The sequence below is a fragment of the Christiangramia oceanisediminis genome (assembly GCF_022570735.2).
In the GTDB taxonomy this organism is placed as follows: domain Bacteria; phylum Bacteroidota; class Bacteroidia; order Flavobacteriales; family Flavobacteriaceae; genus Christiangramia; species Christiangramia oceanisediminis.
The window spans coordinates 980,416-1,038,086 of record NZ_JANCNS010000002.1 but is presented as its reverse complement, the minus strand read 5'-3'; the positions used below and the strand labels follow the sequence as shown (position 1 = coordinate 1,038,086).

57 protein-coding genes are annotated in these 57,671 nt (G+C 40.6%); 37 read left to right on the top strand and 20 right to left on the bottom strand.

The genetic code is table 11. The features are described 5' to 3' along the window. Positions 1–109: 109 nt before the first annotated feature. Entirely contained in the window at positions 110–769 is a 660-nt protein-coding gene (locus tag MKO06_RS12190) for an endonuclease III domain-containing protein (protein WP_241551424.1), read from the bottom strand. Positions 770–801: 32 nt separating this feature from the next. On the opposite strand from MKO06_RS12190, the gene bcp reads away from it, so the two are divergent. After that, positions 802–1,260: a thioredoxin-dependent thiol peroxidase gene (gene bcp / locus MKO06_RS12185; RefSeq protein ID WP_241551423.1), complete on the top strand. Its 459-nt coding sequence runs from the start codon at positions 802–804 to the stop codon at positions 1,258–1,260. A gap of 36 nt (positions 1,261–1,296) precedes the next feature. On the opposite strand, the gene MKO06_RS12180 is transcribed toward bcp, so the two are convergent. The 6 genes from MKO06_RS12180 to porX all read right to left on the bottom strand — a co-directional run bounded on the left by MKO06_RS12180 (position 1,297) and on the right by porX (position 6,001). Then, a complete protein-coding gene (locus MKO06_RS12180) occupies positions 1,297–1,674 on the bottom strand; it encodes a hypothetical protein (protein WP_241551422.1) in 378 nt (125 codons plus the stop codon). A gap of 3 nt (positions 1,675–1,677) precedes the next feature. Next, the gene (locus MKO06_RS12175) at positions 1,678–2,880 is read right to left on the bottom strand and encodes an alanine dehydrogenase (protein WP_241551421.1); all 1,203 of its coding nucleotides are present in this window, start codon (positions 2,878–2,880) and stop codon (positions 1,678–1,680) included. A 55-nt stretch (positions 2,881–2,935) separates the two neighbouring features. Continuing rightward, entirely contained in the window at positions 2,936–3,256 is a 321-nt protein-coding gene (locus MKO06_RS12170) for a hypothetical protein (RefSeq protein ID WP_241551420.1), read from the bottom strand. Between the two features lie 232 nt (positions 3,257–3,488). Then, the gene (locus MKO06_RS12165) at positions 3,489–3,635 is read right to left on the bottom strand and encodes a hypothetical protein (protein ID WP_241551419.1); all 147 of its coding nucleotides are present in this window, start codon (positions 3,633–3,635) and stop codon (positions 3,489–3,491) included. 281 nt (positions 3,636–3,916) lie between these two features. Further along, entirely contained in the window at positions 3,917–4,321 is a 405-nt protein-coding gene (gene tsaE, locus MKO06_RS12160; protein WP_241551418.1) for a tRNA (adenosine(37)-N6)-threonylcarbamoyltransferase complex ATPase subunit type 1 TsaE, read from the bottom strand. A 129-nt stretch (positions 4,322–4,450) separates the two neighbouring features. After that, entirely contained in the window at positions 4,451–6,001 is a 1,551-nt protein-coding gene (porX, locus tag MKO06_RS12155) for a T9SS response regulator signal transducer PorX (protein WP_241551417.1), read from the bottom strand. Positions 6,002–6,115: 114 nt separating this feature from the next. On the opposite strand from porX, the gene MKO06_RS12150 reads away from it, so the two are divergent. The 21 genes from MKO06_RS12150 (at position 6,116) to hisIE (ending at position 27,043) form a co-directional block, all read left to right on the top strand. Then, a complete protein-coding gene (locus tag MKO06_RS12150; RefSeq protein ID WP_241551416.1) occupies positions 6,116–7,345 on the top strand; it encodes an HD domain-containing protein in 1,230 nt (409 codons plus the stop codon). Between the two features lie 24 nt (positions 7,346–7,369). Next, positions 7,370–8,395, top strand: a complete 1,026-nt coding sequence (gene lpxD / locus MKO06_RS12145) for a UDP-3-O-(3-hydroxymyristoyl)glucosamine N-acyltransferase (protein WP_241551415.1) — start codon at positions 7,370–7,372, stop codon at positions 8,393–8,395. Continuing rightward, positions 8,388–9,788 (top strand): bifunctional UDP-3-O-[3-hydroxymyristoyl] N-acetylglucosamine deacetylase/3-hydroxyacyl-ACP dehydratase, encoded by a 1,401-nt coding sequence (locus MKO06_RS12140; RefSeq protein ID WP_241551414.1) that lies wholly within the window; start codon positions 8,388–8,390, stop codon positions 9,786–9,788. The genes lpxD and MKO06_RS12140 overlap by 8 nt, the downstream gene beginning before the upstream one ends. Before the next feature lie 5 nt (positions 9,789–9,793). Further along, entirely contained in the window at positions 9,794–10,579 is a 786-nt protein-coding gene (gene lpxA, locus MKO06_RS12135) for an acyl-ACP--UDP-N-acetylglucosamine O-acyltransferase (protein ID WP_156281505.1), read from the top strand. 10 nt (positions 10,580–10,589) lie between these two features. Beyond that, positions 10,590–11,156, top strand: coding sequence for an elongation factor P (gene efp, locus MKO06_RS12130; protein ID WP_240098265.1), 567 nt, complete (start codon positions 10,590–10,592; stop codon positions 11,154–11,156). Between the two features lie 11 nt (positions 11,157–11,167). Continuing rightward, entirely contained in the window at positions 11,168–12,097 is a 930-nt protein-coding gene (locus MKO06_RS12125) for a UDP-3-O-(3-hydroxymyristoyl)glucosamine N-acyltransferase (protein ID WP_241551413.1), read from the top strand. Positions 12,098–12,103: 6 nt separating this feature from the next. Then, positions 12,104–12,499: a nuclear transport factor 2 family protein gene (locus tag MKO06_RS12120; protein WP_241551412.1), complete on the top strand. Its 396-nt coding sequence runs from the start codon at positions 12,104–12,106 to the stop codon at positions 12,497–12,499. Between the two features lie 103 nt (positions 12,500–12,602). After that, positions 12,603–12,968 carry a BlaI/MecI/CopY family transcriptional regulator gene (locus tag MKO06_RS12115; RefSeq protein WP_241551411.1) on the top strand — a complete coding sequence of 122 codons (366 nt, stop codon included), beginning with the start codon at positions 12,603–12,605 and terminating at the stop codon, positions 12,966–12,968. Position 12,969: 1 nt separating this feature from the next. Beyond that, the gene (locus MKO06_RS17105; RefSeq protein WP_279346282.1) at positions 12,970–14,601 is read left to right on the top strand and encodes a M56 family metallopeptidase; all 1,632 of its coding nucleotides are present in this window, start codon (positions 12,970–12,972) and stop codon (positions 14,599–14,601) included. 177 nt (positions 14,602–14,778) lie between these two features. Further along, positions 14,779–15,654: a succinate--CoA ligase subunit alpha gene (gene sucD / locus MKO06_RS12100; protein WP_241551410.1), complete on the top strand. Its 876-nt coding sequence runs from the start codon at positions 14,779–14,781 to the stop codon at positions 15,652–15,654. Positions 15,655–15,779: 125 nt separating this feature from the next. After that, positions 15,780–16,526, top strand: coding sequence for a 3-oxoacyl-[acyl-carrier-protein] reductase (gene fabG / locus MKO06_RS12095; RefSeq protein ID WP_241551409.1), 747 nt, complete (start codon positions 15,780–15,782; stop codon positions 16,524–16,526). A gap of 106 nt (positions 16,527–16,632) precedes the next feature. Continuing rightward, the gene (locus MKO06_RS12090; protein ID WP_241551408.1) at positions 16,633–18,663 is read left to right on the top strand and encodes a vWA domain-containing protein; all 2,031 of its coding nucleotides are present in this window, start codon (positions 16,633–16,635) and stop codon (positions 18,661–18,663) included. Positions 18,664–18,675: 12 nt separating this feature from the next. Further along, entirely contained in the window at positions 18,676–19,491 is an 816-nt protein-coding gene (locus MKO06_RS12085) for a prohibitin family protein (RefSeq protein ID WP_241551407.1), read from the top strand. Between the two features lie 215 nt (positions 19,492–19,706). After that, positions 19,707–20,570, top strand: a complete 864-nt coding sequence (gene hisG / locus MKO06_RS12080; protein WP_241551406.1) for an ATP phosphoribosyltransferase — start codon at positions 19,707–19,709, stop codon at positions 20,568–20,570. Positions 20,571–20,587: 17 nt separating this feature from the next. Then, positions 20,588–21,880 (top strand): histidinol dehydrogenase, encoded by a 1,293-nt coding sequence (gene hisD, locus MKO06_RS12075; protein WP_241551405.1) that lies wholly within the window; start codon positions 20,588–20,590, stop codon positions 21,878–21,880. Beyond that, on the top strand, positions 21,873–22,925 hold the full coding sequence (gene hisC / locus MKO06_RS12070; RefSeq protein ID WP_241551404.1) for a histidinol-phosphate transaminase: 1,053 nt from the start codon (positions 21,873–21,875) through the stop codon (positions 22,923–22,925). The genes hisD and hisC overlap by 8 nt, the downstream gene beginning before the upstream one ends. After that, positions 22,918–24,057, top strand: coding sequence for a bifunctional histidinol-phosphatase/imidazoleglycerol-phosphate dehydratase HisB (gene hisB / locus MKO06_RS12065; RefSeq protein ID WP_241551403.1), 1,140 nt, complete (start codon positions 22,918–22,920; stop codon positions 24,055–24,057). Before hisC ends, hisB begins: the two co-directional genes overlap by 8 nt. Positions 24,058–24,135: 78 nt before the next feature. After that, entirely contained in the window at positions 24,136–24,729 is a 594-nt protein-coding gene (gene hisH, locus MKO06_RS12060) for an imidazole glycerol phosphate synthase subunit HisH (protein ID WP_241551402.1), read from the top strand. 35 nt (positions 24,730–24,764) lie between these two features. Next, complete coding sequence (hisA, locus tag MKO06_RS12055; RefSeq protein ID WP_241551401.1) at positions 24,765–25,490, top strand: 1-(5-phosphoribosyl)-5-[(5-phosphoribosylamino)methylideneamino]imidazole-4-carboxamide isomerase; 726 nt, start codon at positions 24,765–24,767, stop codon at positions 25,488–25,490. An 81-nt stretch (positions 25,491–25,571) separates the two neighbouring features. Continuing rightward, complete coding sequence (hisF, locus tag MKO06_RS12050) at positions 25,572–26,327, top strand: imidazole glycerol phosphate synthase subunit HisF (protein WP_241551400.1); 756 nt, start codon at positions 25,572–25,574, stop codon at positions 26,325–26,327. 95 nt (positions 26,328–26,422) lie between these two features. Then, positions 26,423–27,043 (top strand): bifunctional phosphoribosyl-AMP cyclohydrolase/phosphoribosyl-ATP diphosphatase HisIE, encoded by a 621-nt coding sequence (gene hisIE / locus MKO06_RS12045; RefSeq protein ID WP_241551399.1) that lies wholly within the window; start codon positions 26,423–26,425, stop codon positions 27,041–27,043. A 97-nt stretch (positions 27,044–27,140) separates the two neighbouring features. Here hisIE and MKO06_RS12040 read toward each other — a convergent pair whose 3' ends face one another. The 10 genes from MKO06_RS12040 to MKO06_RS11995 all read right to left on the bottom strand — a co-directional run bounded on the left by MKO06_RS12040 (position 27,141) and on the right by MKO06_RS11995 (position 36,147). Continuing rightward, entirely contained in the window at positions 27,141–27,995 is an 855-nt protein-coding gene (locus MKO06_RS12040; RefSeq protein ID WP_241551398.1) for a pirin family protein, read from the bottom strand. 4 nt (positions 27,996–27,999) lie between these two features. Further along, positions 28,000–28,740: an NYN domain-containing protein gene (locus MKO06_RS12035; RefSeq protein ID WP_241551397.1), complete on the bottom strand. Its 741-nt coding sequence runs from the start codon at positions 28,738–28,740 to the stop codon at positions 28,000–28,002. 90 nt (positions 28,741–28,830) lie between these two features. After that, the gene (locus tag MKO06_RS12030) at positions 28,831–29,979 is read right to left on the bottom strand and encodes a baeRF7 domain-containing protein (protein ID WP_241551396.1); all 1,149 of its coding nucleotides are present in this window, start codon (positions 29,977–29,979) and stop codon (positions 28,831–28,833) included. A 150-nt stretch (positions 29,980–30,129) separates the two neighbouring features. Next, the gene (locus tag MKO06_RS12025; RefSeq protein ID WP_241551395.1) at positions 30,130–31,008 is read right to left on the bottom strand and encodes a cation diffusion facilitator family transporter; all 879 of its coding nucleotides are present in this window, start codon (positions 31,006–31,008) and stop codon (positions 30,130–30,132) included. A 34-nt stretch (positions 31,009–31,042) separates the two neighbouring features. Further along, complete coding sequence (locus MKO06_RS12020; RefSeq protein ID WP_241551394.1) at positions 31,043–31,798, bottom strand: sulfite exporter TauE/SafE family protein; 756 nt, start codon at positions 31,796–31,798, stop codon at positions 31,043–31,045. A 10-nt stretch (positions 31,799–31,808) separates the two neighbouring features. Further along, on the bottom strand, positions 31,809–32,297 hold the full coding sequence (locus MKO06_RS12015; protein ID WP_241551393.1) for a GNAT family N-acetyltransferase: 489 nt from the start codon (positions 32,295–32,297) through the stop codon (positions 31,809–31,811). Then, complete coding sequence (locus MKO06_RS12010; protein ID WP_241551392.1) at positions 32,298–33,146, bottom strand: DUF1853 family protein; 849 nt, start codon at positions 33,144–33,146, stop codon at positions 32,298–32,300. It lies immediately after the preceding gene. Positions 33,147–33,153: 7 nt separating this feature from the next. After that, positions 33,154–33,648, bottom strand: a complete 495-nt coding sequence (locus MKO06_RS12005) for a GyrI-like domain-containing protein (RefSeq protein ID WP_241551391.1) — start codon at positions 33,646–33,648, stop codon at positions 33,154–33,156. A 6-nt stretch (positions 33,649–33,654) separates the two neighbouring features. Beyond that, the gene (locus tag MKO06_RS12000; protein WP_241551390.1) at positions 33,655–35,832 is read right to left on the bottom strand and encodes a S9 family peptidase; all 2,178 of its coding nucleotides are present in this window, start codon (positions 35,830–35,832) and stop codon (positions 33,655–33,657) included. Positions 35,833–36,015: 183 nt separating this feature from the next. After that, the gene (locus MKO06_RS11995; protein WP_256946182.1) at positions 36,016–36,147 is read right to left on the bottom strand and encodes a hypothetical protein; all 132 of its coding nucleotides are present in this window, start codon (positions 36,145–36,147) and stop codon (positions 36,016–36,018) included. Positions 36,148–36,267: 120 nt separating this feature from the next. Between MKO06_RS11995 and truA the strand changes: the two genes are divergently transcribed. The 4 genes from truA (at position 36,268) to MKO06_RS11975 (ending at position 39,771) form a co-directional block, all read left to right on the top strand. Beyond that, positions 36,268–37,056, top strand: coding sequence for a tRNA pseudouridine(38-40) synthase TruA (gene truA, locus MKO06_RS11990; RefSeq protein WP_241551389.1), 789 nt, complete (start codon positions 36,268–36,270; stop codon positions 37,054–37,056). A gap of 84 nt (positions 37,057–37,140) precedes the next feature. Next, complete coding sequence (gene corA, locus MKO06_RS11985; RefSeq protein WP_241551388.1) at positions 37,141–38,196, top strand: magnesium/cobalt transporter CorA; 1,056 nt, start codon at positions 37,141–37,143, stop codon at positions 38,194–38,196. Positions 38,197–38,213: 17 nt separating this feature from the next. After that, positions 38,214–39,365 (top strand): lactonase family protein, encoded by a 1,152-nt coding sequence (locus tag MKO06_RS11980; RefSeq protein WP_241551387.1) that lies wholly within the window; start codon positions 38,214–38,216, stop codon positions 39,363–39,365. A gap of 82 nt (positions 39,366–39,447) precedes the next feature. Beyond that, positions 39,448–39,771 (top strand): hypothetical protein, encoded by a 324-nt coding sequence (locus MKO06_RS11975; protein WP_241551386.1) that lies wholly within the window; start codon positions 39,448–39,450, stop codon positions 39,769–39,771. 103 nt (positions 39,772–39,874) lie between these two features. Here the strand turns inward: MKO06_RS11975 and MKO06_RS11970 are convergent, their stop codons facing one another. From MKO06_RS11970 to MKO06_RS11960, 3 genes are read right to left on the bottom strand one after another with little or no spacing between them, the layout of a single operon-like run. Then, positions 39,875–40,786, bottom strand: coding sequence for a M14 family metallopeptidase (locus MKO06_RS11970; protein WP_241551385.1), 912 nt, complete (start codon positions 40,784–40,786; stop codon positions 39,875–39,877). 11 nt (positions 40,787–40,797) lie between these two features. After that, entirely contained in the window at positions 40,798–41,844 is a 1,047-nt protein-coding gene (locus tag MKO06_RS11965; RefSeq protein ID WP_241551384.1) for a glutathione synthetase, read from the bottom strand. Beyond that, the gene (locus tag MKO06_RS11960; RefSeq protein ID WP_241551383.1) at positions 41,841–43,691 is read right to left on the bottom strand and encodes a peptidase MATCAP family protein; all 1,851 of its coding nucleotides are present in this window, start codon (positions 43,689–43,691) and stop codon (positions 41,841–41,843) included. The genes MKO06_RS11965 and MKO06_RS11960 overlap by 4 nt, the downstream gene beginning before the upstream one ends. Before the next feature lie 205 nt (positions 43,692–43,896). Between MKO06_RS11960 and MKO06_RS11955 the strand changes: the two genes are divergently transcribed. The 11 genes from MKO06_RS11955 (at position 43,897) to MKO06_RS11910 (ending at position 57,384) form a co-directional block, all read left to right on the top strand. Next, the gene (locus MKO06_RS11955; RefSeq protein WP_241551382.1) at positions 43,897–44,145 is read left to right on the top strand and encodes a hypothetical protein; all 249 of its coding nucleotides are present in this window, start codon (positions 43,897–43,899) and stop codon (positions 44,143–44,145) included. A 254-nt stretch (positions 44,146–44,399) separates the two neighbouring features. Further along, entirely contained in the window at positions 44,400–45,653 is a 1,254-nt protein-coding gene (locus MKO06_RS11950; protein ID WP_241551381.1) for a tyrosine-type recombinase/integrase, read from the top strand. A 206-nt stretch (positions 45,654–45,859) separates the two neighbouring features. After that, the gene (locus MKO06_RS17150; RefSeq protein WP_341849958.1) at positions 45,860–46,264 is read left to right on the top strand and encodes a DUF6660 family protein; all 405 of its coding nucleotides are present in this window, start codon (positions 45,860–45,862) and stop codon (positions 46,262–46,264) included. Positions 46,265–46,392: 128 nt separating this feature from the next. Beyond that, positions 46,393–50,832 (top strand): CusA/CzcA family heavy metal efflux RND transporter, encoded by a 4,440-nt coding sequence (locus MKO06_RS11945; protein ID WP_241551380.1) that lies wholly within the window; start codon positions 46,393–46,395, stop codon positions 50,830–50,832. Positions 50,833–50,853: 21 nt separating this feature from the next. Next, on the top strand, positions 50,854–52,077 hold the full coding sequence (locus MKO06_RS11940) for an efflux RND transporter periplasmic adaptor subunit (RefSeq protein ID WP_241551379.1): 1,224 nt from the start codon (positions 50,854–50,856) through the stop codon (positions 52,075–52,077). Between the two features lie 103 nt (positions 52,078–52,180). Further along, positions 52,181–52,333 (top strand): P-II family nitrogen regulator, encoded by a 153-nt coding sequence (locus tag MKO06_RS17180; protein WP_482155875.1) that lies wholly within the window; start codon positions 52,181–52,183, stop codon positions 52,331–52,333. A 197-nt stretch (positions 52,334–52,530) separates the two neighbouring features. Then, on the top strand, positions 52,531–52,965 hold the full coding sequence (locus MKO06_RS11930; protein WP_241551378.1) for a Fur family transcriptional regulator: 435 nt from the start codon (positions 52,531–52,533) through the stop codon (positions 52,963–52,965). 18 nt (positions 52,966–52,983) lie between these two features. Then, the gene (locus MKO06_RS11925) at positions 52,984–53,337 is read left to right on the top strand and encodes a SpoIIAA family protein (RefSeq protein WP_241551377.1); all 354 of its coding nucleotides are present in this window, start codon (positions 52,984–52,986) and stop codon (positions 53,335–53,337) included. 4 nt (positions 53,338–53,341) lie between these two features. Continuing rightward, positions 53,342–55,876: a heavy metal translocating P-type ATPase gene (locus MKO06_RS11920; RefSeq protein WP_241551376.1), complete on the top strand. Its 2,535-nt coding sequence runs from the start codon at positions 53,342–53,344 to the stop codon at positions 55,874–55,876. After that, positions 55,873–56,664 carry a cation efflux transmembrane domain-containing protein gene (locus MKO06_RS11915; protein ID WP_241551375.1) on the top strand — a complete coding sequence of 264 codons (792 nt, stop codon included), beginning with the start codon at positions 55,873–55,875 and terminating at the stop codon, positions 56,662–56,664. Before MKO06_RS11920 ends, MKO06_RS11915 begins: the two co-directional genes overlap by 4 nt. Before the next feature lie 87 nt (positions 56,665–56,751). Beyond that, complete coding sequence (locus tag MKO06_RS11910) at positions 56,752–57,384, top strand: cation diffusion facilitator family transporter (RefSeq protein ID WP_241551374.1); 633 nt, start codon at positions 56,752–56,754, stop codon at positions 57,382–57,384. The last annotated feature ends 287 nt before the right edge of the window (positions 57,385–57,671 follow it).

Below are 57,671 nucleotides of genomic sequence, written 5' to 3'. Positions count from 1 at the left end.
TCTTTTGAACTATTCCAGGGCACTGCGAGTGGTTGATCATAAGAAGATGAAATTCGAAACTTTTTTGAATTAAGTAAGATGAAGCCTGCAGATTTTTGTAGGCTTTTTTTTATTTCTTCTTTTTCTTAAGGTATTCGTTAATCACGCTTTTTCTTCCAATCGTTTTTGTAATAACATCTTTGTCGAGATCCCAGCCACGGGCAGGAGAATACTGTCTTCCATACCAGATGATCTGTAAATGTAATTTATTCCAAAGCTCTTTTGGGAATAATCGCTTGGCATCTTTTTCGGTTTGATTCACATTCTTGCCATTGCTCAGATTCCAGCGATACATAAGGCGGTGAATATGAGTGTCTACCGGGAAGGCCGGGATATTAAACGCCTGGGAAACAACAACACTTGCAGTCTTATGACCTACAGCCGGTAATTCTTCAAGAGCCTCCATGTCTTCCGGCACCCTTCCGTTGTATTTTTCAATGAGGATCTTAGATAAACCATGAATACCTTTAGATTTCATTGGAGACAAACCAACTGGTTTGATGATCTCCCGAATTTCTTCTACCGATAACTTAACCATCTTATAAGGATTATCAGCAACTTCGAAAAGGAGGGGAGTGATCTCATTCACCTTTACATCGGTGCTTTGTGCTGAAAGCAGGACAGCGATCAGTAAAGTGTAAGGATCTTTGTGATCAAGAGGGATCGGGATCTCAGGGTAGATATCATTTAACGTATCTATAACGAAGTCTACCTTTTCCTGTTTGGTCATAAAACTTTAAATTTAGGGCAAAAGTAAGAATTATGACAACATTGAAAGAAGGTGATAAGGCACCAGATTTTAAAGCCGAAGATCAGGACGGAAACAAAATAAGCCTATCAGACTATAAAGGTAAAAAGCTTGTTCTGTTTTTCTACCCAAAGGCAAGCACTCCAGGTTGTACTGCAGAGGCCTGTAATTTAAGTGATAATTACGATCGTTTAAAAGAGAAGGGATATGAGATCCTGGGCGTGAGTGCCGACTCTAAAAAGCGCCAGCAAAACTTCAAAAATAAGTATGATTTCAAATATCCGCTTCTGGCAGATGAAGATAAAGAAGTGATCAATGCTTATGGCGTTTGGGGACCTAAGAAATTCATGGGGAAAGAATATGACGGAATTCATCGAACCACCTTCTTAATCGATGAAAATGGAAAAATAGAGGAGGTGATCCAGAAGGTTAAAACCAAAGCTCACGCAGAGCAGATCCTTCAGGAATCTTAAAAAAATCGGATGAAGTTGGATAGAAAAAGGGTGATGTTAGTCGCCCTTTTTTAATTGTACACTCTTAATTGTCGCAATGCTGTCGCAATTTTCAACTTCCAGTTCAATAGAGGGTTGGAAGCTTCCCGTGATATAATAAATATTACAGGGCTCCCTGTCGGTTTCACTTTTTGAAAAATCCACGTCGCCATCTTCCAGGGCCCGGGAAACCAGACTTGTGTCCAGTTGGTTTATTCTGAAAAATTCAAGAGAATTTTCACTGAATGACTGTTTCTTCGTTCTTATATTCTTTAAAACCCGTGCATTGGGTGAATAATCACAGGAAGTTTTTTTTCCGCTTAAAAAGAAAATCAGAATAACAATTCCGAAAAAGAGTCCCAGGCCGTAATAACCAAGGCGATGAATGAGCTTCATATCTTAAAAGATCAACAGGTTTATGTCACGGTAAGAAAGGTTGAACCAGTCTGCTATCGATTTGCTGGTCAAAATTCCGTGGTAAAAATACAAACCATTTCGCAAACCGCGATCAAACCTTAGCGTATTCTCCAGGCCGCCTTCTTCTGCGATATGTAACAGGTAGGGAGTGAAGATATTACTGATGGATAGTGAGGAAGTCCTGGCATACCTGGAAGGAATGTTAGGGACACCATAATGAATTACATTGTGTTTGGTGAAAATAGGCTTATCGTGGGACGTGATCTCGCTGGTTTCCACACAACCGCCCATATCGATACTCACATCGATTATTACGGCGCCGCGTTTCATAGACTGTACCATTTCTTCAGTGACCAGCACGGGAGAACGGTCTTTTCCTCTAACCGCACCAATGACCACATCGGCCCTTTTTAATGCTTTAAACAGGTTTTTAGGCTGAATGGTACTGGTATAGAAAGTATTGCCAAGACTAGCCTGAATATTGCGAAGCTTGGTAAGAGAACTGTCAAAAACCTTAATGCTTGCTCCAAGTCCCAGGGCCGATCGTGCAGCGTATTCCCCAACGGTTCCGGCTCCAATGATCACAATTTCAACGGGTGGAACTCCGCTTATATTTCCAAACATGAGTCCGTTGCCTTCCTCATGATTACTCATAATTTCTGAAGAGATCAAAACCGAAGCCGTTCCGGCAATTTCGCTTAATGCCTTTACGATAGGGTAACTTCCATCCTCATCCCTGATAAATTCAAATCCAAGAGCGGTAATACGTTTTTTGGCAAGGGTTTCAAAATATTCCTTGCACTGGGTTTTAATCTGAAGGGCGGAGATCAGGATGGTTTGCGGATTGATATATTCCAGTTCCTGATTGGAAGGGGGTTCTATTTTCAAAATAATGGGACAGGAAAATACCTTTTTAGTATCCTTTGTGATCTCGGCTCCGGCATCGGAATAATCCTTATCGCTGAATCGGGCCCATTTTCCGGCACCAGATTCGATCATGACCCTGTGGCCATGCGCGGTGATAGCCGCAACAGCATCAGGGCTTAAACAGATACGTTTTTCCTGGTAAGCCGTTTCCTTAGGAATACCTATAAAAAGCTGGCCTTTGCCTTTAAAAATTTCAAGAGTTTCTTCCTGAGGTAATAATTGTTCCCTGGTAAAAGGTGAAACCTGCTGTTTTCCCATTCAGTTTAGTTAAGCAATTTAATTATAACTAAAATACTAAAATGTAGGTAAAGCATTATAGTTTACGGTAGTAGTCTTCCAGAATTCCTTCGGAAGAGTGCTCTCTTTCAAAGTCCTCTTCATCTTCCTGGAAACTTTTGATCTCCCTAAGATCTTTATCTGAAACTGGTGAGAAGACAGATACATCGGTCTCATCCAGTTCTGAAAGGTCTAGACCGTAGACGCGATCGAAAATTTGTATTCGAACTAGGTATACTATTGAAAGAATTATAATAAAGAAAGGAGCCAGGTAAATTAAGCCGTTGATGTCCATAAAAACGCTGGTGTCCATATAAACATCTTCGTAAAAGGCGACCACTAATTGGAAAGCATACATACCAGTAGGGATTAAGATGGTATGGTACCACCAATGCTTACAGGTAAAAAACCAAATTAATAAAAGAAATAAAGGTGTTATTTTCCCTGTATAAGTCCAGGCAGCTGTCATAACATCCTCATAGTATTTACTTTCGTATGTAAAAAAAGAATTTTCCCAAACTGGAGCGCTTGGGAAAATTTCATATAGATAAAATAAATAAGGTGAAAATGCTATTAAAAGGGCAATTATACTACCCAGCAGCAGGAATTTTGATGAGTCTTCTGTCGACAGCTTGTTTCTTGATTTCATCATTATTAGTATCGGTTTCGGTAGTTGAAGTTACAAAAATACTAGCTCCAAATATTGCGGCTGCGAAAAGTACTGCTTTTAGTTTCATTTTGATAGGTTTTTAAAGTTGGTAATTCGTTTTGTTTTCTGAGACAAACATATAACAACTTAAAATCCTGTCAGTTAAAATATTAGTCGTACTTTTGCACCCTTTTTCGAGCCAAAATTGGGCCTAAAAATCGCAAAAAAATCTTTAGATATGTTAGGTTAAATTTATATATAAATCGCTCAATGAATTAAATTCAAAATTTCGAGTTTAAAAAATTCAGGTTAAAGTAAAAAAATTCTTACAATTAATTTTTTCCTCTTTTTTTCCTAAAATAAATTTTATTAACAAAACTTTAACGTTCTGCTATGGTCAGAATTAAGCTCTAATCGCAATTTTTGGGTGTTTTCCCCTAATAAATTTTCTACTTTTTCTGGCCATTCTATCAAATTCCAGGACTCTGAAGCTAAATAATCTTCAATTCCCATATCTAATGCTTCGGTTTCATCCTCGATCCTGTAAAAGTCGAAATGAAATACCGGCCCGTTATCTGATTCATAATGATTAACCAAGGAAAAGGTAGGACTGGAGGCTACATCGCGTACGCCCAGGGCTTTAACAAGCTCCTTTATAAGAGTGGTTTTTCCAACTCCCATTTCGCCGTAGAAAAGCAGGGTTTTGCTTTTGGTATTACTTAGAATGTAATCTACAGCTAAGTCCAGTTCTTGAAGTTTGTAGGTTAACTCCATAAATTCAAAATGTCAGATTGGGTCTGTAAAGATATGTAAATAATAGATAAGATGCTACATGACTTTGGTAATCAAATAGATAGGCTAATGAAAAATGTTTTTTATCGATTAAAACAGGTATTTCATCGATTATTTAGGATTTAGGACTACAAAAGGTATTACAACCTCTTCCAGGGAAATTCCCCCGTGCTGATAGGTATTTCGGTAATAACTCACATAATGATTGTAGTTATTGGGGTAGGCAAAGAAAAGATCCTCTTTTGCGAAAATATAACTACTGCTCATATTAATGGTAGGTAAATGAACCGATTTTGGATCTTCAATTGCCAGCACATCTTTATTATCATAGGTAAGACTTCTACCGGTCTTATATCTTAAATTCAAACTGGTATTCTTGTCACCAATTACCTTAGAAGGATTCTTTACATTAATCGTCCCGTGATCTGTAGTGAGGATCAATTTAAAGCCCGATTGCTGGGCCTTTTGTATGATTTCAAGCAGAGGAGAGTTTTTGAACCAGCTTTGGGTAAGGCTGCGGTAAGATTTGTCGTTGGAAGCGAGTTCCTTGATCACTTCCATTTCGGTTTTTGCGTGGGAAAGCATATCTACAAAATTGTAAACCACTACCGTCAGGTCGTTCGCTTTTTGTGTTTTAAAACTGTCAACCAGTTTTTTCCCGGCCTTAAGGCTGCTGATTTTGTGATATTCATATTTTAAATCCTTCCCAAGTCGCTTTAATTGTTCGGCCAGGAATTCAGATTCATAATTGTTCTTACCGCCTTCCTCGGTGTCATTCTTCCAGTAATCTGGGAATAATTTTTCCATTTCGCTGGGCATAAGTCCTGAGAAAATAGCGTTCCTGGCATATTGCGTGGCTGTGGGAAGTATACTATAATAGGCCGACTCCCTTTCCTTCTTATAATAGGTGTTGATTATAGGTTCCAGTGTTTTCCACTGGTCGTACCTAAGATTGTCTACCACAACCAGTAAAGTAGGCTGATCTTTTTTAAGCTCCGGAATGACCATTTTTTTGAAAAGGGTGTGGGACATTACCGGCGCATCTGCCGATTTCTCAAACCAGCCCTGGTAATTCTTTGAGATATATTTAAAAAACTGATTGTTGGCTTCAAGTTTTTGTGATTCCAGGATTTCGAACATTCCAGAATCCTCGATATCCTCAAGCTGAATTTCCCAGTAGATCAGTTTTTGATAAAGCTCTATCCATTCTTCCCAGGAATTAACCTGGGACATATCCATCGCAATTTTCCTGAATTCCTGTTGATAATTAGAAGTGGTCTTTTCAGAAATCAGCCTGGAATGATCCAGGTTTTTTTTAATGCTTAGAAGTATCTGGTTTGGATTAACCGGTTTTATGAGGTAATCTGCGATTTTAGAACCTATGGCTTCTTCCATAATATATTCTTCCTCGCTTTTCGTGATCATCACAATGGGCAGGGTTTCCCTTTTTTCCTTTATTTCTGCCAGGGTCTCCAGGCCGGTAAGCCCGGGCATGTTTTCGTCCAGGAAAACGATATCAAAATTTTCAGTTTCTATCAGTTCCAGGGCTTCCGTTCCGCTTTTACAGGTGTTCACTTCATAATTACGGGACTCGAGAAACATGATGTGTGGCTTTAAAAGGTCTATTTCATCATCTACCCACAGTATTTTTATTTTACTCATCTTTGGTCTTATTTTGAATGTAGAAAAAGCAGCCTATATAGCTAATTTTCATCAGCTTTTCATGTGGCTTCCTACATATATGTATCTTTGTTTTAAAATCCAGAAAAAATTAGCTTGGCTTCGCAAACTAAACTCAAAATATTAAACGATCCAATTTACGGTTTTATTACCATTCCTAATGAGCGGATCTTCCAGATAATCGAGCATCCTTATTTTCAAAGACTGCGCAGAATTTCCCAAATGGGAATGTCTTACCTGGTCTATCCGGGCGCTCATCACACCCGTTTTCATCATGCTCTTGGCTGCGTGCATCTCATGCAAAAAGCCGTGCGAGTTCTTCAGTACAAAGGGGTTGAGATTTCAAAGATTGAAGAGGAGGCACTTTTAATTGCTATTCTTATGCACGACATAGGTCATGGGCCATTTAGTCACGCGATGGAACATAGCCTGGTAGAAGGACTGGATCACGAGACCATTTCCCTTCTGTTCATGGAAGAAATGAATGCTGAATTTAACCAAAGTTTAACGCTCGCCATCCAGATCTTCAAAGGGGAATACGAACGTAAGTTTATGATTCAGCTTATTTCCAGTCAAATGGATATGGATAGGCTCGACTATTTGAAAAGGGATAGTTTTTACACCGGTGCAGTTGAAGGAAATATCAATAGCGAGCGATTGATCACCATGCTCAACGTGGTGAACGATGAGCTGGTGATCGAGGAAAAAGGAATCTATTCTGTAGAGAAATTCCTTATTGGTCGCAGGTTGATGTACTGGCAGGTATACCTTCATAAAACCAGTCTGGTTGCCGAACAGCTCCTAATAAGAGTCCTGAAAAGAGCGAAGGAGCTCATAGGGCAGGGTGTGGACCTGCGCGCAAGTGAACCTTTAATGTATTTCCTCAAGAACCGGATATCCAGGGAAGACCTGGATACTGAAACGCTTCAGATCTTTTCCCGCCTGGATGATTATGACGTTATTTCGGCCATGAAAGAGTGGATGTATGCTGAAGATTTCGTGCTTCGCAATCTTTGTGAAATGATCATTAACAGGAACCTGCTAAAGGTAAAGATCAAAAAGAAAAAGCCTTCTGCAGAGAAACTGGAGAAACGTTCCAGGGCGCTTCAGAAGAAATACGGAATTTCAGAAAAAGAGGCTTCCTATTTCGTGTTTGCCGGCGAGATCACTAACCTTGCCTATAAAAAGGAAAGGAATAATATAAACATCCTTCATAAAAATGGAAGGATTAATGATGTCGTAAAAGTTTCAGACCAATTAAATCTGAAGGCTCTCACTAGAACCGTGGTTAAATACTATATGTGTTACCCTAAGGTTACAGATTAAAGCATTTTTTTTACTTTTGCCAGAATGAAGTTTACAGCAGCGCAAATTGCCGAAATATTAAATGGAAGGGTGGAAGGTAACCCTGAGGTGGAAGTTTCTGAACTTGCCAAAATTGAAGAAGGTTCAGAAGGTTCTCTTACTTTTTTGAGCAATCCAAAATACACCTCTTTTCTATATACCACCAACGCTTCTATAACGATTGTGAATGACGAGTTTGAGGTAGAACAGCCTGTAAACACCACGTTGATCAAAGTTAAGGATGCCTATAAGGCATTTTCGACCTTACTGGAATATTATAACCAGATCAAGTTAAATAAATCTGGGATCGAACAGCCAAGTGTGATTTCAGAATCTGCCACTTATGGTGAAGGATTGTACCTGGGAGCTTTTTCTTATATAGGAGAAAATGTGAAACTGGGCGATAATGTAAAGATCTACCCACACTCCTATATTGGTGACAATGTTAATATTGGTGATAATGTTACCGTTTTTCCAGGAGTCAAGGTCTATTCAGAAAGTCTTATAGGAAATAATTGCACCATCCATAGCGGTGCTATAATAGGTGCGGATGGATTCGGTTTTAGTCCGGGTGAAACCGGTGAATATAGCAAGGTGCCCCAGATTGGGAATGTCATCATTGAAGATAATGTGGATATTGGTGCCGGAACCACCATTGACAGGGCGACGCTTGGTTCCACGATAATTAGAAAGGGAGTTAAGCTTGATAATCTCATCCAGATCGCACATAATGTAGAAATTGGCGAAAATACCGCGATTGCTGCCCAAACTGGAGTTGCAGGGTCTACCAAAATAGGAAAGAATTGTCTTATTGGCGGGCAGGTTGGTATTGCTGGCCATTTGAATATTGGTGACCGTGTTAAGATCCAGGCCCAATCTGGAATTGGCAGGGATATCAAGGATGATGAAATGTTGCAGGGCTCCCCGGCCATAGGCTATAGTGATTATAATAAATCATATATACACTTTAAGAATCTACCCAAGAGTATGAACATATTACACCAACTGGAAAAAAAGATGAAAAATGGCTGATAATATAGCGAAACAGAGAACCATCCAGCAGGAGGTTTCTCTTGAAGGTGTTGGCCTCCATACAGGAAAAGAGGTTAAACTTACTTTTAAACCTGCCCCGGAAAATACCGGCTATGTATTTAGGAGAACCGATTTGGAAGGAATGCCAGAAATCGAAGCCGATGTGAGCTACGTCGTAAATACCCGAAGGGGAACTAACCTGGATAAGAACGGGGTGACCATTCAAACTTCTGAACATGTCCTGGCAGCCTGTGTTGGACTCGAGATCGATAATCTTTATATAGAATTGAACGCATCTGAACCGCCTATCATGGATGGTTCCTCCAAGTTTTTTGTAGAGGCCCTTGAAAAGGCAGGAACTGTAGAACAGGAAGCCAATCGCGAGGAATTCGTGGTTAATGAGATCATTTGCTACAGGGATGAGGAGACCGGAAGTGAGATCATTGCAATGCCTGCTGAAGAATACCAGGTTACCACAATGGTTGATTTTGGAACCAAGGTTCTAGGCACCCAGAACGCAACTATAGAGCACCTTTCAGAATTCAAGACCGAGATTGCCGACTCCAGAACTTTCAGTTTTTTACACGAAATAGAAACCTTGCTGGAGCATGGGCTTATTAAAGGTGGAGACCTTAATAATGCGATCGTTTATGTAGATAAGGAAATAGGAGAAGAGACCTTAAAAAAACTCAGGGTAGCCTTTAACAGGGAAGATATCTCCGTAAAACCAAATGGGATACTTGACAACCTAACCCTGCATCATCCCAATGAAGCCGCAAGGCATAAACTGCTGGATGTGATTGGAGACCTGGCATTGGTAGGAACCCGTATCAAGGGGAAGATAATTGCTAATAAGCCCGGACATCACGTCAATACCGAGTTCGCCAAAAAACTTTCAAAGGTAATTAAGGCCGAAAAAAGAAATAATGTTCCAAAGATCGATCTCAATCAGCCACCGCTGATGGATGTGAACGATATTATGGATACCCTGCCTCACCGGTCTCCATTTTTGCTGGTTGACAAGATTTACGAGTTAACCGATTCACATGTGATTGGTGTTAAGAATGTGACCATGAACGAACCATTTTTCGTAGGACATTTTCCAGGTAAACCGGTTATGCCAGGGGTGCTTCAAGTAGAAGCAATGGCGCAGACTGGGGGGATTCTTGCGTTGAAATCGGTGCCAGACCCTGAAAATTACCTTACCTATTTCATGAAGATCGATAATGTTCGATTCAAGCAACAGGTTGTACCAGGTGATACGCTTATCTTTAAACTTGAACTTTTAGCTCCTATAAGAAGAGGGATCTGCCAGATGCAGGCCTACGCATATGCCAATGGCAAATTAGCTACAGAAGCCTTTTTAATGGCTCAAATCGTTAAATCAAAATAAATATTATGAACCAACCATTAGCATATGTTCATCCAGGAGCCAAAATTGCCAAAAACGTGGTAATCGAACCTTTTGCGACCATACATAATAATGTAGTGATTGGAGAAGGAACCTGGATTGGTTCAAATGTTACTATCATGGAAGGTGCCCGCATAGGTAAGAATTGCAGCATTTTTCCGGGTGCGGTTATTTCGGCGGTGCCTCAGGACAAAAAGTTCAATGACGAGGACACGCTTACGGTGATCGGGGATAATACCACCATCAGAGAGTGTGTGACCATTAATAGAGGTACAACCGATAGAATGAAAACGGTTATCGGGAATAATTGCTGGATCATGGCTTACTGTCACGTAGCTCATGATTGTATAGTTGGCGATAACTGTATCTTTTCGAATAATAGTACACTTGCCGGGCATATCAATGTGGGAGACTATGTTGTTTTAGCCGGTATGGCAGCCATCCAGCAGTTCTGCAGCATTGGGAAGCATGCATTTGTGACCGGTGGATCTTTAGTAAGAAAGGATGTTCCTCCATTTGTAAAGGCTGGAAGGGAACCGCTAAGTTATGTAGGTATTAATTCCATCGGCCTAAGACGAAGAGGCTTCAGTACCGAAAAGATCAGGGAAATACAGGATATTTACAGGATACTATATCAAAAGAATTATAATAACTCCCAGGCTGTGGCTATTATCGAAGCAGAAATGCAGGCCACTGCCGAACGAGATGAAATATTAGAATTTATTAAAAACTCACAGCGAGGTATCATGAAAGGATACTTCAGTTCAAATTAATACAATAAAAATGGCTACAACCAGCGATATTAGAAACGGACTTTGCATCCGCTATAATCACGACATTTATAAGATCGTAGAATTTCTTCATGTAAAACCAGGAAAAGGTCCTGCCTTTGTAAGAACAAAACTGAAGAGCGTAACTACCGGGAAGGTGCTGGAAAATACGTTTTCCGCAGGGCATAAAATCGAGGACATCAGGGTGGAAACCCATAAATTCCAATTTCTATATGAAGACGGAGAGTTCTGGCATTTTATGAATGTGGAAGATTATACCCAGATCAGGCTTACCGAAAATGCCCTGGATATGCCGAAGCTTCTGAAAGAAGGGGAAGTGGTAACCATCCTGATCAATACTGAAGATAATATGCCGCTTTCCGTTGAGATGCCTGCAAGTGTCGTTCTGGAAGTTACTCATACCGAGCCAGGCGTAAAAGGAAATACAGCAACGAACGCAACCAAGCCTGCTACCGTTGAAACCGGTTTTGAAGTAAACGTTCCGCTTTTCATCAACGAAGGTGACAAGATCAAGATCGAAACCGAGAAAGGTACCTACAAAGAAAGAATTAAAGAATAATCAGCTTTTAGATGAAATTCCCAAGACGGTATTCCTTAAAGGAGATTGCGCAGCTAATCGATTGTGAGTATGTTGGACCCGATGATTTCCCGGTTCAGGGAATGAACGAAATCCACGTGGTAACTCCGGGTGATATCGTTTTTGTGGATCATCCAAAATATTACGATAAGGCCCTGAATTCGGCCGCGACAATCGTCCTCATCAATAAAAAGGTAGAATGTCCTGAAGGCAAGGCACTGCTAATTTCAGATGATCCGTTCAGGGATTTTAATAAGCTAACCAGGCATTTTAAAACATTTGAGCCAGCTACCAAATTGATAGCCGATTCGGCTTCTATTGGAGAGGGAACTCATATTCAGCCGAATGCTTATATTGGTCATCGCGTTCAGATAGGAAAGAATTGCTTGATCCAGTCTGGAGCACATATAGGTGACGATACCGTGATTGGTGATAATGTGATCATTCATAGCGGAGTAGTTCTTGGAGGAGATGCCTTTTATTATAAGAAACGAGAAAGCGGCTTCGATAAACTGCTATCCGGTGGGAGAGTAGTGGTAGAAAATGAGGTGGAGATCGGGGCGAATTCTACAATAGATAGAGGAGTAACCGGAGACACCATTATTGGAGAAGGATCTAAACTGGATAATTTAATTCAGATTGGTCATGATACCGTAATAGGAAAAAAATGCCTTATTGCCTCCCAGGTCGGGATCGCGGGCTGTGTGAGGGTTGAAGATGAAGTTACGATTTGGGGACAGGTTGGTATTAGAAGCGATGTGACCATAGCCAGGGGAACTGTTTTGATGGCTCAGTGTGGAGTTTCAAAAGATACTGAACCAAATACGACCTATTGGGGAACGCCTTTTGGGGAGGTTCGAACAAAACTAAAGGAATACGCAGCAATCAAAAAACTGCCTGAAATTGTTAAAACGATAAAATAAGAACGTATGGCTTTAAAAGTAAAAGACGTTGTAACTGAATTCTACCAGTCTAATTTTTATGAAGGAAAAACGGTACTGGAAAACACCCTGCATCCAGATGTAGAGCTTTCCTGGTATGGAACCACCGGATTCCGAAAATTAGATTTTAATGGGATTGCTGAAATAAGCAAGGAATTATCTTCATCTTACGAATCTTTAAGAGCAGAGATCGAAAAGATTGTTTATAAGAAGAACGAGGTTGCCATTCATTTTACCTATCATGTGCGTACGATCGAAAATCCCGACGAAGAAATGCCGCTAGCGCATTTTATCGCGATCTGGGAAGTTAAGGATGATAAACTATACCGAGGCGTTCAAATTAGCCAGTTAGGTGAAGAGATAGAAGAAAGTCCCTGGAGCTAACAGGAATTAACCCTCAATATTTTGAGGGTTTTTTATTTTATATTGATTCTATGTTTGTAGAATTAAAAAATAATTCTACATTTGTAGAGTAATAATCTAAGAAATGGAATTGTCAAACGCTGAAGAACAATTGATGCAGATCCTCTGGAAAAAGGAGAAAGCCTTTATGAAGGAATTGCTGGAGGCCTACCCGGAACCAAAACCTGCTCTAACCACCGTGGCGACCTTGTTGAAGCGTATGCAGGATAAACATTTCGTTGGGTATGACCAGGTAGGAAGATCAAGGGAATATTTCCCTAAGGTGAGTAAGAAGGCTTACTTCGGAAAGCAAATAAACGGGATGATCAAGTCATTTTTTAATAATTCGGCATCTCAATTTGCATCCTATTTTACCAGCGAAACGAACCTTTCTGATGAGGAATTAAAGGAACTAAGGAAGTTGATAGACGAAAAGATCAAAAATAAATAAGATGTTGGTTTACCTCCTAAAATCGATTTTGTGTTTACTGCTGCTTTTCAGCTTTTACAAGTTGTTGCTGGAGGATGAAAACTGTCATCGTTTTAAAAGATTCTATTTGCTGGCTGCCGTGATCTTTTCAGTTATTATTCCGCAGATCACTTTAACCTATGAGGTAAATAAGCCGGTATCATCTTCGGTATTGGCTGGCTCCCAAATAAATTCCTCTTCTAACTTGGCTTCTGAGCCCGCTTTCTGGGATACTTATGGAATATATATTCTAATAGCAGTTTACCTGGCCGGCTTTGCGATTTTTGCCTTTCGCTTTGCGAAAAACCTGTCAGGCCTTTATGCTGAAGCCAGGTCCAACGAAAGGCTGGAACAATTCCGGTATATTTTTGTGCTGCTGAGGAAGAAACTCGATCCGCATTCGTTTCTCAATTTCATTTTTCTGAATAAATCTGAATTTGAGGATCAGAAAATTTCAGAAGCGGTGCTGGAACATGAAAAAGCGCATGTAGATCAAAAGCATACGCTGGACCTTTTGTTCATCGAGATCTGCCAGGTTATTTTCTGGTTCAATCCGGTATTTCATTTTCTGAAAAGATCGGTTAAGCTCAACCATGAATTCCTTGCAGATGAGCAGGTGCTTAAAGGCAATATCGAGGCGCTGGATTATACCAATGTCTTATACAGTTATGGTTCGGGAATGAATCAAAATTCACTCGCGAGCCCCATCAGTCATTCATTAATCAAAAAACGAATTATCATGATCACGAATCAATTTTCAAGAAGACGTTTTACACTTCGCCTGTTAATTTTACTGCCTGTCCTTGGGGGCTGTGTCTTTCTTTTCAATGAAAAGATCGTCGCCAGGAATATCAATGAATCTAACCTGGTTTTCCAGGAACAGCAGGAACGCAAGGTCATTAAAATAAAGGTGGAAGGAGAGACCATCTGGCTTAACGGTGAAAAGGTTGATTTAAATGAATTTACTGAAAAGCTTGACCAGGTTACTTCCAGCTGGACAAAAGCTGAAATGCAAAAACCATGGTTTAAGGCTGATTTTCAGAATTCTACCACTCCTTTTATTAATAAGCTGAATGGAGAATATCAAAGATCAAAACTGGCCCAGGTAAGTCAAACCGAATTCATTGTTCCCCGGGCACCAAAGGCCCCTGAAGGGGAATTACCACCACCTCCGCCACCGCCTGTTAAAGCAAAGGATACCAAGCTTCCTGCACCTCCGCCGCCACCAGCTCAACCTTCAGAAACTAAAAATATTCCGTCTCCGCCACCACCTCCTCCTGCACCCGAAGTTTCAAAAGAGAACATAGATTCTCTAAGAATGGTCGTTCAGGAGAAAAGAGAACAATTGAGAGACGAGATGGTGGCCAAAAGAACTGAACTAAGAGCTGAAATGGAGGAACGGCGAAATGTTCAAAGAAATATAATGGAACGGCATCGAGACAGTTTAAGAAATTCTATGGAAGAGGTAAGATTGGCCAGGATCGAAGAAGAACGTTCCATGATTCTTGAAAAAAGGGAAGAAATGAGGAAACAGGCAATGGATGAAAAACGTCTTCAGAAAGAACAACTTAAAAGGTTGAAAAAAGAGCAAAAATTACGGGATAGCTTAAATTAATTCCTGATATAATTATTAATGATTCAAAGCCGAAGTATTGCTTCGGCTTTTTTATTGGCCTGAAACCATTCGGTTTTTAGGGGAATTTTATGAATTATCCGGCTAATAATCGGCAAAAAGCCTTTAAGAATTATATTTAAAAACATACTTTTGTAATCCAAATTTCAAAAAACACTTATGAGCGTTTTAGTCAATAAAAATTCTAAAGTAATCGTGCAGGGTTTTACCGGAGGTGAAGGTACTTTCCATGCCGAACAAATGATAGAATACGGTACGAATGTAGTGGGTGGTGTAACTCCAGGTAAAGGAGGGCAAAAGCACCTTAACAAACCGGTATTCAACACGGTTTCAGATGCCGTTGAGCAAACCGGGGCCGATGTTTCCATCATCTTCGTACCACCAGCATTCGCTGCAGATGCCATAATGGAAGCTGCCGATGCCGGGATCAAAGTGATCATCACTATTACTGAAGGTATTCCTGTAGCCGATATGGTTAAGGCTTCAGACTATATCAAGGATCGCGACTGCCGATTGATAGGACCTAACTGCCCGGGAGTGATCACTCCAGGTGAAGCAAAAGTTGGTATCATGCCAGGTTTCGTTTTCAAAAAAGGTAAGGTAGGGATCGTTTCTAAATCAGGAACCCTTACTTACGAAGCGGCAGACCAGGTTGTAAAGCAGGGTCTTGGAATTACTACCGCTATTGGAATTGGAGGAGATCCTATTATTGGAACTACTACCAAAGAAGCGGTGGAATTATTGATGAACGACGAGGAGACTGAATGTATCGTAATGATTGGTGAAATTGGAGGTCAGCTTGAGGCTGATGCTGCTAAATGGGTGAAGGAAAACGGTAACAAAAAGCCGGTTATTGGATTCATCGCTGGTGAAACCGCTCCTGCAGGACGTACTATGGGTCACGCCGGTGCGATCGTTGGAGGTAGTGAAGATACCGCCCAGGCTAAGAAAAAGATTCTTAAGGAAAATGGAATTCACGTGGTGGATTCTCCTGCCGAAATTGGAATGAAAGTAGCCGAAGTTCTTAAGAACTAAGCTTTTCAAAATAACTCAAAAGATCCTCCTGCGATATTCAATTGAATATTTCAGGAGGATTTTTTTATTCAGGGCCTTTCAGGTTTTGTTATATTTGAACAGACAATTAACTAAGAAAGATCAATATGAAATTATTAGAAGGAAAGAATGCTATAATTACAGGCGGAAGCCGTGGTATTGGTAAGGGAATAGCCGAAGTTTTCGCGAAACACGGAGCCAATGTCGCATTTACATATAACTCTTCAGCCGAAGCTGCCGAAGCCCTGGCTAAAGAACTTGAGGAATTTGGCGTTAAGGCCAAAGCTTATAAATCGAATGCAGCGAGTTTTTCGGAAGCTCAGGAACTAATAGATGAAGTGAACAAAGAATTCGGTTCTATTGATATTCTAATAAACAACGCAGGGATCACCAAGGATAACCTTCTTATGCGAATGAGCGAGGAAGATTTTGACAAGGTGATCGAGGTAAACCTGAAATCGATCTTTAATATGACCAAGGCAGTTCAGCGTACCATGTTGAAACAGCGCAGCGGAAGCATCATCAACATGAGTTCGGTAGTTGGTGTTACCGGAAACGCCGGGCAGGCCAATTATGCCGCTTCCAAAGCGGGTATCATAGGTTTCTCCAAGTCTATGGCTCAGGAACTGGGGTCAAGGAATATTCGTACCAATGTGATCGCTCCTGGCTTTATCGAAACCGAAATGACCGAAAAACTGGATGAAAAGACTGTTCAGGGCTGGAGAGATGCCATTCCGTTAAAAAGAGGAGGTAAACCTGAAGATATCGCGAATGCCTGTGTGTATTTAGGAAGTGATCTTAGTTCTTATGTAACCGGGCAGATCATCCACGTAGATGGCGGAATGCATACCTAATTTGGCATAAATAAAATTTATAAGTTAGATTTTATGGCTTATTAGCTGTAAAAATTTTTAAGTAACTTGGAACTTTAAGGCAAGGCTACACTATCTAACTTTTGAAATGACAATAAGTACCATATTACTCATAACCCTGGCGCTTTTCCTGGCACTGGGGTTTGCTTTTTTCTTATACCTGTTCCGAAAGCCGGTAAAATACAGGAAAGATTATATACTTTTTGTTCTTAGAGCGCTCGGGGTATTTATTGTTTTGCTTCTATTGATCAACCCGAAGATCACTTCAACTACTTACGAGATCGAAAAACCAGATCTTGTGATCCTGCAGGACAATTCAGGTTCTATTTCGTACCTGGAAGAGGGCGAAACTTTGAATCGAATCAGTACGCAACTGGTCAATCACGAACAGCTCAAAAGTACTTTTGATGTAAGCACAGCCACATTTGGAAGTCAGCTGTCGCTTGGTGATAGTCTTGACTTCAGCGCCAATCAGACCAATATTACCAAAGCTCTGGTAGCCGCCAATGATATCTATTCAAAGTCTCAGACGGCCGTAATTTTATTAACCGACGGTAACCAGAGCCTGGGAAGGGATTACCGCTATTTTAAGCCTCATGATAACCTTCAGGTTTTCCCAGTAGTGATAGGAGATACTGCAACCTATCAGGATCTAAGCATCGAACGCATCAATACCAACCGCTATGCTTTTTTGAACAATCGCTTTCCGGTAGAAGTGTTTCTGAATTATTCAGGAAAACAGGATCTGGAAACAACTTTCAAAATAACCTCAGGAGAGACTGTTCTTTATTCTGAACCGGTAACTTTTTCTTCAGAAACAAAGTCGAAAGTAATCCGTACCGATCTGCTCGCGGCATCAATTGGAGTTAAGACCTATCAGGTCGAGATCCAGCCGGTAGAGAACGAAAAAAACAAGATCAATAACCTTCAGAATTTTGCGGTGGAGGTGGTAGACGAGCGAACCTCGGTCTTGATTTTAAGCGATATGCCTCATCCTGACCTGGGCGCAGTTAAAAAATCTATTGAGAGAAATCAACAACGAACCGCTGAAATAAAATATCTTAACGAAGATATTCAAATTAATGATTATCAATTAATTATACTGTACCAGGTAAACAGAAGATTCAATGATGTGATCGAATCAGTTCTTGAACGAAATCATAATTACTTAATGATCACAGGTCTGCGAACCGACTGGAATTACCTGAACAGTTTGAATCCCGGTTTCAACAGGAGTAACAGTAGTCAGCCGCAGGAGGTATTTCCGGTGTACAATCAAAAATTCTCGTCCTTTCAGTTTGAAGATATCGGCTTTGACGATTTTCCTCCATTGCTGGATAAATTTGGTACGATAGAGGTAGATAAGAACCAATTCAACATCATGCTTTACCAGGAGATCCAGGGTGTAAGAACCGGTGAAGCCTTAATGGGAGTATCTAAAGACTCTCCAAAATCCGGGTTTTTATTTGGTGAAAATATTTGGCGCTGGAGGGCCAAATCCTTTCTGGACAACGGTGATTTTGAAGAATTTGATGACTTTTTCGGAAAACTGGTACAGAACCTGGCTTCTAACAGAAGGCGAGAGCGGTTAAGCATAGAGAACGAAAAATTCTATTACGAGAATGAAAATGTGATCATTACAGCGCAGTATTTTGATGAGAATTACCAGTTTGATCCCGGTGCTATTCTTAATATAGAATTGATTAATACCGAAACAGAAGAAGAGGTAACTTCAAATCTTGCTTTAAAGAACAATTTTTACCAGTTCGATGCGGGAGGATTGCCGGCAGGTGATTACCGGTTCAGTATTAGTGTGGAAAACCAGAATGTAGCTGCTTCCGGACGTTTTGAAGTGATCGATTACAATACCGAACAGCAATTCGTTTCAGCAAATTTACCTGGGCTACAGGCCTTTGTAGAAAATAATCAAACCAGTCTTACTTTTTCTGGCCAGACAGGGGAATTGATCCAAACTTTGCTTCAGAGCGATAAATACCGGCCAGTACAGAAAAGCCGACAAAAAACCCTACCTTTGATCGACTGGTATTACCTGCTTTTTTTGCTTATTGTGATTCTTGCCGCTGAATGGTTTTACCGGAAATATTTAGGATTAATTTAATTTCAAATATATATGGAAAGATTGCCGAAAATTGGAATACCATTATTTATCGGTATTGTAATACTAATTATATTTATTGCTAAATCTACTGTAACCATCCAGTCTGGAGAAGCCGGTGTTTTATATAGAACATTTGCCGATGGTGTGGTTACTGATAAACCGCCATTATCTGAAGGCTTTCACCTGGTGGCTCCCTGGAATAAGGTTTTTGTTTATGAGGTGCGTCAACAGTCTATAGACGAAGAAATGACGGTTCTCTCCTCGAACGGCCTTGAAATTAGCCTTGATGCTTCGGTTTGGTTTCAGCCTGAATACGCGGCTTTAGGAAAATTGCACCAGGAAAAGGGAGAGAATTATATACAGCGATTGTTGCAGCCTGCGATCAGGTCGGCTACCAGGGCTGTAGTAGGAAGATATAACCCGGAACAGTTATATGCCAGCAAGAGAGAGGCTATACAAAAGGAAATCTTCGACGAGACCAATTTGCTGCTGGAAGATCAGTACGTTCAGGTAAACGAGGTGCTGGTTAGGGATGTGTCACTTCCTCCAACAATTAAAGATGCGATCGAAAGAAAACTCAGGCAGGAGCAGGAATCACTGGAATATGAATTCCGTCTCTCCAAAGCCGAACAGGAAGCCGAAAGACAGCGTATCGATGCTGAAGGTAAAGCCCGTGCCAATAGAATTCTAAGTGAATCTCTTACAGATAAGGTTCTTCAGGAAAAGGGTATACAGGCCACCCTGGAACTTTCAAAATCACCTAATGCCAAAACCATAGTAATTGGTTCAGGAGAGAGCGGTTTACCACTGATTCTTGGAAACAATTAATAAACAAAACTTAAATTTTCGAATTCAGGCTTTATTTTTGAATTTTTTATTTAGTTTTGGGATCACAAATGAGAACAATTTTCGCACATCATCATCATATTAGGTTCCACGCTCAGGCGAGGTGAATATGATATGCTGTAGAAACAATTTATATCATGACCCGTTTGAGCAATCAAACGGGTTTTTTTATTTCTAAAAATCAGCTTTATTGAATTATGAGTCAGCAAAAATTAAGAATAGCAGTACAAAAATCAGGACGTCTCTTTGAAGACTCCATCAGGATTTTAAAAGATGCCGGGATTTCGATCGATAACGGGAAGGAACAGTTAAAGACCTCCTCTAGAAACTTCCCGCTGGAGGTGATGTATCTTAGGAACGGAGATATACCGCAATATCTTAGAGATGGAGTGGTAGATGTGGCAATAATTGGCGAGAACGTCCTTGTTGAAAAAGGAAAAGACATCATTAAAGGCGAAAAACTGGGCTTTTCAAAATGCAGAGTTTCCCTGGCAGTTCCAAAATCCTTTAAATATTCCGGGATCCGGGATCTGGATGGTAAAAAGATCGCAACTTCCTATCCCAATACGGTGAATGAATTCCTTGCAGAAAATGGAATTTCGGCAGATCTTCATATCATTAATGGTTCTGTAGAGATTGCTCCGAATATTGGCCTGGCCGATGCGATCTGCGATATTGTTTCCAGCGGCAACACGCTGTTCAAAAACGGGTTAAAGGAAGTGGAGGTTATGCTGAAAAGCGAGGCTGTTCTGGCCATCTCACCAAAGATTTCTGAAGAAAGAAAAGAGATACTTAAGAAACTGCAATTCAGGATCAAATCTGTTTTGAATGCACGAACCTCAAAATACATTTTGCTGAATGCACCAAATGAGAAACTTGACAGGATCATCGAGCTTTTACCAGGAATGCGAAGCCCAACAGTGCTTCCCCTGGCCGAAGAAGGCTGGAGTTCGGTGCATACGGTGATCAATGAAGAGCGATTCTGGGAAGTGATCGACGAATTGAAAAATTGCGGAGCAGAAGGAATTTTAGTGGCTCCAATCGAGAAAATGGTAATCTAAAAGGAAATTTCAAAAGAATGAAGAAGATCCTTAATCCAACCCGAACCGAATGGGCTAATGTCCTGAAAAGGCCAACCCAGACTTTCGATGATATTGAAGATACTGTAAAGCAGATCTTTCGGGAGATCCAACAGGAAGGCAATAAGGCTGTAAAAAAATATACTGAACGCTTTGATGGCGTTAAGCTGGAAGATATCAGAGTTTCAGAAGAAGAGATCGAAAAGGCCCAGGAACTGGTATCTCCAGAATTAAAGAAGGCTATTGAGCTTGCTAAGAACAATATCGAAAATTTTCACGCCGCTCAAAAAACCGAAAGAGTAAGCCTGGAAACCATCGAAGGTGTTCAATGCTGGCAGGAAAAAAGGCCCATCCAAAAGGTTGGATTGTATATTCCCGGAGGTACGGCGCCTTTGTTCTCTTCTATTCTTATGCTTGCCATTCCGGCCAGGATAGCGGGTTGTGAGGAGGTTGTCCTGTGTACACCTCCTAATAAAAAAGCTGAAATAGATCCGGCTATCCTTTATACTGCATCACTTTGCGGAGTAAAAAAGATCTTCAAGGTTGGCGGAATCCAGGCAATTGGTGCGATGAGCTTTGGTACTGAGGCTATTCCAAAGGTTTATAAGATCTTTGGTCCAGGGAACCAGTTCGTGACCGTGGCCAAGCAATTGGCAACCAAGTACGAGGTTGCCATCGACATGCCTGCAGGTCCTTCCGAATTACTGGTAATGGCTGATGATTCGGCAAACCCGGCCTATGTAGCTTCTGATCTGCTGAGCCAGGCGGAACATGGAACTGATAGCCAGGTGATCCTGGTATCGACTTCAGAAGAGCTGCTGGATTCGGTTTCAGAAGAGATCGAAAGTCAGTTAAAGCAATTGCCAAGGAAAGAAATAGCTCAAAAAGCCATAATGAATTCCAAGCTGATCCTGGTAGATTCTAACGAAAAAGCAATGGACCTTATCAATGAGTACGGGCCGGAACATTTTATCCTGTGCGTACAGAATGAATCTTTCTTCCTTGATGGAATTGCTAACGCCGGTTCGGTATTTATTGGTAATTATACACCGGAAAGTGCCGGGGATTATGCTTCGGGTACCAACCACACCCTGCCAACAAATGGTTATGCCAAGCAATATAGCGGGGTGAACCTGGATAGTTTTCTGAAAAGCATCACTTTTCAGAAAATATCAGAGCAGGGAATTAAGAATATTGGGCCGGCCATTGAGCTTATGGCTGAAGCTGAAGGTTTGCAGGCTCACAAGAACGCAGTAAGTTTAAGATTAAAAGACCTCGATCAAAATGAATAAATTTAACCTGGAATCCCTAATCAGGCCTAACGTGGCCAGTTTGACCGCCTATTCCTCGGCGAGGGACGAATTCAAAACACAGGGCACTGAAATGGTGTTCCTGGACGCCAATGAGAATCCGAATGACAATGGCCTGAATCGTTATCCCGATCCACAACAAAACAAGTTAAAGGAAAAACTGGGCGCCGTAAAGGGTGTGAATATGGAAAAGATCCTGCTTGGGAATGGCAGCGATGAAGTCCTTGACCTTATTTTACGCGCATTCTGTGAACCCGGGAAAGATAATATCATCAGCCTGCCGCCAACCTACGGAATGTATAAAGTGCTGGCTGATATCAATAATATTGAAAACAGGGAGGTGCTTCTTACTGCCGATTTTGAACCAGATGTTGAGGCTATTCTCGAAAAGGTCGATCTGCAGACCAAGATCATCTTTCTTTGCTCACCTAATAATCCCTCTGGAAATGCATTTAATGCGGAAAGAATTGAGAGGATTCTGAAGAATTTTGATGGGTTGGTGGTGATCGATGAGGCTTATATAGATTTTTCAGAATCTGAAAGCTGGACCAAAAGACTGGATGAATTTCCAAATTTGATCATTACCCAGACTTTTTCCAAGGCATACGGTTTGGCTGCGATCAGGCTGGGAATTTTGTATGCGTCAAGGGATATCATCCGTATCTTGAACAAGATCAAACCTCCATACAATGTAAATCAGCTTACTCAGAACGAGGCTCTTAGAAGACTGAAAAATGCTTCTGAAATAGACATGCAAGTTTCTGATATACTGAATGAAAGAAACAGGTTAATTAAAGAACTACTTCAAGTTCCATTTGTTTCGAAAATATATAGATCTGATTCTAATTTTTTACTTGTTAAAGTAGATAATGCCAATTTAAGATATGATGAGTTGATCCATAAAGGAGTAGTGGTTAGAAACAGAAGCAACCAGCCGCTTTGTGAAAACTGCCTGCGATTTACCATAGGGACAGCTGCTGAAAATGATAAATTACTAAAAGCTCTTAAAGAGATACAGAATGACTAAAATATTATTTGTAGACCGTGACGGGACCCTGATCCACGAACCAGAGGATTACCAGATAGACAGCCTGGATAAACTCGAATTTTACCCAGAGGTTTTTACTTACCTCGCAAAGATCGCCAAAGAACTGGATTATGAGATCGTGATGGTCACCAACCAGGACGGATTGGGAACCGACAGCTTCCCGGAAACTGATTTCTGGCCGATACAGAATTTCATTATTAAAACCTTTCAAAATGAAGGTGTGGAGTTTAGCGATGTACTAATAGATCGCACCTTTGCAAAGGATAATGCACCAACGCGTAAACCAAAAACCGGTTTGCTGGAAAAGAAATTTATCGGGAACAGCGATTACGATCTAAAGAATTCGTTCATGGTGGGTGACAGGCTAACCGATATTGAATTTGCCCATAACTTTGGTGGGAAAGGAATTTTTATCGATAATCATGCTGGCCTGGCTGAAGATGAAGTTGAAAACGATAAATCTGAAGTAGAAGGCAACATCGCTTTACGAACCAAGTCCTGGAAGGAGATCTATGAATTCCTGAAGTTACAGGACAGGACTGCCAGCATAGAAAGGAAGACCAATGAAACCGATATCCAGATCGACTTAAATCTCGACGGAACCGGTGAAAGCGAAATAAGCACCGGGATCGCCTTTTTTGACCATATGCTGGACCAGTTAGCCCGGCATGGGCAGATGGACCTTAAGATCAAAGTGAATGGTGACCTTGAGGTAGATGAGCACCATACCATCGAAGATACCGCGATCGCCCTTGGAGAGGTCTTCAGCAAAGCACTTGGAAACAAGTTAGGGATCGAACGTTATGGTTTTTGTCTTCCAATGGATGACTGTTTAGCCCAGGTAGCTATCGATTTTGGCGGAAGAAACTGGCTGGAATGGGATGCAGAATTCACACGGGAAATGATCGGCAAAATGCCTACTGAAATGTTCTTTCATTTCTTCAAATCCTTTACTGATGGCGCAAAGGCTAATTTGAACATCAAAGCCGAGGGAACTAATGAACACCATAAGATCGAGGCAATTTTCAAGGCTTTTGCAAAATCCATAAAAATGGCGGTAAAACGGGATGCCGAAAAAATGATCCTGCCGTCTACAAAAGGAATGCTGTAGGAAGTACGATTGCGAAGTACGAATTACGAAGTTAGAAGTACGAAATAAGAAAATTAATTATTCTGCTAGGTTTTTAAAATGAAAGAAAATCAAAAAATAGTAATCATCGATTACGGTGCCGGGAATATTCAAAGCATCAAATTCGCCATTAAACGTTTGGGTTTTGATGCCTTTTTGAGCCATGATGAGGAAGAGATCAGGAATGCTGATAAGGTGATCTTTCCGGGAGTTGGAGAAGCAGGCAGTGCGATGAAAATGCTTAGATCAACCGGCCTTGATAAAGTGATCCCTGAATTAAAACAGCCGGTTCTTGGTATCTGCCTGGGAATGCAGTTGATGTGTAATCATTCTGAAGAAGGTGATACCACGGGGCTCGGTATTTTCGATGCGGAAGTGGAGAGATTCAGCAAATCGGTAAAAGTACCGCAAATAGGCTGGAACCAGATCGTTAATTTGAATTCTCACTTATTCGATAATGTTGAAGATGGAGAATATGTTTACCTGGTACACAGTTACTATGTTCCGGAATGTGCCGATGAGATCGCAAGGACAGCCTACGGAGTGAATTATTCGACCGCACTTCACCGGGATAATTTTTACGGAGTTCAGTTTCATCCTGAAAAAAGCAGCAAAACCGGGGAACAAATATTGAAGAACTTTTTGAATCTCTAAACAATTCAAAATTCTGAATTTAAAATTTAAAATTAATGCGAATCATTCCTGCAATTGATATTATCGAAGGAAAATGCGTAAGGCTTTCCAAAGGTGATTATGATACCAAAAAGATATATAACGAAAACCCATTGGAAGTTGCAAAATCTTTCGAAGACCATGGTATAGAATACCTGCACCTGGTAGATTTAGACGGTGCCAAGTCAAAACATATCGTCAATCATAAAATACTCGAACAAATCGCTTCGAAAACCAGCTTAAAGGTTGATTTTGGGGGCGGACTGAAGTCAGATAAAGACCTGAAGATAGCCTTCGATAGCGGGGCAAACCAGATCACCGGTGGAAGTATCGCTGTAAAAGATGCTGAAACCTTCCAGGGCTGGCTGGAAAAATACGGAAGTGAGAAGATCATCCTGGGAGCCGATGCAAAGAATAGAAAGATCGCTGTTTCCGGCTGGCTGGAAGATTCAGATGAAGAGATCATTCCTTTTATTCAGAATTATGAGAAAAAAGGGATGAAATTTGTGATCTGTACCGATATTTCCAAGGATGGAATGTTACAAGGGCCGTCTTTCGATTTGTATGAGGAAATAATTTCAGAAACCGAAAATATCAGCCTGATAGCTTCGGGAGGTATTTCGAAATTCGATGAATTGCCCAAATTGGAAGAGCTGGGCTGTGAAGGGGTGATCATAGGCAAAGCGATCTATGAGAATCGCATTAGTTTAAAACAATTGGAAAGTTATATTTTAAATAAGTAATAATTGTCACCCTGAGCCTGTTTCAAAATCTCTGAGAAGCTGAAACAAGTTCAGCCTGACGTTAATTAATAATATTAAATCGTGCTAACAAAACGAATCATTCCCTGCCTGGATATAAAAAACGGAAGAACTGTAAAGGGCGTTAATTTTGTCGACCTCAGGGATGCCGGTGATCCGGTAGAGCTGGCCGCGGCCTATGCTGAAAAAGGAGCAGACGAACTGGTTTTCCTGGATATTTCGGCTACCGAAGAGAAAAGGAAAACACTTGCAAAACTGGTACTGGATGTCGCTGAACAATTGAACATTCCGTTTACCGTTGGCGGAGGAATATCCTCGGTTGAAGACGTAGATATATTGCTGAAGAATGGGGCAGATAAGGTTTCCATCAATTCTTCGGCGGTTAAGAATCCGGACCTGATCAACCAGCTTTCAGAAAAATTCGGCAGCCAGTGTGTGGTAGTGGCCATAGACGCCAAATATATAGATGGGAACTGGAAAGTTCACCTGGTAGGAGGAAAGGTGCCAACAGACCTGGATCTTTTCGAATGGGCCAGGGAAGTGGAGCAACGGGGTGCAGGAGAGATCCTGTTCACTTCGATGGATCATGACGGGACCAAGAACGGTTTCGCCAATGAAGCCCTGTCAAAACTTTCAGAAGAACTGAATATTCCGATCATCGCATCGGGCGGAGCGGGTAAAATTGAGCATTTTACAGATACCTTTCAGAAAGGAAAAGCAGACGCTGCCCTGGCGGCTAGTGTATTTCACTTTAAGGAAATAGAAATCACTGATCTGAAGAAACAACTGAGAACGCTGGGAATTCCGGTAAGGTTGTAAATCCATATGCCGAATTTATTTCAGCATCAAAATATAAAACTCATAAAAAGATCCTGAAACAAGTTCAGGATGACCTAATACAGAATTTAAGAAAAATGAATATAGATTTCGATAAAAATAGTGATGGGCTCGTCCCGGCGATCATACAGGATGCGAACACCAAAAAGGTTTTGATGCTTGGTTATATGAACGAAGAAGCCTTTCTGAAGACCAATGAGATCAAACGGGTGACTTTTTATAGTCGCTCAAAAAAGCGTTTATGGACCAAAGGTGAGGAAAGCGGGAATTTCCTGAACCTGGTGAACATTAAACTGGATTGCGATAATGATACGCTTCTTGTCCAGGTAAAACCTGAAGGGCCTGTTTGCCATAAAGGAACCGATACCTGTTGGGCTGAAGCAAACAAACCAGATTATGGTTTCCTCACAAGGCTCGAAGGGATTATCGAAAATCGTCATAAATTAAGTGAAACCGATCCTGAACTTCGTACTGAAAACGATAATAGCTATGTTGTTTCTCTTTTTGATAAAGGGATCAATAAGATTGCCCAGAAAGTAGGAGAGGAGGCCGTAGAAACGGTGATCGAGGCCAAAGACGATAACGATGAGCTTTTTCTCAACGAAAGTGCCGATCTGCTTTTTCATTATTTGATACTGCTAAAAGCCAAAGGCTTCCAATTAGCCGATATCGTAAAGGTGCTGGAGGAAAGACACTGATAATTGATAAAATTTTCTTTTTTCTGTAAAAAAATAACCCTGAATCAATTTCAGGGTTATTTTTTAGAGAATTTCGCTGGTTTAGAATTGGAATGAACTACTCATCCCAGCTGCCCATTTTACCGGCTTTATAATCATCGTATGCCTGGCGGATCTCTTCTTCCGAATTCATCACGAAAGGTCCGCCAAATACTACTTTTTCATCAAATGGTTCAGCATGTCCAAGCAAGAGGATACTTTTCTCCCTTGACACTATTTCCAGAATTTCACTGTTTTTAGAGAATTCTGCCAAATGAAGCTCTGGAACCTCGATCTCGTTAACTTCCAGCTTTCCTCGTATAACATAAAAAAAGATATTATGCGATTTCGGGATCTCGAGTTTGATCTCTGAGTCTTCGTTAAAATGTACCAGGGACAGGTCTACAGAGGTAGGAGTGTCAAAAGCTCCGCGGATTCCTTTAAAATTGCCTGATACAACCTGAGCTTTAACCGTATCTTCCTCATTTTTCCAGACAGAGATCTGGTCTTCCTGAAGTCCCTTATAGCTGGGCTCCACCATTTTTAGCCTGCTGGGAAGGTTTACCCATAATTGCAGGATCTCCAGAGGTCCGCCTTTTTCCTTGAATTCATCAGAAGAAATTTCAGCATGGATAAGGCCTTTCCCGGCTGTCATCCATTGCACGCCACCGCTTTCGATCACGCTCTTATGTCCGCCGCTATCTTTATGTGCAATATCTCCGTCAATGATAAATGTCACCGTTTCCATTCCCCTGTGCGGATGCGGTCCAAAAGGGAGCCCGTCATTGTTAGGGGGATAGGTTTGAGGTCCATGATGGTTAAGAAAAATGAACGGGTCAATCATTTGTAAGTTCCGGGTGGGAAGAGGCGACCAGGTTTCAAGGTCTCCCATAGGACGATATTCGGCTGTATGCAGTTTTTTGATATTCCTCATGGGCTTATTTATTTTTTACGTAGATAAGTTTAAACTTGGAATTGGCATTCTCGCGTGATTCGATCTCGAATTTATTGATCGAATTGATCATGGGTGTAAGTTTCTGGAATCCGTAATTACGTGAATCGAAATTAGGTTGTTTCTTCTGAAGAAGACTTCCAACATCTCCCAGGAAGGCCCAGCCATCTTCATCGGCAACATCTGAAATGGTTTGGGCAATAAGCCTTATCACCGCGGGAGTGATCTTGTCAACATTCTGTTTTCTTCCGGCCTTATCTTTGGACTTGCCAGAAGATGAATCGGGTTCCTTGGTCTGGTCCTTCAGGATCTCGATGTATATGAACTTATCACAGGCAACAATAAAAGGATCTGGTGTTTTCTTTTCGCCTATTCCAATCACTTTCATACTGGCTTCGCGAAGCCGGGTCGCCAGTCTGGTAAAATCGGAATCACTGGAGACCAGGCAGAATCCATCAACCTTATTAGAATATAAAATATCCATAGCGTCGATGATCATGGCTGAATCTGTAGCATTCTTTCCCTGTGTATATCCGTATTGCTGAATAGGATGTATGGCATTTTCGAGAAGTACGGTCTTCCATTTGTTTAGGTGAGGTTTGGTCCAGTCACCATAAATGCGTTTGATGGTTGGATTTCCGTATTTGGCGATCTCTTCCATCATTTCCTTCACGTGGGCAGACGGAATATTATCGCCGTCTATAAGTACTGCGAGGTTGGTTTCCATTAAAAATTTAATTTGAGGTTGCTAAAGTTAACTAAAATTACCTCAGCAGAATTAAAAAAGGCCCGTATAAACGAGCCTTTTGGTATTTAATTAGAATCTTAAGAGGGCATTCATTTTGGATTTTTTCTGAGGCATGAACTCATGTTCTACCAGGTAAACCTTTCCGCCCATTTCGATGGTCTTACGAGCAGCGAGATTCAGCAGGGAGATATCCCCATCGGTTGGTTCGTCGCTAAAATCAACTTTCATCTCATCTTCGTGGTAATTGCCCCAGACTTCAGCGCGATTTTCAATGAACAAGGTATCTACTTTTCCCTGGTAAACCGCCGGAATGATATCGCTAAGCGCCGAGGTGGTATTTTCGGTGCTGCTTAGCTCCTTATATTTTTCGATCTTCTTATCCCTGGTTTCGTTAAGATAAGGTTCAAAAATATCCATAGCGCGGGCGTGAATTCCCATGAGATCGGTGTCATTAGGATTTCCGGCGATCACTTTATCAAAAAGATGATTGTAGGTATTGGCATCCTTATAAATAGGGAAGAGGTAGTCCTGGCAGAATACCAGTAAAGGAAGTTTTTCCTTATTCAAATAATCCTTTAGTCCCTGGTCTACTGCGCGGAAGAACTGCTTGGCTTCCTCTTTTTCATCGCGTTCGCTTCCTCCATGTCCATGAAATTGAGTTTTTTCACCACCCTCATCCTGAGTTCTGAATTGAAGCGCTCGCTCTTTATAGTCATATCCAACACGGTCTTGCAGCCTGTTTGGAGTGAGATCCTCGATCTCCACTGGAGTTATACTATATTTACTGGCCTCGTAAAACTTAACATCTCCTAACTGGATGGCCAGGACATTAAAGCGACCATCTCCGGTCATGGCAGGAACCAGTGGTTTCACGTAGAATTCATTTGAAATATAATGGTAGGCTTCAAATTTGATAGGCAGGGTGTAGGATTCGAAAAAGTCTTCGGAAGCGAAAACCGCTAGTCCGTCTGACTGGTGCCTCCAGAAATCTCTGTTTTCAATAAGATCGTTTATAGGTTTTCCAATCTTTTCGATCGTTTTTTCATCGGTTCCTTCCTCTTTTAGCTTCTTTTTGATCTCTGTCCATTGAGAGTTGAGATGCTTTTTGTTCTTTTCTTCCAGAACCTCCTTCCCGGCGCGCTGAGTGGGTATAAATATAGAAATACAGGGTTCAGCATTATGGCCTGAAAGTTTTTTAAATTCTTGTTCGTTGATCATCGACATATCTCCATTTTTTGTGGTTAATTATCAAAAATAATATACGCTTAAACGCAGAGCTATCAAAGCTTACGAGCAGGTTGTAGTGCTAAATCTTTCTTAATTAAATCCGGGAAGTTCTAAAGAAATATTAACGAGGAGCAAAATGCTTTAGATTTCGTCGTCGGGTTCTACGTGAATTAGTACATCGGCTATCTGCGGAAGTTGCTCCAGGATCTCATCCTTTACAAGGTGGGCTATATCATGACCCTGTTTAACGCTGATGTTCGCGTCTACGGCGATATGCAGATCCACATGGTAGGTCATCCCTGTTTTGCGGATAAAGCATTTTTCGGTTTCCACCACCCCAGGATTCTTTTCAGCGATATTCCGGATCTTCTTTTCAATGCCCTCATATCGATGTTCATCCATCACCTCTCCCAATGCAGGCCTTAGGATGAGATAAGCGTTGAAAAGTATAAATCCGGAAGCCAGGAGCGCTGCCCAGTCATCGGCATTTTCATAACCTTTTCCCATGTATAGTGCGATGGAAATTCCTATGAATGCCATGAGCGAAGTGATCGCATCGCTACGGTGATGCCAGGCATCGGCCTTTAAGGCAGAACTCGAGGTTTCCGTGCTTTTCTTAGAAACGAACCTGTAAAAGACTTCCTTTAGAATGATGATCACTGCCAAAACGATAAGTGTATAAGGCTCTGGAACCTCGTGAGGTGTTTGGATGTTTTCGATACTTTCCACCGCGATAAGGGTGGCTGAAGCGACCAAAAAACCTACTACCAAAAATGTAATTAGCGGCTCGGCTTTTCCATGTCCGTAAGGATGATTTTCGTCTGCCGGTTTTGCTGCATAGCGCAAGCCAAGTAAAACGAGCAGGGAAGAAAAGACATCGGTAGTCGATTCGATGGCATCGGCAATTAGCGCATAGGAATTTCCGAAAATGCCTGTAATGGCTTTTGCTATCGCCAGGACAGTGTTAGCGGCAATGCTGAGATAGGAGGTTTTTATGGCTTCGCGGAATTCCGGCTGCATGATTCATTTCTTAGTGACTCCTAATTTATGAATCTTATTTAAGCTGGTTATATATTAACAGGATTCCGCTAATAACCATCAGAATGATCAGTAATTTTCGGAATGTGCTGCTTTTCATTTTTGACAGGAACTTTTTTCCGATGATATTTCCTACTACGGCTCCCAATCCCAGGGCGATCCCGTAGATCCATAATTCAGCATATAAAAGACCGAAAAAGGCGTAACTTCCAATTTGAGAGATACCCAGGAAAAAGGAGTTGACGGTTTTGGTAGCGATCAGTTCCTCTTTATCGAGACCAAGATTTAGGTAAAACGGATTCAGAATGGGGCCAAGCGCCCCGATTATGGTGCCGAGCAGGGAAACTATGAAGCCCAGCGGGATAAAATACCAGAGTCTAACCGGGAATGAACGTTCCTTTTTTCCAAATCTATACTGAAATACGGTACTTACCAGGAATAGTCCTACCAGGATCTGTAACCAGCCTGCATTCACTTTTACAAAGAACCAGCCTGCGATCCAGGCGCCCAGCATAGCTGCCGGGACATAATACCAGAATACCTTCCAGTTGATGTGTTTCCAGAAAATGATAAGCCTGGCCGGCCTTCCTATGAAGGTTCCCAGGTTAAGTACCGGTGCGGTTTTAGTGGTGCTAATAAGGAAATTAAGAAATGGGACGAGGATTAGCGCACCACCGCCACCCGAAATAGTGGAAATAATAAATGCAATAATTCCGGCAGCAAAAAGGATGAATAGATAGAGTATGTTTATATCCTGGAAAATTTCAGCCATTAACCTGATTTTAATCGATTCCTGTTAGTTTGCTTCGTCTTTCAAAGATGAGCGTATCTCGCCAGATCCCATCAAGTTTTGCTATTTTATTCCTCCTGCCCAGCAGTTGGAAGCCGTATTTTTCATGTAGCCGAATGGTGGCTTGGTTTTCTGGAAAAACACTTGAAAACAATGTCCATATCCCATTTTCCTCGGATGAGCTAATAAGTGCTGCCATCAATCCAGATCCAATTCCTTTTCCCGAATGGTTTGGATTTACATAGATACTCACTTCAGCAACACCCCGATAAACTTCCCTTTTTGAAAAAGGTGTAATAGCTGCCCAGCCGAGTAACTGGTCATCTTCAAAATAACCCAACCTGGAATGCGTATGAAATTTCTCGTTCCAATCCTTCCAGCCTGGAACCCTGGTTTCGAAAGTCGCGTTACGGCTCTGCAGGCCATAGCTATAAATTTCGAGGACCTGCAAGGCATTCTCATCTGTGATGAATCTAATCATTTACCACCAAACTATGAAAAAACGAATATAGGAGGTTTTGGTTTTCATCCATATAAGCGGCGACTTGTTTTTGTCCAGAAAGCTTTCGATCTCATGGATGATTTCTGAATAGGTTTTCCAGCTGGAATTGAAAGCGGGATCAGATGACCAGAGTTTCTTCTTCGGACTAAAAAACAGATGTCTCTTCCAGTCCATATCGCGGAATTCATCCAATCCAAGCCAGCTTCCGTCAAAAGACTTTGCATCGGCATTTGTGTACTCCAGTTTTTTCTTTTTTGGTAAATACAGCTGGGCCTTAAAACAAAGCTGCTGATCAATATCTCCAGGCTTAAGATCGTGATCCTGCAGATATCTTTGAGTTTCAGGTTTAAAAAGCAACGGGAATTGCCGCGACCTGAGCTTATCCAGTTTTTTAGAAAAACTATCGCGCCGGTTCGGGCCTATCCATCTTTCCAGCTCGTGGTTAAAAGAAGCATCGTAAACATATAATTTGTAAACCAGCTCTACGTGCAATGGTTTTCGCAGCATATTATCGTAAACCAGGAAATCAAGTTCTCCAAGGGTTTGCTTTTCTTCGATGATCTGGATATTGGAAGCCAGCATCCTGTACCTGTCTGAATGCTTGATGGCAATAGAGAAGAAGCTTTCCATGCGTTTTCCGAGAACCGAATTTCTTGGATGTTGCAAGGCTTTTAAGTCATCCTCAAGATCCTTGGTAAATTTGATTTCGGGAAACTTAAATGTGCTGAATTCATCCAACTCCAGTTTCTCACAAATATCCTGGGTATTTAAAAAGCCCCTGAATTGCTCTGAAAATCCTGGCTGTCCTACATGATCAATATTTGCCAATGGAGATCTAGTTATTTTTAGGCTTGATTGGAATATAGATATGTTCCTTGCTTTCCGGATTTTCGGGACCTTTATAATCCTTGCCCATAACCTCGAAATGAGGGCGGTCTTCCAGTTCGTATCCTGAATTGGGGAGCCATTCTCCAAATATAGCCTGTGCGGTTTCGGCAAATTTTTTGGAAGTTCCTTCATGCACAAAAACTGCATATTTTCCAGCTGGGATCTTCATGCCCTGCAAGCGTTCTGGTAACTGGGATAGATCCTCAACCTCCATGGCTGCCCATTTTTCAAATACCGACTGGGAGTTGAACTGGCCTTTAATAAATCCGTCGTCGTAAACCTGTACCGAATAAAGGTCGCTGGATTTGGCATTTTTGATCTCGTCTTTACTCTTCATAAAACGCTTCCAAAGAATGCCGGTCTTATCATCGGCCAGGCTGGTATGTAAACTGATACCTACTAATTCCTTGGACTCTACGTCAACTATTTCTGGTTCTTTCATAAGCTTTTAATTTGAAGGGTCTATCACAAAATCCTCGGGCGGAGTTGCATCCATAAGGTGTTCTACAAAATAGTCCCAGCGTCTTCTCATCATGTAATAGGAGTCTTTTCCGAAACCATGACGGGCGTGCGGGAAGATGATGAGATCAAAATCCTTATTCGCTTCAATTAGAGCATCCACCAGGAGATAGGTATTATATGGAGGCACATTGTCGTCCATCGCACCGTGGGCAAGCATCAGCTTTCCTTCGAGGTTGGCAGCCAGGTTCTGGTTGGCCTGCTTCTCGTAATTGGAAAGGCCATCTTCGCCTGTCTCTAACAATCCAATATAACGTTCGCCCCAGTCGTCCTCGTAGTTACGGTTATCATGATTCCCAGATTCTGAAATTCCTACTTTATAAAATTCAGGATATTTGAACATCGCTGCTGCCGTGGCAAATCCTCCACCCGAATGTCCCCAGATCCCAACATGATCAAGATCCATATAGGGATATCTTTCTGCCAGTTGTTTGATGCCGGAGATCTGGTCTTCGAGGGTATTATCGGCCATATTTCCGTAGCAGGCGTCGTGAAACGATTTTGAACGATCTGGGTTACAGGTTCCATCGATCACTACCACCACAAAACCAAGTTCAGCAAGGGCCTGGTGGTCTCTGCGAGACGGGTAAAAGGATCTACTGCCTACTCCACCTCCCTGAGGCCCGGGATAAATATAATTCACTACCGGATATTTCTTTGATTCATCCAGGTGAGTAGGAGTGAACATAAGCCCATACAGGTCCCATCTTCCGTCTCTTGATTTTACAGTAATTGGTTTTGGTGCCTGCCAGCCGGTTTCTTTTAGTCTTGAAATATCCGCCTTTTCCAGTGTGCTGATAAGCTTTCCTTTTATATTGCGAAGCTCGGCCACATTGGGAACATCAGGCTGGGAATAATTATCGACAAAGTATTTCTCATCAGGCGAAATAGAAACCGAATGATTCCCGTTTTCCGGAGTTAATAATTTCAGATTTTTTCCGTTGAAGTTAATGCTGTAAAAATGACTGAAATAAGGATCGCGGCCCTCTTCACGACCATTGGCCATAAAATACAACTTGCGGTCTTCTTCGTCAACCACCTTCAGTTGAGTCACCACAAAATCACCTTTTGTGATCTGGTTCTTTAAATTGCCGGTTTTGGAGTCATACAGATAAAGATGGCCCCAGTCATCCCTTTCAGAATACCAGATGATTTCATTGGAAGCGGAAAGGAATCTCCAGTTGATGGCTCCCTGACCAGATTCATATTGAGTTTCTACCTTTTCCTCGAAAACCTCCCTTACGGCTCCGGTTTCTGCATCGGCAATCCGCATTTTGGCGCTTTTATGATCACGGGAACTGGAAACAAAGGCGAGTTGTTTGGAGTCCTTGCTCCACTGGTTGTCGTCGAAACCTCCAGAACAGGAGATGTCGTCACATAGCGTCCCTCTTCTGGGGTCGGCCGGCACCTGTAGATCTACCACCTTAGGTTGTTGGGTATGAATAATTACTCTTTCTATCTTTATTACTTCCTCATCTGTAGGAAGCGGGTATTTCCATCTTTGAAGTTCAGGTGAACCCACGTTGGTGCTTACCAGGTACATATCGTTCACATGTCGCTGATCCTGCCGGTAAGTGGCGATCTTTTTAGAATCGGGAGACCAGAGCAGGATAGGTTTGTCGCTTTTTCTCCAGCCGGCATTATCGGTAGCATAACCATAATTTTCCTCTCCATCAAAAGTAAGCTGAATGCTGTCCCCACTCTTAAGATCCCTCATCCAGAGGTTCCAGTCTTTAATAAAAGCAGCTTTTTCACCATTAGGAGAAACCACTTCGGTCCAGGAAGTAGCCGCTTTGTTATCAACCCTGCTTGCTCCAGCCATTTGCATGATATTGTTTTCAGAATCAGCAGTACGTTTATTTCCATTTGCAGGATCTACCAGGACATAGCTGGCATTTCCATTTTCAGAAATCTTATACCAGAATTGCCCGTTTTCCAGCCAGTTAGGGCTCACATAACTTTTATCTACCAGGTCCCGGGTGTTAAAACTGAGAAACCTGGTGGCTTTTTCATAATCTTCTGTAGTGAGTTTCTCCCTGCCAGTTTGCGCACTGACGGTGTAGGTGCTGAGGAAAAATAAAAAAAGGATTTTGAGGTACTTTGTCATGATAGTGATTGCATTTTATCGAATCACAAGATATGAAATATAGCCACCTTTTCGAAGCCCTTTCTCAGCCAGTTTAAGGTATAACGGCTCGTATGAGTTCATCGAGGCTAAGCTTTTTCAGCAGCAGTAAATAAAAAAGCCCCTTTCGGGGCTATGATGCTTTGATTGATGACGAAGATCTTTTTAATTCAGGTTGATGATGGGATGATGATTAATTTTTCCTGCAGATATCCGGATGTGTTGCCAGGCTCTTCGACGACCTTTGGCCGGATTCATATTTTCGAAATCCCTATTGATAAAGTTCAGGTTTTCCATTTTTTTAATTATTGATTGACACCCTAAAGACGAAACAGAAAAATAATTGTTACACCTTTGCTGAATTTTTTTAAAAAATACAGTTTTAGAATAATAATATCTTTGCCCAAAAACTAACCATTGTTTAGAAAACGTTTCTACTACTTCATTAAAGTTCAATACCTGGGATACAGGTTACATGGCTGGCAAAAGCAACCCGACGTAAAAACCGTGGAAGGTTTAATAACAAAAACTCTGGGCTGGGTATTGCCTGAAGCTAAATTCAAGATCCTGGGGACCAGTCGCACTGATGCTATGGTTTCAGCAGAAGAATCGGCTTTTGAATTGTTCGTGGACCATGAACCTCTGGAGGACCTGGATTCATTTTTAAAATTGTTCAATAAGAACCTGCCACAGGATATAAGGGCGTTAGGGATAGAGGAAGTAGATAAGGATTTCAATATCATTCAAAATTCCAAAACAAAGGAATACGCATATCTCTTCTGTAATTCTGAAAAGTTTCACCCGTTCTGCGCGCCATTTATGGCCAATTTCCAGGAAGATCTGGATATCGAAAAAATGAAGGAAGGAGCCAAGCTGTTCCAGGGTGTTCATAATTTCAGGAATTATTGCGTACGTGTTTCAGAAAAAAGCACTTTTGAAAGGGAGATGCTGAAGTCTGAGATCGTGGAAAATGAAGTATATACCGCAAATTTTTTTCCGAAGAAATCCTATATATTTAATATTCATGCTGCCGGGTTTTTAAGGCACCAGGTTAGGTTGATGATGGGAGCCCTTGTTCTGCTGGGCCGGGGTGAGTTGAGCCTCGATGATATCGAAAAGAGTCTATTGCCCGATCATCCTCAATTCCAGATGGATTACCTGGCACCGGCCTCGGGCCTTATCCTGAAAAAGATCGAATTCGATTAAATTGGAAGAAATTCCGTACACTTCAAAAAATCATCTATTTTTATAAAAAAGCGTTCCCTTATGCCAATCAAACCATTATCCTTGATGAAGCGTCCAAAGCATGCAAAATCGGTAAACCAGATACCGGGTACCATGACCTATGTGGGTCGAAAGGAAGCCGCGAAAACCCAGCTGGATGTTATAGATTACAATCAGGAGCATTATGAGCGATACAGGTCTACCACCGTAGAAGATGCCTTTAATTTCGTAGACGAAGATCGAATTACCTGGTTCAATGTTGATGGCCTTAGTGATGTGGAAGAGATCAAGAAACTTGGGGAGTATTATGAACTGCATCCACTGGTGATGGAAGATATTGTAAATACGGGGCAGAGACCTAAAATCGAGGTGTACCGGGATTATCTTTTTATTGTGGCCAAGATGCTCTATCATAAGGATGGAAATATTGAAAATGAACACATTAGTATGATAGTTGGGCGAAATTACCTGTTGACCTTCCAGGAGTCTAATGGGGATGTTTTTAACCCTGTAAGAGAACGCCTGGAAACCGCAACGGGAAGAATACGCGGCAGATCTGCAGATTACCTGATGTTCGCCCTGCTGGATTCTATAATTGATAATTACTTCCTGGTAATAGACGATATGAGTGACCGGATCGAAAAACTGGAGGAGAGCCTGTTCGTTGATAAACCCAATGATAATATTACCATTGAAATACAGGAATTAAAAAGAACCATACTTAGGATACGCCGTTCAGTGTTTCCATTAAGAGAAGTGGTGCACCGGCTCGAGAAACTGAATAATGGGCTTATCCATGAAAAAACCATCAATTATATTCAGGATTTGAGTGATCATATCATACAAATCTCTGAAAATATCGACATTTATCGTGAAATGATATGGGGATTGATGGACCTGTATATGACCACCATCAGCAATAGAATGAATGAAGTGATGAAAGTGCTTACGATCATGGCAAGTATCTTTATCCCACTTACATTTTTTGCCGGTATATACGGAATGAACTTTGAATATATGCCGGAATTACAGTGGAAATACAGCTATTTTGTGCTATTGGGCATAATGGTGATCATTTTCTTTGCGATGCTTTATTATTTTAAAAGGAAAAAATGGCTCTAGGTAAAAATCTGCAAAAGATGAAATTCGTAAGATATATCTGTTTAATTCTTGTTTCGATGTTCGTTTCTTCGATATATGCTCAAATGAAAAAGCAAAATCTCCCAGACTCGATCAACAGAATGTATGTGGGGACCTATACCAAAAAAGAAGGTCATGTAGACGGAAAGGCAAAAGGCATCTATTTGCTTAGTCAGCACTCTTCGAATGGGAAGCTGAATTTCGTTACTACGGCTGCAGAGATCGTAAATCCTTCCTTTGTGAAGGTGGGTAAACAGGGTAAATATGTATATGCAGTGAGTGAATTAGGACCTGGCGATGCAACTAACGGATTTATCTATTCCTTTGAAATCCAGCCGGACGGTACCCTTAAAAATATCGGGAAACTTTCAACTGTAGGCCATGCACCCTGCCATATCGCGCTGGACCGTTCTGGAAAATTTATTTTTGTAAGCAACTATCTGGGAGGGGTGGTGATGGTTTATAGAGTTGGAGAAAACGGAGCACTGGTTCCTAACCAGGAACTCAAACTGGAACAACCAGATAAAGCTCACGCACATTCTGTAAAAATAAGCAGAGACAATCGATATGCCTATATTGCCGACCTTGGTAATGATATGGTGTGGATCTATGATTTTGATGTGAAATCTGGTATTCTCGAGGCAAATGAACAAAAATCCGTTCAGTTAAAAGATGGTGCAGGGCCAAGGCATCTAAGCATGGGTATAAATGGAAATTTCGCCTTTTCCATCAATGAATTGAACAGCACTATTAATACGTTCAGGATTTTGAAGAATGGCGGCCTGGAGATCATACAGGAGATATCATCCTTGCCGGCATCATTCAGGGCCAGTAATTCAGCAGCCGATATTCATATACATCCAAATGGAAAATTCCTGTATGTTTCAAACCGTGGGCACAATAGCATCGGCGTTTTTGAGATAGATCCAGGATCGGGTATGCTTTCCAGAATTGAGAATAGCCCCATAGCCGGAAAGACACCCCGCAATTTCGCGATCGATCCCTCCGGTAAATATTTATACGCTGCCAGCCAGGATACCGGAAATATCTCGATCTTTGAGATCAACCAGAAGAGCGGGAAACTTAAGATCCAGCCGGCGGTATTCGAAATTCCCACACCAGTTTGCCTCGAATTCGTAAAATCTTATTGAATTAACATAAACATTTAATAATTAGCATTTTGTACAGGTTTTTTTGTCTATATTTAAATAATAGATCAAAAAAAACCTCCCAATGAATCGATTTCTTCAATTTTCTATTCTGGTAATTGCATTTATTATTAATTCCTGCGCAACAACTTCCTTTAAGACAAAGATCGTTAGGCCCGCCGAAAGAACTCCTGCTGCCTTTATCACTACAGAAGGGATGGTGCTGGATGGCACTTCCTGTAAGAGTCCGTTGAGAGATCCCCGGGATGGTACGGAGATCATCCTTGTGGAATCTATCAAGGGTTTAGGAGACTACCAGGTTCCGAAGGGACGTTACGGGGTAAGTGTAGATGAACTGCTTCGTGTGAATTGTGAAACAGGAGAAGTGGTTGGTATAGTTACCAAATAGGTGTTTTAAAACTATTTTTCAAGAAACCGATTTCTAAAAGAAAAATGTAAAATCATAAAAAAGGCAGCTTTTTGAGCTGCCTTTGAACTTTAGTGTCCTTTACTTAGACTTCCTCCACAACAAAGAATCCATCATTCCCCTGTGCCTGATATAAAGGCATGAAAATGTGCGCATCCCATTCGCTCTTTACCTCATTCCCATTTTGTTTGGCCAGGAGCTCACCTTTTTCGATCTTCTGAAAGTTCTCATAGCCGGGTTGCATTTCAAATATATCGCTGTCTTCCAGGCCATGACGATATACGATCTCGAAGGTTTTTTGAGGAGGTGCATTCTTTTTCGCAAATCTATCAACACATTCTGGATAGGTTGAAATTTGTGATAGATCCAGGTTGCAGGCTTCTTCTAAGGCCAGCCAGATAACTCCCTCATGATTTTCAGCTGAAGTTTTATCGGTATGCTGTCCCGCCTCGAATACAAAACCGGTCATCCCGATCCTGCTGAGGTAATGGTCTATATCCCCGGTTATGATATCACTAAAGCCACGAATGATGTAGGTTGGGAATTTGTGAGCCCATTCATCATTGTCATTCACTTCCTGTACAGATACATACGGAAGGCTGGGAGAGGAGGTAGTATGACAGTCCAGGAAATATCTTTTGGTGAAATCCTTTTCGGGATACTGCTCCAGGATATCTATGATCTCGAACATCTCCTTTTTTTCATGGCTGTCTTTAGTGCCGTTTTTTATATTTTCTTTGGTCCAGGTCCTGTTGAGGTCTTCATCAATATACCTTTTATTCTGATTAAGGGCCATCTTATTTCCACTTACTCCAACGATGGTTCCTGCTATCTCGGGCCTGGTTTTGTCCAGTTGTTTAAAAACCTCTTCCATGGCCTGTATTCCGCTGGGCTCATTTCCATGAATTCCACCCGTCACAAATAGAAGTGGTCCTTCCTTACCAGAAGTATAGGTGCCAACGATCCTTGGTATTTCTTCATTAAGTTCTTCGTTCATAAATAAGGTTTTTATTCCATCGTGGCCAGCGTGCGATTGGAAAGCTGACCTTTATAGGTGTTCTTATATTCAACTTTTCGTTCTATGGCTTCTATTACGTAATCGGTAAACGGAGGAAGCCCAATATCCTTGAAATGCTCCATCCCGCCGGGACTAAGAACATTGATCTCGATCAACTTGTCTTTTACGATGTCAAGGCCTACGAAAAAGAGTCCGTCGCGAATTAGTTTTGGGGCGGTAAGATCCACGATGCGCTGCATTTCTGGAGTAAGATCGCTGCTATCGGCCGTGGCGCCCAGCGCGAAATTACTTCGGAATTCACCTTCCCCGGCAACTCTCCTGATGATGGCCTTTTCACCATCTTTTTCCATCACCTTTCCGTTTAACAGGAGCACACGCACGTCTCCGTCTTTCACGGCTGGAAGAAATTCCTGGGCGATCACATAGCCCTGGGAGATCAGGTGTTCAATGATCTGGTTCACATTCTTCTCGTGCTTATCGATAAGGTAGACATCCTGCCCACCAGAACCTTCAAGCGGCTTCAATACCATTTTCTTATTCTGCTTTTCCCAGAAGTCCAGCAACTGGTCCTTATCGCGGGTAATGATCGAATCTGGTTTGATCTCCTGTGGCAGTTCTTCAAAATAAAGTTTATCGATAAAGGCATGAGAAAGGGCATAGGCGTCATTCAGCACCAGAACATCCTGTTGCTGGATCATTCGGCCAAAGGCCACCCCCGCCTGTTCTGCCCACTCCCTTCCAACTTCTTCGGTTGGGTTATTTCTAATGAACAGGACATCGAGTTTGGTTGAATCCAGTTGTTTTTTCCTGGCCTTGCTTCCCTGGAGTGCTTCCAGGAATTTTGCCGGAGATTTGGTTTTGGTATTTTTCGGCACCGTTGTGGCATTGATGCTGATGGGTGAATCGTGGTGGAAATTGAAATCACCCACACCCATTGCATAGACCTCATGTCCACGTTGATGTGCCATGCACATTAGTGCAACCGAAGTTCCGTTTTTTTCGGTTTCTATATCATTTAATACAAAACATATTTTCATTTACATACCATTTGTGGCAGACTTAGACCCTGCCCGATTAATTTTAATTTTTCGTACATTTTTTCACTGTGCAGGTATCTGGGTTTTACCCGTACCGGTTCAAGAACATTCCTTTCGGTAAGTTCCTTTATGATCCCGGTATGTTTAATTCCATATTTTCCAGCCAGCAGCGGCTCATACTCTCCGTCATTTTTAAGATGTTCTTTAAGCAATACCAACCCTTTCAGATAGATAATATCCTTCATAAAGCCACCACCCTGCATGATCCTGGAGGTGATGTTAAAGGCTCGTTCAGGAGAAAAGCCATAATCCATTTTTAGCAGGCGGAATATCTCCTGAAAATTTCCCCCGTTCATTACGGCTTCCCCGGCGATAACCCTTCCTGCGAGGGTTCGCAGTCGGTTTGCGGTTAAGCCATCAACCATGAACTCGCTCATCACGGCCAGGCCTTCCTGAAGCGGATCGTAATCTGCCAGACCAATGCTTAGCTGTTGAAGTGGCTGGTGACTCCCGTTATAATAAGTGAGAACATGGGTTCCTACCTCATGTTGAATAAGGGCTTCGGCTTCGATGCGTTTCATTTTATAGTCTTCAGGAATATAAAGCTCGCCTCTGGAAACCATCATGACATTCACATCCTTTCGAATATGCACCTTGCATTTGAACTTTTCGTCCTGCTTCCTGTAAAAATCAAATTCTTTTCTGGCGAGGCTGCTAAACTCCCTGGAGTCTATAAGTTCTTTATCATCGGTATGATTTTCTTCATCAACTTCATTCAGTATATTTCGTGCCTCTTCACAAAGTTTATTTTCCACGCCTTCATAAAGCCTTATACTGTCATAAAGGAATTTCCTGGTGCCTCTTTCTCCCAGCATGGTAAGTTGCATATCCAGTTCCTCCCGTTTTTCCCTGAACAAATAAGACATCGCGGGATCATCGATCTCCTCGATCTTTAAATTGTACAGTCTCCTTTTTAAAATATCCGGGTCTACCGGAAGCAACCTGTAGTGGTAATCTACCAGCTTTTCATAATTGCTTTCGAAGAACTGTTTTTTGATATCATGTATATTGGAAGGGGAGACCAGCCAGAGGAACTGGTAGGACTTTTCAATATCGGCCAGGGTTTTGTCGATATCAAAAACGATCTTTTTCAGGTACTTTCTGCCCAGGGCGTTATAACTGGCAACACCGCCAGAGGTTTGAACGCGTATGAATTCATAAAAACTTCTATGTATGGCTCTAATGATAAAATCCTTGAAATTCCTGAAGAACACCGGGTATAATTCATTCTCCTCATTTCGGTAGATAGCTGGGATCTCGAGCCCTACTATCACTGCACCACAGTTTTTTGCCTGGTCAATGCTCAATAAGGCCTCATCCCCTTCAGCCTGCCTGTTTGGCGTATCCTGAATTTCGGTATCGAGGTAAATTCCTGAAAATTCGGTGTTTACTTTATCCAGCTCCTCCTTAAGAGTGGTAAGGCTGGAGGGAAGTCGTTGGGCCGGACCTTTAATTCTAATTATATTACTATTGGGTTCGGCAGAATAAATTTCAAATAAGAGGTAGGCCTCCATACTGGCCGAAATCTTATCAGATAATTTGAAAAGCAAGTCCTGGTAGCCTTTAATATCGGTTTCTCCAATGATCAAATAAGAAGACTCGTTGGTGACCAGTCTCCTGGTACCCCTGTCATTGCTCTTTCTGCGGTAGATCACCAGGTAGGGTAATTCCTTTTCTATATGTAAAACTCCGTTGCCCGGCAGTTTACACGTGATCTCTTTTTCTTTTTCAAGAATTGTTAATATTTGTTCAATGGAATTTTCAGATAAATCAGGTATTTCCTGCATCTCTTTGAAAACTTTTATTCACAGTGCCTGTAAAAGCACTGTTTATAGGGATTTATTGTTAATTTTAAAAGGCTCGTTAACCCCAAGTTAGGAAGATTTTAAGTGTTCCAACCTTTAAACAGCCCTTTTGACAATACTTTAAGAATGGCCTTTAAATTATTGTGAAAACTTTATATTCTATGGAGTAGAGTATAAATTCAACGGGGTGATCTATGCCGCTGGTAAGGACCTGGAAATACTTTCAAAGCATTTTCTGAAACTTAAGAAGGATAATTTCGAATTTCAGGATTGTTCGTTTGCCGGAGTTAATTCTTCAGCAGTTGGATCTTTTTGTAAATATGGTGATATTCATTACCTCATTTATGAAGAAAACGAAAAGCAGGAAATAGATAAAATCATTTCTAAAACAGGTTTATCGAATATTCCCTTTGGTGCCTGTACATATAAATTCTAGATAAATAGAACGGAAGAAAACAAAAAAGCCCCGCTATTGCGAGGCTTTTTGTGATCTCGACAGGATTCGAACCTGTGACCGTCTGCTTAGAAGGCCGAAATTTTAACATTTTTTTAAATTATTATTATTCATAAATAACTGTAAATCAGTATTTTAATTAATTTTAATAGTAAGTCGTATCATCTGATACCAAAGAAAACTATGCACAAACTATGCACAAATTTACCTATCTTTTAAGTAGAAAATCTAAAGATATGGCTAGAGCAAGATTGATACTTGACATTAGAAAAAATTCAAAGAATACTTATGGATTATATCCTGTTGCTATACGAATATACCATAAAAAACAAAGAATTTTAAGACTTCCGTATTTCACTTCTATATCAGGTTGGGATGACAAAAATATGCAACTTAAAAAATCTGTTATAGCGAATAAAGATCAGGATTGTGATGTTATAAATCGTGAATTGAACAATAAACTATATTCGGTTAAATCTATTATTGATGAGCTTGGAGAAACTCTAAATGAGATTAGTGTTAATGTTCTTATAGCAACTGTCAAGGAATGTTGGGATAATGAATTAGATTCAGATTTAAAAAGAAATTTATCAAATCAAATATCATTATCTGAATGGGGTCAAGTAATGATCAATCGTAAAATGAAAGAACAAAAACCCAGTACTGCCAAATGGTATGATAACGCTATCGCTGCTTTCACAAAGTTCAACAATAATCTTCCGGTAAAATTTTATCAAATTGATGTAACCTTTCTTAAAGAATTTGAATTGGAACATAGGGCAAAGGGGAACTCCAATAATGGAATAAGTTCATATATGCGAGCAGTAAGAGCAATTTATAATTGTGCTATAATAGAAGATAAATTTGCGCCTAAAAAGAATCCCTTTCAATATTACAAGATTCCAACTTCCAAACGCACTAAAAAGAAAGCTTTAACAAAGGAGAAAATAGTTGCCATTAGAAATTTGAAATATGAAGAAAATTCCAGCCTCTGGCATACAAAAAATTATTTTTTATGTATGTTTAATTGTCGTGGAATGAATCTGATAGATCTCGCTAAATTAAAAATAAAGGATATTGGAGAAACTCATATACATTATGGTAGAAGTAAGACCGGAGATCCTTTGTCAGTTAGAATGACGAATGAATTCATTTCTATACTAAAAAAATATACATGTAATAAAAAGGCAGATGATTTTATTTTCCCCATAGGATACGATGGTTCTGTTGAAACTTTTACAAAATATCGTTCAGATAGAAGATTAGTGAATAAGTTGCTTAAGAAAATTGCTGAAGATGCTGGCATTGAAGAGCAAATAACGTCATATTATATTCGTCATTCGTGGGCTACCATTGCTAAAAATTTAGGAATTTCGACTGAAATTATAAGTGAAGGACTTGGGCATCATTCTCTAAAAACTACTGAAATTTATTTGAAGAGTTTTGATAATTCCGTTCTGGATGATGCTAATGATTTGGTTGTAGCTTAAATTGTAGTAGAAAAATCCAAGGAAATTATTAAAAGGCCATGATACAATTTAATTCTATATCTCACACGAAGGTAAATTAGATATAAAATAATCTTATTTGAACTCTAAGGAGATATGTCGGATTATTTCTAGAAGTTACACGATTATTTCGCCAAAAGTAATCCGACAAAATTTCTTCTAATAGGCTAGAGACATTGTCGGAATTTATGCGATATGATTTGTATAAAATTACCACACAAGTCTTTTGCACACCCTGTGCATCCCTATTTTCTTATCTTTGTTGTGTGAAAATAATCGCATTCATATTATCATTATATGTGTTCGGGCTCAATTTACTAGCCTGTAACGATAACGATTCTTCAGTAATCTCTTCAGATTCTGAAATAACCGCGGTTAGTTTTCAGGAGATGGATCTTGACCACTCCCACAATCAGACAGCAGATTTATGTCCACCATTTTGTAGTTGTCATTGCTGCCATGTACACACTGTAGATTTTGGTTCTTCAAATTTTGAACCTTTGATTACGGACATTCCGTCCAAAGCATTTGTTCATTTCGATAATTTAGGAGATGAACCTATTCTTTCCTTTTTAGATCCTCCAAGGGTTTAATTCAGTTTTTTAATAGGATAACTATATCCTTTTTTGCCGCTTAACTCCAATCTTTATTGCGATCAGGGCGATATCGATTTTTCCTCTTAGGAACTATCGAGATGTTTAACTGAATTAATTTTTCTTATATGATTAATAGAATCATTTCATTTTCCATTAATAATAAATTTATTATTGGACTACTTACTATAGCGCTTATTGGTACTGGTATTTGGTCCATGTCTACCGTAAATCTGGGATCGGTACCAGATATTACCAACAATCAGGTGCAGGTGATTACCCAATCCCCTAATCTGGCTACCGAAGATATTGAACAGTTTGTAACCTATCCTGTAGAACTTTCCATGGGGAATTTACCCGGAGTTACAGAAATACGATCGGTTTCCCGGTTTGGACTTTCTGTAGTTACCATCGTTTTTAAAGACGATATGGGAACTTACCTGCCCCGTCAGCTTGTTCAGGAAAAGCTTAATGAATTGAACCAAACAATTCCAGAAAAATTTGGCAGTCCGGCGATGGGCCCAATATCCACCGGCTTAGGGCAAATTTATGAATACACGATTAAACCGGAAGAAGGATATGCAGACGACTATTCTCCCATGGAGCTTCGAACAATTCAGGACTGGATAGTTAAACGTCAACTAACCCTGTTGGAAGGAGTGGTTGAAGTAAATTCTTTTGGAGGTTCAATAAAGCAATACGAGGTTGCCGTTAATCCGGAAAAATTAAACAGTACCGGTATCAGTATATCTGAAGTTTACGAAGCTTTGTCCCGTAATAATGTGAATACAGGGGGAGCTTATATTGAAAAAAATAAAATGTCCAATTTTATAAGAGGGGAAGGATTAATTCGCTCGTTGGACGATATTAGAGAGATTTCTATCACCACCCAAAATGGCATTCCGGTGACTATTGGAGATGTTGCTGAAAATGTTCAGTATGGAAGTCAGGTGCGGTATGGTGCTTTTACCCAGGATGGCGAAGAAGCAGTGGGTGGAATTATTATGATGCTTAAAGGAGCCAATCCAAATGCCGTAATTCAGGATGTTAAAGATCGTATGGCCGAAGTATCAAAATCTTTGCCTGAAGGTTTAACCATCGAACCTATCATTGACCGAAGTGAATTGATAGGAAGAACTACCGATACTGTCAAAACTAATTTACTGGAAGGTGCATTGATAGTGATTTTTGCACTGGTGATCTTACTGGGAAGTTTAAGAGGTGGCCTTATAACCGCTACTACCATCCCATTGTCCCTGCTCTTTGCCTTTATACTCATGAAACAATTTAATGTTTGGGCAAATTTAATGAGTCTGGGTGCGATTGACTTCGGAATCATTATAGACGGGGCAGTTATTATTATTGAAGGCACTGTATATGAAATACAAAAGCGCATTCGATCCGGTAAAATAAAATTCAAGAAGGGTGTCATGGATGAGGTGGCGTATGATGCAGGGAGTACTATGATGGGTTCTGCCTTCTTCGGACAAATCATTATACTTATTGTTTTTGCACCTATTCTCTTTCTTACAGGGGTAGAAGGAAAAATGTTTCGACCCATGGCATTTACATTCGGTTTTGCCATGATTGGGGCAATTTTCTTATGCCTTACTTACGTACCCATGATGTCCGCTTTACTGATGAAACCTATTCAGAATAAAAAGAACTGGTTTGGCAGGTTCGAACGCTGGCTGGAAAAAATAAGCGATAAAATTATTCGTGCAATTCAAAAAGCATATATGCCTTTACTGAAAGGGGCATTAAAACTTAAATTAATAGTACTTGGTTCCGCAGTAGTACTGCTTATTATTGCTGGTTTTCTATTCTCCAGAATGGGAGGTGAATTCGTTCCACAACTCGATGAAGGGGATATAGCCATGCAGGCTTTAATTAGGCCTGGTAGCTCACTTACAGAATCCATTGAGGTCTCTAAAAAAATAGAAAATTTACTTTTAGAAAATTTCCCTGAAATTAAAACAGCTACGGCGAGAATAGGGGTGGCTGATATTCCTACAGATCCTATGCCTATGGACATAGCAGATATGTACCTGATCCTTGAAAAAGATAAGGATAAATGGACTACATCTGATACTAAAGAAGGGTTGATAGAACAAATCAAGGAAAAACTTAACGAAGAGCTTACCGGGGTTAACCTGGTATTTACCCAACCGGTAGAGCTACGTTTTAATGAGTTGCTTGAAGGTGTCAGGGAAGATATTGCGGTTAAATTATATGGAGAAGATCTTAAAGTCCTGTCAGAAAAAGTGCAGGAGATGGCAGATATTATTCAAACAGTGCCCGGCGCAGGAGATGTAAATCCTGAAAGAACTTCTGGTTTACCGCAAATGACCGTTAAATTTAATCGTAGGAAAATTGCCCAATATGGGTTGGACATTCAAAAAGTTAACGATTATATAAGTACCGCTTTCGCCGGAGGTACGGCCGGAGTTATTTTTGAAGGGGAAAAACGTTTTGATTTAGTAGTACGCTTTGATGAAAATCATCGAAAGAATATTGATGATCTGCGGGGGATGTATATAGATCTTCCCGATGGAACCCAGGTACCTATAAAAGAAGTGGCCAATATAGAATATGTGGCGGGACCCATGCAAATTTCCCGGGATGATACTTATAGAAGAACCTATGTAGGGGTTAATGCCAGAGGAAGGGATGTAGAATCTGTAGTGAATGACATTCAGCAGAAACTGGATGAAGAATTAGATTTACCTCCAGGCTATTATATTTCTTATGGCGGGGAATTCGAGAACCTACAAAGTGCTAAAGACAGATTAATCATCGTAGTCCCAATTGCGTTATTTTTAATATTTGTCCTCCTATATTTTGCCTTACAGTCTTTTTCCCAATCCATTATGATTTATATAGCAATTCCATTGGCTGCCATTGGAGGCGTGTTCGCCTTGTGGATAAGGGATATGCCATTCAGTATTTCTGCCGGTGTGGGATTCATCGTATTATTTGGGGTAGCAGTTTTAAACGGACTGGTACTAATCAATAGATTTAATTCCTTAAAAGAAGAAGGAGTGACCAGTATAAGAGAGAGGATTTTTACAGGAACCAAAGAACGAATCAGACCTATTATGTTAACAGCGACAACAGATATTTTTGGCTTTTTACCCATGGCATTTTCTACTTCTGCGGGTGCAGAAGTGCAACAACCACTTGCCACGGTAGTAATTGGTGGGATGCTTACAGCGACTTTGCTAACTCTCATTGTGCTACCGGTGCTTTATACTTTTGTAGAAAGAAAGCGGGAAAAGAAAAAACAAAAATCCAACGAGCTTAAAAACACCTATTCAGGATCTTTGGCAACCATCCTGGTTATAGGTTGCATTCTGGCTGGGACTTTTTCAGCTTCCGCACAATCAAATATGGAGGAAAATAACCAGGTTTTGCAAGATAGTTTACAAACTATTAGTTTGGAAAATGCGAAAGAGATGGCGGTTAAAAACTATCCTCAGTTAAAAGCTGCTCAGCTTGCAATAGAAGGGGAAGAAGTATTACGCAAAACAGCTTTTGATTTTGGGAATACTCAAATCTTTACAGGAAAAGAAGAAGTAGGAAATGGATCTGAAGGTGTTTATACTAAAATAGGAGTCCAACAACAGGGCATTGATATCTTCGGAATTGCCCCCCGCTTAAAGTTGCAAAAAGAAAGGGTAGCACTTGCAGAAAACGCCTTGGATCTCAATACTATTGAAATTGAACGCCGGGTAAGCAGGGCCTGGGCTTCTGTTTATGCTCAAAAGAAAATTTTTCAGGTATATAAGAAAATGGATTCAATATTTGAAGATATTGAACGGGCGGCCCGGATTAGATATGAAACAGAAGCCACCTCCAAACTGGAATACCTGGCCACATCCAATCAGGGAAACGAGGTTAGAATACAGTTAGAGCAATCTTTTCGAAATTATCAAAAGTCATTGCAACAACTAAACCTCTGGCTGGCCAGCGATACCTTATACGACGTTCCAGAGGTATCGGTTGAAACATTAGATGAACCATTAAATTTTTTAGTGGAATCACTAGAAAATCATCCATTTCTAAATGTAGCTGAGCAGAGGGTTGATGTTGCCAGGGCTGTTACGAGAGAACGGAAATCTGAGTTCTTGCCTAAGCTTCAGGGACAATATGCCATGCAGGAAATAAATGGACAATCGGGGTTTTATCAATACCAAATAGGTATACAGATTCCATTATTCTTTGGTCCCACATTGGGCCGAACTCAGGAAGCAAAAATCAACCGGGAGATTGCAGAACAGAATTTTTATCAGGATAAACTGGAACTGGAAACAGAATATAAGAATATGCGGGAAGAATTTATAAAATGGAGAAATTCCTGGAACTATTATAAGGAGAAGGCACTTCCTTTGGCTAAGGAGCAACAGAACGGATCTGTGCTGGCGTTTAAAGAAGGAGCTATAGATTATGTGACTTTTCTTCAAAATATAAGGGATGCAATTCGTATCGAGGTGCATGCGTGGAGCGCTTTCAATGATTATCTCGATAGCCGTTATCAACTCGAATATTATCTGAAAAATTCAAAGTAAAAAATTAAACATATAAACGATATGAATATTAAAACTATAAATCTCCTGATGCTTGCTTTTTCACTTACGCTGTTTATCGGTTGTAAGGAAGACTCTAATAAAGAGGAAAACAGCTCCGGGGTAACAGCCTCTAATTCAGAAGAAGATAAGGAGAACAACGAAGAAAAAAGTGGGATGCGTTCAGTACACCTTTCTGAATTGAAATTCAACAGTCTGGGAATCAAAGTAGATTCGTTAGGTACCAAAGCACTCTCTGGGATAGTAGAAGCAAATGGGCAATTGGAAGTGCCGCCTCAGTACGAAGCTACCGTTACTGCTATTTTAGGAGGTAATGTTACTTCTATAAAGGTTATTGAAGGTGATAAGGTTAGGAATGGTGAAGTCCTTGCATACCTTTCCCATCCTAACTTAACAAAGATGCAAACAGATTATATCAATGCATATAACAGGATGCAGTTTCTGGAAAAGGAATTTGAAAGACAACAACGTTTATATGAAGCAGAAGTCGGTTCCGGAAAGACGTTTCAACAAACCCAGGCAGATTTTCAGTCGGTAAAAGGAGAAGTGAGTGGGTATGAATCTCAATTGCGACAATTAAATATAAATGCTACACAAGTAAGAAATGGAAACCTTTACGAATATGTTCCTGTGGTTAGTCCAATAACGGGTTTTATAGAAAAGGTAAAGGTGCAAATAGGGCAATATGTGGAGCCACAAACCAGTATGTTCATGGTCGTTGATAATGAGCACGTCCATGCCGATTTAATGGTTTTTGAAAAAGATATTTATAAGGTGAAAGAGGGTCAGAAAATTTCTTTTACGCTGGAATCTGTCCCTGGAAGCAATTTAACAGGAGAAATATATTCCGTAGGAAAACAATTTGAACAAAATCCGAAAGCCGTTCATGTACATGCCGAGATTGACAAAAAGGAGGACTACCTGATTCCGGGAATGTATATACAGGGAAAAATCAGGACTGGTGAGGCACCAGTCCCTGCTTTGCCCGAAGAAGCGGTTATTGAAGAAGATGGGAACCCATATGTTTTTACCGCCCAGAAGCATCAGGAGGAAGGTAAAACGGAATGGGAACTGAAACCTGTTCAGGTTAGGACAGGGATAACCGAAGATGGCTGGGTAGAAATTAAACTTTTGGAACCGTTACCGGAAGGTGTGATGGTGGCCTACAATAATGCCTATTATCTGGTTTCTGAAATGCAAAAGAGTCAAACTTCCCACGGTCATTAAAATTAAAAAATAAGAAGAATGGACTCGCTGAAAAATTGTTTGTCTTAATTAAAAACTTCAGCGGGTTCATTCTTAATTGAAAACACTATAAAAAGATTCAAGCATGAAAGAAATCAAAGCATTTATAAAACCAAAAAGGGTTCAGAAGGTAATTGAAGCTTTAAGTGAAAAGGGATTTAAAAGTATGACTCTTTCACAGGGGGAGGGTACTGGCTCCTTCAAAGCAAAGGGAGCTTCTCCATCACTGGATTTTTAAATTACCGATAGTCCTGTAGTAAAGCTTGAGCTGGTATGCCAGAATGAAGAAGCGCAATCTGCCATAGCTATAATCCTTGAAAACGGTAAAACGCCAGATCCTGGTGACGGTATTATTTATTTATCAAATATTGAAGATGCTTTTCAGATTAAAACGGGAATGTCATTAAAGCAACATGATTCGAAATAATTTCAAAAATGAATGAGATAGAAAAAATATTGGAAGCGCATGAAGTTCGTCCTACGGCGATGCGTATTTTGATTTATAGGTTTATGGGAAAAATGGACCGGGCCGTGGCACTTACCGAAATAGAGAATGCATTTGTAAAGGCTGATCGTGCTACCTTATCCCGTACAATTAAGACCTTTGAAACCAGCGGAATTGTGCATCAAATTGATGACGGGACAGGAATACCAAAATATGCGCTTTGTGAAAGCGATTGCAATTGCGAGATAGAACAGGATTTACATATTCATTTTCATTGTACCAGTTGCGATGAAACAGTTTGTTTAACAGATCATAAAATTCCTCATATTAATTTACCGGAAGGTTATATAGCTGAAAATGTAAACTTAGTAGTAAAAGGAATTTGTGAAAAGTGTAATGGTGATTTTACTAACTCCAGGATTTAAATTTACCAGTATTGGGATATGATCATAGTTTATAAAAGAGACAAGACATTATATACGGTCATTAAAAATAATTTTGACGAGGAAGATTTTGAAAAGCTTTATGTGACATTACAAGATCATATAAAAAACCATACAAAAACCAGCTGGTATGTCGAAATGGAGGACATTAAATACTTGACAAAAAGTGTCTTAAACAAAATCACGATATTTAAATTCTCCAGGGAAGAACATTTAAAAAATGTCGCTTTTGTAGGTAAAGTAAAATGGCAGGAACAATTTACTGAATTACTGAAGCCGTTTACTAAGGCACAGATTAAACTTTTTAGAGATAACGAAAAAGCATCGGCCAAAGAATGGATAATAAACGCATAACGTTATGAAAAAACTACAAATAAAAATTCCGGTGCTATTACCTCAGGTACCTAATGAGAAAGATTCTTGTGTAAATAGACTTATTAAAGAGTTACAGGCAGAAAATGGGGTGGAGAAAGTTCATATTTACGATAAAGAGCCAGACGAAGTCCCACAATTATGCTTTCACTATGATCCGGACATAATCTCGATAGGCCGCATACAATCTTTGGCTGAACTCACCGGCGCTGCCATTACAGAGAAATACGGTCATTTGCTATTGGAAGTAGAAGGTCTGAGGCATACCCGCCATGCTCGAAACATAGAGAGAAACCTTCTGGCAGTTAGCGGGATATTGGAGGCTTCTGTTTCTGCTTCAGGATTAATAAGGCTTGAGTTCAATAAAAAAGAAACAAATTTTGATGATATAAGTAACCAAATTGAGAAGGAAGATCTTAAGGTCCAGCGAAGTTCCTCAAACGAAAATGATTACGCCGAAGCATCCCAAAAAAGTCGCGGAAGCTCAAAAAAAGAAGATAAAGTGAAACAAAGTTCCGCAGCGAACCATGATCACAAAGAGGGTGATAGTCACGCTGCCGGAGAAGAGCATTCCCATGCCCATGGAGGAGTTTTTGGGAAAAACACTGAACTTATCTTTGCAATTATTTGCGGTGTACTTTTAGGAATTGGTTTTGGGCTTTCTTTTGTGGAGACTATACCTGATTGGGTTAGTTTATCTTTATACATAGGGGCTTATTTCTTTGGGGGTTATTTTACTGCGAAAGAAGCTATTGAAACTGTGGCAAAAGGAGGTTTCGAAATTGATTTTTTAATGTTGGTAGCTGCTGTTGGAGCTGCCATCCTGGGAGAATGGGCAGAAGGAGCTTTATTATTATTTCTATTTAGTCTGGGACATGCCCTGGAGCACTATGCAATGAATAAAGCTAGAAAATCTATTGCCGCGCTTGCAGACCTCGCACCCAAAACGGCATTACTCAAAAAAGAGGGTAAAACCGAAGAAGTTGGAATTGAGGAATTGAGTATTGGCGATACCATCGTGGTTAAACCCAATAGTAAAATATCTGCAGACGGGGTGGTGGTCAACGGAAAAAGCAGCGTAAATCAGGCCCCAATTACCGGTGAGAGTGTTCCCGTTGATAAGATTCCCGTAGAAGATAAAAACAGGGACTATTCTGAAGACGATGAAATCAAGGATGAAAACCGGGTATTCGCCGGAACGATCAATGGTAATAATACCTTGGAAATAAAGGTAATAAAAGAAGCCAAAGACTCAACACTGTCCCGACTGGTCAAACTCGTCAATGAGGCACAGACCCAGAAATCTCCAACTCAGCTTTTGACTGATAAATTTGAAAAATACTTTGTACCATCAGTACTGATATTGGTCGGTATCCTGCTTTTTGCTTTTCTGGTCATTGATGAACCATTTAGTGCTAGTTTTTACCGGGCGATGGCAGTATTGGTAGCTGCAAGTCCCTGTGCCCTGGCAATTTCAACCCCAAGTGCCGTTTTAAGTGGTGTGGCAAGGGCAGCAAAAGGTGGAGTGCTAATTAAAGGTGGTCGTCCATTGGAAGATCTTGGAGAATTAACGGCTTTAGCCTTTGATAAGACAGGTACTCTAACAGAGGGTAAGCCTAAACTTACCGAAGTAGTACCATTGGGTGATATTGAAGAAAATGAACTTTTAAAGATAGCCATTGCTGTTGAAAACCTGAGCGACCATCCTTTGGCCAAAGCCTTGGTAAGGGATGGAAAAGAGCGAATGAAAGGTACCGAAATACCAAATGCTTCCGATCTGGAAGCTGTCCTGGGAAAAGGTATCAAAGCCTCCCTGGGAAATGATAAAATCTATATTGGTAACCTTGACCTATATGATGACCTTGATGATGAAAAACCGTCAGAAGATATATCCACTAAAGTAAAAGGGCTCGAAAGTGGAGGAAACACTACGATGCTTATAAGAAAGAACAAGGACTATATCGGCATCATTGCATTGATGGATACCCCACGTGAAGCTGCCAAATCTACACTGCAACAATTAAAGGAAATTGGCATTAAACGTATGATAATGCTAACAGGGGATAATCAAAAAGTTGCAGATGCTGTGGCAGAAGAAATAGGATTAACCGATGCCTGGGGTAGTCTGTTACCGGAAGAGAAAGTAGATGCAATAAAAAAATTAAAAGAGAAGGAAAGCAAAGTGGCGATGATAGGTGATGGGGTAAATGATGCTCCCGCTATGGCAAATAGTACCGTTGGTATTGCAATGGGAGCAGCGGGGAGTGATGTTGCCCTGGAAACGGCAGATATAGCACTTATGGCCGATAAACTCGAAACCCTGCCATTTGCAATTGGATTGAGTAGAAAAGCAAAGTCCATTATCAAGCAGAATCTTTGGGTAAGCCTGGGTATTGTAGCCTTACTTATACCAGCTACCATTTTTGGATTTGCAAATATAGGTATTGCGGTAGTTATTCACGAAGGCTCTACACTCTTGGTAGTTTTTAATGCTTTAAGGCTTTTAGCTTATAAAAAATGAATAAAAGTACCTTTATAATACATCAAATGGATTGCCCTTCCGAAGAACAGATGATAAGGATGAAACTGGAGTCAAATCCTCAAATCAAATATCTGGACTTTGACATTTCGAATAGGAAATTAGATGTGTACCATCAGGGGAAAGCTCAAGAAATAAACGTGGAATTGGGTGCATTAAAGCTTGGACAAAAATTTTTGGGAACAGAAAAAGCGGAAGCACCTATTACTGAAGATGAGTCCAAACAAAAGAAGATACTCTGGTGGATCTTATACATCAATTTTGGTTTTTTCGTTATCGAAATGACCACGGGTTGGATTTCAGCGTCTATGGGCCTTATCGCTGACTCGCTGGATATGCTGGCCGACTCCATCGTGTACGCGTTAAGTCTTTTTGCTGTGGGAAGCGCTATTTCCAGAAAAAAGAAAGTGGCGAAATTCAGTGGCTATTTTCAGATGGCATTGGCAACTTTAGGTTTCGTCGAAGTATTAAGACGTTTCCTTAGTAGTAGTGAAACCCCTCTTTTTCAATGGATTATCATCGTTTCCTTTTTCGCCCTTATTGGCAACCTAGTTTCCCTATGGTTGATAAACAAAGCCAAAAGTAAGGAAGCGCATATGAAGGCAAGTGCCATCTTTACGTCAAACGATATTATTGTAAACGGCGGAGTAATTCTGGCTGGGGTGCTGGTTTATTTTTTGGACAGTAAATGGCCCGATTTGGTCATAGGCGGTGTTGTGTTTGCGTTTGTGATGCGTGGGGCTATTAGAATTTTAAAATTGTCGAAATAGTGTAAATGAAATATTCGACATTACATAGAATTGGATAGGACATTCGAAGGCTCGGAATTAAAACACGATGAGAACATAAAATTGAATATGGAAAAATCAAGAAAAAAGGATCTTAAAGAAGCGAGGACACTTCAAATTTGGAATGTGATCTATGATGTGACTGAAGTGGTTATTTCGCTAATTGCAGGAATCATGGCAAACAGTTCGGCACTCATTGGCTGGGCACTAGACAGTACTATTGAAGTAATAAGCGCGACCACATTGGGCTGGCGCCTGCACGGTGAAATTAAGGGCATAAATGAGGAAAAGGTGAAGCGTCGTAAAAAAATCACATTGTATGTTATTGCAGCATCCTTTGCGTTGGTTTGCCTGTTTATTTCCTATGATTCAATCACAAAGCTTATTAATCGGGAAACGGCAAGTTGGAGTACTTTAGGTTTAATCATTTTACTGGTTTCATTGGTAGCTAACCCTATTTTAATTTATTTCAAAAGGAAATATGGGAATAAACTCGATAGTCCAGCATTGTTGGCGGATGCAAAAGACACTTTTATTTGCCTATATCAAACCGTAGTGGTACTTGCTGGATTACTTCTTGTGAAGTGGTTAGGCTTGTGGTGGGCTGACCCTATAGCGGCTTTATTAATTGTGCCCTATGCAGCAAAGGAAGGCTGGGAAGCTTATTCTAAAGCTAAAGATATAGACTATAATGTGGGGTAAAAAAACAGAAATAGAGCGTAGTCTGCTTGGGTTTGCTGTAGCTTTTTTAGTATTGGACATTATTTTCACTTGAAGCCTAATGACATTCTAGTGCTTTCTTAAATAATCATATTTTGGGATGCTTTCACAAAAACCTGTTACATTTAGATATAGCCGGGATATCCAGGATGACTAGGAGGGTTGTTTAGTATCTTCATCGCCTCTGAAGATTTATTTCTTTTACTTTTCTATCGATAGGAAGGGAGACAAAGCCAAAAAAAGTTAGGCTATAATTCGGTACTCACATT

What these genes read in the sequence shown, in the direction of transcription:
- MKO06_RS12190 (WP_241551424.1), bottom strand. Translation starts at nt 769, where the DNA reads ATGACCAAACAGGAAAAGGTAGACTTCGTTATAGATACGTTAAATGAT.
- bcp (WP_241551423.1), top strand. Translation starts at nt 802, where the DNA reads ATGACAACATTGAAAGAAGGTGATAAGGCACCAGATTTTAAAGCCGAA.
- MKO06_RS12180 (WP_241551422.1), bottom strand. Translation starts at nt 1,674, where the DNA reads ATGAAGCTCATTCATCGCCTTGGTTATTACGGCCTGGGACTCTTTTTC.
- MKO06_RS12175 (WP_241551421.1), bottom strand. Translation starts at nt 2,880, where the DNA reads ATGGGAAAACAGCAGGTTTCACCTTTTACCAGGGAACAATTATTACCT.
- MKO06_RS12170 (WP_241551420.1), bottom strand. Translation starts at nt 3,256, where the DNA reads ATGTATGCTTTCCAATTAGTGGTCGCCTTTTACGAAGATGTTTATATG.
- MKO06_RS12165 (WP_241551419.1), bottom strand. Translation starts at nt 3,635, where the DNA reads ATGAAACTAAAAGCAGTACTTTTCGCAGCCGCAATATTTGGAGCTAGT.
- tsaE (WP_241551418.1), bottom strand. Translation starts at nt 4,321, where the DNA reads ATGGAGTTAACCTACAAACTTCAAGAACTGGACTTAGCTGTAGATTAC.
- porX (WP_241551417.1), bottom strand. Translation starts at nt 6,001, where the DNA reads ATGAGTAAAATAAAAATACTGTGGGTAGATGATGAAATAGACCTTTTA.
- lpxD (WP_241551415.1), top strand. Translation starts at nt 7,370, where the DNA reads ATGAAGTTTACAGCAGCGCAAATTGCCGAAATATTAAATGGAAGGGTG.
- MKO06_RS12140 (WP_241551414.1), top strand. Translation starts at nt 8,388, where the DNA reads ATGGCTGATAATATAGCGAAACAGAGAACCATCCAGCAGGAGGTTTCT.
- lpxA (WP_156281505.1), top strand. Translation starts at nt 9,794, where the DNA reads ATGAACCAACCATTAGCATATGTTCATCCAGGAGCCAAAATTGCCAAA.
- efp (WP_240098265.1), top strand. Translation starts at nt 10,590, where the DNA reads ATGGCTACAACCAGCGATATTAGAAACGGACTTTGCATCCGCTATAAT.
- MKO06_RS12125 (WP_241551413.1), top strand. Translation starts at nt 11,168, where the DNA reads ATGAAATTCCCAAGACGGTATTCCTTAAAGGAGATTGCGCAGCTAATC.
- MKO06_RS12120 (WP_241551412.1), top strand. Translation starts at nt 12,104, where the DNA reads ATGGCTTTAAAAGTAAAAGACGTTGTAACTGAATTCTACCAGTCTAAT.
- MKO06_RS12115 (WP_241551411.1), top strand. Translation starts at nt 12,603, where the DNA reads ATGGAATTGTCAAACGCTGAAGAACAATTGATGCAGATCCTCTGGAAA.
- MKO06_RS17105 (WP_279346282.1), top strand. Translation starts at nt 12,970, where the DNA reads ATGTTGGTTTACCTCCTAAAATCGATTTTGTGTTTACTGCTGCTTTTC.
- sucD (WP_241551410.1), top strand. Translation starts at nt 14,779, where the DNA reads ATGAGCGTTTTAGTCAATAAAAATTCTAAAGTAATCGTGCAGGGTTTT.
- fabG (WP_241551409.1), top strand. Translation starts at nt 15,780, where the DNA reads ATGAAATTATTAGAAGGAAAGAATGCTATAATTACAGGCGGAAGCCGT.
- MKO06_RS12090 (WP_241551408.1), top strand. Translation starts at nt 16,633, where the DNA reads ATGACAATAAGTACCATATTACTCATAACCCTGGCGCTTTTCCTGGCA.
- MKO06_RS12085 (WP_241551407.1), top strand. Translation starts at nt 18,676, where the DNA reads ATGGAAAGATTGCCGAAAATTGGAATACCATTATTTATCGGTATTGTA.
- hisG (WP_241551406.1), top strand. Translation starts at nt 19,707, where the DNA reads ATGAGTCAGCAAAAATTAAGAATAGCAGTACAAAAATCAGGACGTCTC.
- hisD (WP_241551405.1), top strand. Translation starts at nt 20,588, where the DNA reads ATGAAGAAGATCCTTAATCCAACCCGAACCGAATGGGCTAATGTCCTG.
- hisC (WP_241551404.1), top strand. Translation starts at nt 21,873, where the DNA reads ATGAATAAATTTAACCTGGAATCCCTAATCAGGCCTAACGTGGCCAGT.
- hisB (WP_241551403.1), top strand. Translation starts at nt 22,918, where the DNA reads ATGACTAAAATATTATTTGTAGACCGTGACGGGACCCTGATCCACGAA.
- hisH (WP_241551402.1), top strand. Translation starts at nt 24,136, where the DNA reads ATGAAAGAAAATCAAAAAATAGTAATCATCGATTACGGTGCCGGGAAT.
- hisA (WP_241551401.1), top strand. Translation starts at nt 24,765, where the DNA reads ATGCGAATCATTCCTGCAATTGATATTATCGAAGGAAAATGCGTAAGG.
- hisIE (WP_241551399.1), top strand. Translation starts at nt 26,423, where the DNA reads ATGAATATAGATTTCGATAAAAATAGTGATGGGCTCGTCCCGGCGATC.
- MKO06_RS12040 (WP_241551398.1), bottom strand. Translation starts at nt 27,995, where the DNA reads ATGAGGAATATCAAAAAACTGCATACAGCCGAATATCGTCCTATGGGA.
- MKO06_RS12035 (WP_241551397.1), bottom strand. Translation starts at nt 28,740, where the DNA reads ATGGAAACCAACCTCGCAGTACTTATAGACGGCGATAATATTCCGTCT.
- MKO06_RS12030 (WP_241551396.1), bottom strand. Translation starts at nt 29,979, where the DNA reads ATGATCAACGAACAAGAATTTAAAAAACTTTCAGGCCATAATGCTGAA.
- MKO06_RS12025 (WP_241551395.1), bottom strand. Translation starts at nt 31,008, where the DNA reads ATGCAGCCGGAATTCCGCGAAGCCATAAAAACCTCCTATCTCAGCATT.
- MKO06_RS12020 (WP_241551394.1), bottom strand. Translation starts at nt 31,798, where the DNA reads ATGGCTGAAATTTTCCAGGATATAAACATACTCTATCTATTCATCCTT.
- MKO06_RS12015 (WP_241551393.1), bottom strand. Translation starts at nt 32,297, where the DNA reads ATGATTAGATTCATCACAGATGAGAATGCCTTGCAGGTCCTCGAAATT.
- MKO06_RS12005 (WP_241551391.1), bottom strand. Translation starts at nt 33,648, where the DNA reads ATGAAAGAACCAGAAATAGTTGACGTAGAGTCCAAGGAATTAGTAGGT.
- MKO06_RS12000 (WP_241551390.1), bottom strand. Translation starts at nt 35,832, where the DNA reads ATGACAAAGTACCTCAAAATCCTTTTTTTATTTTTCCTCAGCACCTAC.
- MKO06_RS11995 (WP_256946182.1), bottom strand. Translation starts at nt 36,147, where the DNA reads ATGGAAAACCTGAACTTTATCAATAGGGATTTCGAAAATATGAATCCG.
- corA (WP_241551388.1), top strand. Translation starts at nt 37,141, where the DNA reads ATGAAGCGTCCAAAGCATGCAAAATCGGTAAACCAGATACCGGGTACC.
- MKO06_RS11980 (WP_241551387.1), top strand. Translation starts at nt 38,214, where the DNA reads ATGAAATTCGTAAGATATATCTGTTTAATTCTTGTTTCGATGTTCGTT.
- MKO06_RS11975 (WP_241551386.1), top strand. Translation starts at nt 39,448, where the DNA reads ATGAATCGATTTCTTCAATTTTCTATTCTGGTAATTGCATTTATTATT.
- MKO06_RS11970 (WP_241551385.1), bottom strand. Translation starts at nt 40,786, where the DNA reads ATGAACGAAGAACTTAATGAAGAAATACCAAGGATCGTTGGCACCTAT.
- MKO06_RS11965 (WP_241551384.1), bottom strand. Translation starts at nt 41,844, where the DNA reads ATGAAAATATGTTTTGTATTAAATGATATAGAAACCGAAAAAAACGGA.
- MKO06_RS11960 (WP_241551383.1), bottom strand. Translation starts at nt 43,691, where the DNA reads ATGCAGGAAATACCTGATTTATCTGAAAATTCCATTGAACAAATATTA.
- MKO06_RS11950 (WP_241551381.1), top strand. Translation starts at nt 44,400, where the DNA reads ATGGCTAGAGCAAGATTGATACTTGACATTAGAAAAAATTCAAAGAAT.
- MKO06_RS17150 (WP_341849958.1), top strand. Translation starts at nt 45,860, where the DNA reads ATGCGATATGATTTGTATAAAATTACCACACAAGTCTTTTGCACACCC.
- MKO06_RS11945 (WP_241551380.1), top strand. Translation starts at nt 46,393, where the DNA reads ATGATTAATAGAATCATTTCATTTTCCATTAATAATAAATTTATTATT.
- MKO06_RS11940 (WP_241551379.1), top strand. Translation starts at nt 50,854, where the DNA reads ATGAATATTAAAACTATAAATCTCCTGATGCTTGCTTTTTCACTTACG.
- MKO06_RS17180 (WP_482155875.1), top strand. Translation starts at nt 52,181, where the DNA reads ATGAAAGAAATCAAAGCATTTATAAAACCAAAAAGGGTTCAGAAGGTA.
- MKO06_RS11930 (WP_241551378.1), top strand. Translation starts at nt 52,531, where the DNA reads ATGAATGAGATAGAAAAAATATTGGAAGCGCATGAAGTTCGTCCTACG.
- MKO06_RS11925 (WP_241551377.1), top strand. Translation starts at nt 52,984, where the DNA reads ATGATCATAGTTTATAAAAGAGACAAGACATTATATACGGTCATTAAA.
- MKO06_RS11920 (WP_241551376.1), top strand. Translation starts at nt 53,342, where the DNA reads ATGAAAAAACTACAAATAAAAATTCCGGTGCTATTACCTCAGGTACCT.
- MKO06_RS11915 (WP_241551375.1), top strand. Translation starts at nt 55,873, where the DNA reads ATGAATAAAAGTACCTTTATAATACATCAAATGGATTGCCCTTCCGAA.
- MKO06_RS11910 (WP_241551374.1), top strand. Translation starts at nt 56,752, where the DNA reads ATGGAAAAATCAAGAAAAAAGGATCTTAAAGAAGCGAGGACACTTCAA.